Annotated in this window: 43 protein-coding genes, 1 tRNA gene and 1 pseudogene (1 of these 45 cut by a window edge); 26 read left to right on the top strand and 19 right to left on the bottom strand. The window is 69.9% G+C overall.

The window, feature by feature from the left end; translation table 11 throughout:
* On the bottom strand, positions 1-340 hold the start of the coding sequence (locus A5756_RS04125; RefSeq protein ID WP_066947547.1) for an Ig-like domain-containing protein. The gene continues 482 nt to the left of window position 1, outside the view; 340 of the gene's 822 nt are visible here — the first part of the coding sequence; the start codon lies at positions 338-340; the stop codon falls past the left edge of the window.
* Between the two features lie 207 nt (positions 341-547).
* On the opposite strand from A5756_RS04125, the gene A5756_RS25250 reads away from it, so the two are divergent.
* The gene (locus A5756_RS25250) at positions 548-778 is read left to right on the top strand and encodes a DUF4926 domain-containing protein (RefSeq protein ID WP_082948183.1); all 231 of its coding nucleotides are present in this window, start codon (positions 548-550) and stop codon (positions 776-778) included.
* A 145-nt stretch (positions 779-923) separates the two neighbouring features.
* Complete coding sequence (locus A5756_RS26675; RefSeq protein WP_082948182.1) at positions 924-1295, top strand: DUF4189 domain-containing protein; 372 nt, start codon at positions 924-926, stop codon at positions 1293-1295.
* A gap of 109 nt (positions 1296-1404) precedes the next feature.
* Here the strand turns inward: A5756_RS26675 and A5756_RS25260 are convergent, their stop codons facing one another.
* Both A5756_RS25260 and A5756_RS04130 read right to left on the bottom strand, forming a co-directional pair.
* A complete protein-coding gene (locus tag A5756_RS25260; RefSeq protein ID WP_082948181.1) occupies positions 1405-1926 on the bottom strand; it encodes an MmpS family transport accessory protein in 522 nt (173 codons plus the stop codon).
* Positions 1927-2102: 176 nt separating this feature from the next.
* Positions 2103-2176 (bottom strand) — tRNA-Gly (locus tag A5756_RS04130).
* A 182-nt stretch (positions 2177-2358) separates the two neighbouring features.
* Between A5756_RS04130 and A5756_RS04135 the strand changes: the two genes are divergently transcribed.
* The 9 genes from A5756_RS04135 to rfbA all read left to right on the top strand — a co-directional run bounded on the left by A5756_RS04135 (position 2359) and on the right by rfbA (position 12202).
* On the top strand, positions 2359-3015 hold the full coding sequence (locus A5756_RS04135) for a hypothetical protein (protein WP_197505735.1): 657 nt from the start codon (positions 2359-2361) through the stop codon (positions 3013-3015).
* 34 nt (positions 3016-3049) lie between these two features.
* Positions 3050-3622: a dCTP deaminase gene (dcd, locus tag A5756_RS04140; RefSeq protein WP_066947550.1), complete on the top strand. Its 573-nt coding sequence runs from the start codon at positions 3050-3052 to the stop codon at positions 3620-3622.
* Between the two features lie 130 nt (positions 3623-3752).
* Entirely contained in the window at positions 3753-5717 is a 1965-nt protein-coding gene (locus A5756_RS04145) for a hypothetical protein (RefSeq protein WP_231989273.1), read from the top strand.
* A gap of 159 nt (positions 5718-5876) precedes the next feature.
* Positions 5877-7007, top strand: a complete 1131-nt coding sequence (locus tag A5756_RS04150) for a hypothetical protein (protein ID WP_066947557.1) — start codon at positions 5877-5879, stop codon at positions 7005-7007.
* A 176-nt stretch (positions 7008-7183) separates the two neighbouring features.
* The gene (locus A5756_RS26180; RefSeq protein ID WP_232005319.1) at positions 7184-8626 is read left to right on the top strand and encodes a hypothetical protein; all 1443 of its coding nucleotides are present in this window, start codon (positions 7184-7186) and stop codon (positions 8624-8626) included.
* Positions 8627-8714: 88 nt separating this feature from the next.
* Complete coding sequence (locus A5756_RS04160) at positions 8715-10040, top strand: UDP-glucose/GDP-mannose dehydrogenase family protein (protein ID WP_066947563.1); 1326 nt, start codon at positions 8715-8717, stop codon at positions 10038-10040.
* 97 nt (positions 10041-10137) lie between these two features.
* Entirely contained in the window at positions 10138-10893 is a 756-nt protein-coding gene (locus A5756_RS04165) for a maleylpyruvate isomerase family mycothiol-dependent enzyme (protein ID WP_066947697.1), read from the top strand.
* A 36-nt stretch (positions 10894-10929) separates the two neighbouring features.
* Positions 10930-11304, top strand: coding sequence for a nuclear transport factor 2 family protein (locus A5756_RS04170; protein ID WP_066947566.1), 375 nt, complete (start codon positions 10930-10932; stop codon positions 11302-11304).
* A 22-nt stretch (positions 11305-11326) separates the two neighbouring features.
* A complete protein-coding gene (gene rfbA, locus A5756_RS04175) occupies positions 11327-12202 on the top strand; it encodes a glucose-1-phosphate thymidylyltransferase RfbA (RefSeq protein WP_066947569.1) in 876 nt (291 codons plus the stop codon).
* On the opposite strand, the gene A5756_RS04180 is transcribed toward rfbA, so the two are convergent.
* The 7 genes and pseudogenes from A5756_RS04180 to A5756_RS26685 all read right to left on the bottom strand — a co-directional run.
* Entirely contained in the window at positions 12144-13421 is a 1278-nt protein-coding gene (locus A5756_RS04180) for a YibE/F family protein (RefSeq protein WP_066947572.1), read from the bottom strand. The two genes, rfbA and A5756_RS04180, sit on opposite strands and share 59 nt — an antisense overlap.
* Positions 13422-13447: 26 nt before the next feature.
* Entirely contained in the window at positions 13448-14737 is a 1290-nt protein-coding gene (locus A5756_RS04185) for a pyridoxal phosphate-dependent aminotransferase (protein WP_066947575.1), read from the bottom strand.
* Positions 14738-14769: 32 nt separating this feature from the next.
* Positions 14770-17739, bottom strand: a complete 2970-nt coding sequence (locus A5756_RS04190) for a (Fe-S)-binding protein (protein WP_066947579.1) — start codon at positions 17737-17739, stop codon at positions 14770-14772.
* A 184-nt stretch (positions 17740-17923) separates the two neighbouring features.
* Positions 17924-19639, bottom strand: coding sequence for an Hsp70 family protein (locus A5756_RS04195; RefSeq protein ID WP_066947583.1), 1716 nt, complete (start codon positions 19637-19639; stop codon positions 17924-17926).
* 55 nt (positions 19640-19694) lie between these two features.
* Positions 19695-20213, bottom strand: coding sequence for a hypothetical protein (locus A5756_RS04200; RefSeq protein WP_066947586.1), 519 nt, complete (start codon positions 20211-20213; stop codon positions 19695-19697).
* A gap of 46 nt (positions 20214-20259) precedes the next feature.
* Entirely contained in the window at positions 20260-21144 is an 885-nt protein-coding gene (gene murQ, locus A5756_RS26680) for an N-acetylmuramic acid 6-phosphate etherase (protein WP_369828584.1), read from the bottom strand.
* A 165-nt stretch (positions 21145-21309) separates the two neighbouring features.
* Positions 21310-21987 (bottom strand): annotated as a pseudogene (locus A5756_RS26685) (BadF/BadG/BcrA/BcrD ATPase family protein); the annotation flags it as partial.
* A gap of 47 nt (positions 21988-22034) precedes the next feature.
* Here A5756_RS26685 and A5756_RS04210 point away from each other — a divergent pair.
* Positions 22035-22565, top strand: coding sequence for a DUF488 family protein (locus A5756_RS04210; protein WP_066947702.1), 531 nt, complete (start codon positions 22035-22037; stop codon positions 22563-22565).
* Between the two features lie 13 nt (positions 22566-22578).
* Here the strand turns inward: A5756_RS04210 and A5756_RS04215 are convergent, their stop codons facing one another.
* The 4 genes from A5756_RS04215 to A5756_RS04230 all read right to left on the bottom strand — a co-directional run bounded on the left by A5756_RS04215 (position 22579) and on the right by A5756_RS04230 (position 26975).
* On the bottom strand, positions 22579-23127 hold the full coding sequence (locus A5756_RS04215) for a hypothetical protein (RefSeq protein ID WP_369828585.1): 549 nt from the start codon (positions 23125-23127) through the stop codon (positions 22579-22581).
* 149 nt (positions 23128-23276) lie between these two features.
* On the bottom strand, positions 23277-23762 hold the full coding sequence (locus A5756_RS04220) for a (2Fe-2S)-binding protein (protein WP_066947591.1): 486 nt from the start codon (positions 23760-23762) through the stop codon (positions 23277-23279).
* Positions 23755-24639: a xanthine dehydrogenase family protein subunit M gene (locus A5756_RS04225; RefSeq protein WP_066947594.1), complete on the bottom strand. Its 885-nt coding sequence runs from the start codon at positions 24637-24639 to the stop codon at positions 23755-23757. The genes A5756_RS04220 and A5756_RS04225 overlap by 8 nt, the downstream gene beginning before the upstream one ends.
* Positions 24636-26975 (bottom strand): xanthine dehydrogenase family protein molybdopterin-binding subunit, encoded by a 2340-nt coding sequence (locus A5756_RS04230; protein WP_066947706.1) that lies wholly within the window; start codon positions 26973-26975, stop codon positions 24636-24638. The genes A5756_RS04225 and A5756_RS04230 overlap by 4 nt, the downstream gene beginning before the upstream one ends.
* 69 nt (positions 26976-27044) lie before the next feature.
* Between A5756_RS04230 and A5756_RS04235 the strand changes: the two genes are divergently transcribed.
* Positions 27045-27605: an NTP transferase domain-containing protein gene (locus A5756_RS04235; RefSeq protein WP_066947597.1), complete on the top strand. Its 561-nt coding sequence runs from the start codon at positions 27045-27047 to the stop codon at positions 27603-27605.
* On the opposite strand, the gene A5756_RS04240 is transcribed toward A5756_RS04235, so the two are convergent.
* Positions 27602-29050, bottom strand: a complete 1449-nt coding sequence (locus tag A5756_RS04240; protein WP_066947709.1) for an amino acid permease — start codon at positions 29048-29050, stop codon at positions 27602-27604. The two genes, A5756_RS04235 and A5756_RS04240, sit on opposite strands and share 4 nt — an antisense overlap.
* A 283-nt stretch (positions 29051-29333) precedes the next feature.
* Here A5756_RS04240 and dnaK point away from each other — a divergent pair, with 283 nt between their 5' ends.
* From dnaK to A5756_RS04260, 4 genes are read left to right on the top strand one after another with little or no spacing between them, the layout of a single operon-like run.
* On the top strand, positions 29334-31193 hold the full coding sequence (gene dnaK / locus A5756_RS04245; protein ID WP_066947600.1) for a molecular chaperone DnaK: 1860 nt from the start codon (positions 29334-29336) through the stop codon (positions 31191-31193).
* Positions 31190-31837: a nucleotide exchange factor GrpE gene (grpE, locus tag A5756_RS04250; RefSeq protein WP_066947603.1), complete on the top strand. Its 648-nt coding sequence runs from the start codon at positions 31190-31192 to the stop codon at positions 31835-31837. The genes dnaK and grpE overlap by 4 nt, the downstream gene beginning before the upstream one ends.
* A 53-nt stretch (positions 31838-31890) precedes the next feature.
* Positions 31891-33069, top strand: coding sequence for a molecular chaperone DnaJ (gene dnaJ, locus A5756_RS04255; RefSeq protein WP_066947606.1), 1179 nt, complete (start codon positions 31891-31893; stop codon positions 33067-33069).
* Positions 33069-33455, top strand: coding sequence for a heat shock protein transcriptional repressor HspR (locus A5756_RS04260; protein WP_066947611.1), 387 nt, complete (start codon positions 33069-33071; stop codon positions 33453-33455). The genes dnaJ and A5756_RS04260 overlap by 1 nt, the downstream gene beginning before the upstream one ends.
* Here the strand turns inward: A5756_RS04260 and A5756_RS04265 are convergent, their stop codons facing one another.
* Positions 33456-34358 (bottom strand): aldose 1-epimerase, encoded by a 903-nt coding sequence (locus A5756_RS04265; RefSeq protein ID WP_066947614.1) that lies wholly within the window; start codon positions 34356-34358, stop codon positions 33456-33458. It lies immediately after the preceding gene.
* 2 nt (positions 34359-34360) lie between these two features.
* Positions 34361-35533, bottom strand: a complete 1173-nt coding sequence (locus A5756_RS04270; protein ID WP_066947617.1) for an FAD-binding oxidoreductase — start codon at positions 35531-35533, stop codon at positions 34361-34363.
* Between the two features lie 69 nt (positions 35534-35602).
* Between A5756_RS04270 and A5756_RS04275 the strand changes: the two genes are divergently transcribed.
* Positions 35603-36256, top strand: a complete 654-nt coding sequence (locus A5756_RS04275) for a TetR family transcriptional regulator (protein ID WP_082948130.1) — start codon at positions 35603-35605, stop codon at positions 36254-36256.
* Positions 36257-36261: 5 nt separating this feature from the next.
* On the opposite strand, the gene A5756_RS04280 is transcribed toward A5756_RS04275, so the two are convergent.
* Positions 36262-36687, bottom strand: coding sequence for a DUF3060 domain-containing protein (locus A5756_RS04280; protein ID WP_082948129.1), 426 nt, complete (start codon positions 36685-36687; stop codon positions 36262-36264).
* A 125-nt stretch (positions 36688-36812) separates the two neighbouring features.
* Between A5756_RS04280 and clpB the strand changes: the two genes are divergently transcribed.
* From clpB to A5756_RS04320, 8 genes are all read left to right on the top strand, one after another.
* A complete protein-coding gene (clpB, locus tag A5756_RS04285) occupies positions 36813-39359 on the top strand; it encodes an ATP-dependent chaperone ClpB (RefSeq protein WP_066947628.1) in 2547 nt (848 codons plus the stop codon).
* A gap of 102 nt (positions 39360-39461) precedes the next feature.
* A complete protein-coding gene (gene ttfA, locus A5756_RS04290; protein ID WP_066947631.1) occupies positions 39462-40322 on the top strand; it encodes a trehalose monomycolate transport factor TtfA in 861 nt (286 codons plus the stop codon).
* A 54-nt stretch (positions 40323-40376) separates the two neighbouring features.
* Positions 40377-41150 (top strand): SDR family oxidoreductase, encoded by a 774-nt coding sequence (locus A5756_RS04295; RefSeq protein ID WP_066947712.1) that lies wholly within the window; start codon positions 40377-40379, stop codon positions 41148-41150.
* Positions 41137-41679, top strand: coding sequence for an orotate phosphoribosyltransferase (gene pyrE / locus A5756_RS04300; protein WP_066947715.1), 543 nt, complete (start codon positions 41137-41139; stop codon positions 41677-41679). Before A5756_RS04295 ends, pyrE begins: the two co-directional genes overlap by 14 nt.
* A 1-nt stretch (position 41680) precedes the next feature.
* Entirely contained in the window at positions 41681-42589 is a 909-nt protein-coding gene (locus A5756_RS04305; RefSeq protein ID WP_066947634.1) for a hypothetical protein, read from the top strand.
* Complete coding sequence (locus A5756_RS04310) at positions 42586-43230, top strand: RNA methyltransferase (protein ID WP_066947719.1); 645 nt, start codon at positions 42586-42588, stop codon at positions 43228-43230. The genes A5756_RS04305 and A5756_RS04310 overlap by 4 nt, the downstream gene beginning before the upstream one ends.
* A gap of 130 nt (positions 43231-43360) precedes the next feature.
* A complete protein-coding gene (locus tag A5756_RS04315; protein ID WP_197505430.1) occupies positions 43361-44503 on the top strand; it encodes an XdhC family protein in 1143 nt (380 codons plus the stop codon).
* Positions 44504-44558: 55 nt separating this feature from the next.
* Positions 44559-45206 carry an SRPBCC family protein gene (locus tag A5756_RS04320; RefSeq protein ID WP_066947636.1) on the top strand — a complete coding sequence of 216 codons (648 nt, stop codon included), beginning with the start codon at positions 44559-44561 and terminating at the stop codon, positions 45204-45206.
* Here A5756_RS04320 and eutC read toward each other — a convergent pair.
* Positions 45203-46028: ethanolamine ammonia-lyase subunit EutC (eutC, locus tag A5756_RS04325; RefSeq protein ID WP_082959980.1), on the bottom strand; the 826-nt coding region annotated here is incomplete at its 5' end. The genes A5756_RS04320 and eutC overlap by 4 nt on opposite strands.

Genomic DNA, 46028 nt, shown 5'->3' on the forward strand with positions numbered 1-46028 from the left:
GGCCGTCCACCGCAAGCGCCACGGTGGTGTGCGCCGGCCAGTAGTGATCCGGAACCCACTGCACGACTTTGTTGTCGAGCCATTCGAATCTCCCGGTCATCGCGGGCGTCGACTTGACTCCGATGGCGCGCTCGGCGGCGTGCCGGTTGGCGACAGGTGCGTCGAACGTCACCACCACGGGGTGCGCCACACCTACCGTCGCGTCCCGCGCGGGCAGGACCGACGCGATGGTGAAGTCGTGCGGCAGGCTCGCCGCCGCCATGCTGGTGCCAGCCGGCCCCGCAACCACGCTCGCAGCGACCCCGACCACCGCAAGAACACACCGAACGTCCGCCCGCATGGCTCCGATTCCTTTTAACTGACAGAGTTGTAATAGGGATCGTAATTCCCCGTTGACCAGCGGAAGCGCAAGGGCGCGTTAGCATTTGGTCAAGCCTCGGTCACATTTCGGCCACGGCGGTTTAGTTCGAGAATTCGGCCATGCGCTGGGGGTTCGGGGGAGAGGGGCGCGAGCGCAACTGAGCCCGGCTTGACGAAGGGAACAGGGTTGAGGCCGCAAGAATTCGACGTAGTCCAATTGCTGCGGCCTCTGCCTGAGCACGACCTTCCGGCCGGTGCACGGGGGACCGTCGTCATGGAGTACACGAAGTACCCGCGCCAAAACGGTCGCCCCGCTTACGAAGTGGAGTTCTCGGATGCCGACGGCGTCACTCTGGCCCTGGTCACGCTCGTGGAAGACGACGTGGACGTTGTGTGGCGGCCGGTCGAAGAGAAGTAGGACATCGCCGCTGTAAGTGGAGCCCCATCGCGGCAGTGCCCGATCGCCTCAGTGACCATGAGCTCCTCGTTTGGGGGCCAAGGTCCCTAGTTGATAGGTCGCCGTGACAGGAGGCTCACGGTATCCGCTCAACGTGGGGGTACCGATGAACAACAAGTCGACCGCCGGTGTCGGTGCACTATTGGTAAGCGTGGGCATCGTTGCCGCCCCGGTGGCTCATTCCGACCCGGGATGGGTGGCCGTTGCGGCCTCCGACCTTGAGAACCACACCCACTGGAGCTGGGGTCCAGGAAGCCGGGGCACCGCGGAAGCCCAGGCCTTAGCCGCCTGCAGAGACACGTACGGGCCAAATTGTCACGTCATTGCCTCCGGTACGCCGTGCTTGGCGCTGGTGGAGGACGCCGAAGACTATCACTGGGGAATCGCTGGCAACGCCGATGACGCCGTCGCGAATGCGAAAGCACGGGCTGTCGGGGGCGGGTCGACTTTCGACGGCGTCCACTGCATCTGGGACTAGCGGATCCGCGGTTCCGCTTGGGCCTTCCGACTCATCAGCAAACCGAACGTGGTGGGCTAGTTCGGCTGGAGGCAATCGGCACATGCGCCAACGTCGTCCTATTGCGTGGCTAGGCATTCCCGGCATTGCCGATGCAGTTTGCGGTAGCGAACGGCCCGCTTGACGTCTGCTCTGCGAGCACCTTGCCGTTGGCACTTATGCGGCACGTGACTGTGCCATTACTATCCGGTCCATTCGTAGCGGTGAGCGAAACGGTCTTCCCAAGGCCGTCGACCGTGACTTGCTTCGTCCAGGGCAGCGAAACGCCGGTGTCTTGAGCTGTATTGAAGTCGTGGCCCGAGTATGTAACGGCTACCGAGTTACCGGAGCCAGTGACCTCGTAGGTAACAGTGACTTGGCGTTTCGATTCTTTGTCGATGTTGTTCGCGACGCCGCCGACAAACGCCACGCATGCGCCCATGCCCAGCAACATCACTAAGAGCACACCGCCGAGCACCCAGGGCCAGACCCGCCGCTTCTTTGGCTGCTGGTAACCGTAAGGCTGTTGCGAGTATTGCTGCGGGTACCCGGGATAGCCCTGCTGCGGCGGTGTACCGGGCGGCGGTTGATTTTGCGGAGTCGGCTCGTTCATGGTTCCCCCCTTGCTACACCCAGATGCACAGCCTGAGCGATGTGACAGCGTTTCATTAGGACGTTCCCCGGCCAGCGTTGTAGCAAACAACGTCGAGTGCGGGAGTGAGACGGGAGGAGACGCCACGGCTGAACCGACGGGACGGCGAGACTGCCGCCCCCGCCTAGCGGAAACTATGGAGCCGATGACGGGAATCGAACCCGCGTATTCAGCTTGGGAAGCTGATGTTCTGCCATTGAACTACATCGGCGCTGTCGACAACGAAGGCTAGCATCCGGAGGCAGATCCGTTGGGCGAGTAGTCCGTCGGCGTGCGGCCCACCCGGCGCCGTCCAGGCCTGCCACAAATGCGCAGGACGGGGGAATGGCCGCTGACCCGCAAATTCCAGAACCGATGTTTATTCTTTCGTGATCTTGTCGTAATGTGCCTTGGGTGGGTCGGCACCGATTAGCCAAGAAGCGGCGTAAATCACCGCTGCTGCTGGCAGGGCTGCTGGCCCCTGCCGCAGCGTTCTTCGCGGCGGCGGGAGATGGCGGCCCATTCGTCCCTCGGCACGACCCCGTCCCCGTTATTGGCGACACCGGTCCGTGTTGCTTAGAAATCGTGGCGGCGAAGCCGACTGCGATTGTGCTCGCGTCGGATGTGTCGCGCGGCGACGGCATGGCCGAGCCCGTCGCGGCGTCGAGGTACCACACGAGATCGCGCTTCCTGCCCGCCGGGCTCGCCCCGGAACAGGGCCTGCAGGTGAGAACGATCCAGGTCTCCCGCAGCATCAGCGCGGCGTTCCCCGAGATCCACGAGATCGGCGGCGTGCGGCCCGATCCGCTGCCCTGGCATCCGCTCGGTCTGGCCCTGGATGTGATGATCCCCAACCCGCAGAGCACCGAGGGCATCGCGCTGGGCAACGAGATCGTCGCGTACGTGATGAAGAACGCGCGCCGCTTCGGGATCCAGGACGCGATCTGGCGCGGCGTCTATTACACGCCCGGCGGCGCGCAACCCAGCAGGCTCGGTCACTATGACCACGTCCACGTCACGACCACGGGCGGCGGATATCCCAAGGGCGGGGAGATGTACCTCGCCGACTGAACGACCGACGGCAAGCAGCGGATAGGCTCGTCGCGTGCTGCTCTCCGATCGTGACCTCAGGGCCGAAATCACCGCCGGCCGGTTGGGCATCGACCCCTACGACGACACCTTGGTGCAGCCGTCCAGCATTGACGTCCGCCTGGACTGCATGTTCCGGGTGTTCAACAACACCCGGTACACCCACATCGATCCCGCCAAGCAGCAGGACGAGCTGACGACGTTGGTCGAACCCGTGGAGGGCGAGCCGTTCGTGCTGCACCCGGGGGAGTTCGTGCTCGGCTCCACGCTGGAGTTGTTCACCCTGCCCGAGGACCTCGCGGGGCGGTTGGAAGGCAAGTCGTCGCTGGGCCGGCTGGGCCTGCTGACGCACTCGACCGCGGGTTTCATCGATCCCGGCTTCAGCGGTCACATCACCCTGGAGCTGTCCAACGTCGCCAACCTGCCGATCACGTTGTGGCCCGGTATGAAGATCGGTCAGCTGTGCATCCTGCGGTTGACCAGTCCGGCCGAACACCCTTACGGCAGTTCGCATGTAGGTTCGAAGTACCAGGGCCAGCGAGGACCCACGCCGTCGCGCTCCTATCAGAACTTCATAAGGACTACATAGGTTCTGAGGCGCTCCCGCGCCTGCTTTCTGCGCGATACTTAGATAGCCGTGGTTTTTTCCTCCGCCTGACCATGGTTCGTCTCGCAATACCTTTGGAGGGGTTGTATTGGATATCGTGCTCGGGGTGTCGATGGCACCGGCATCAATCCAAATGGTTGTCCTCGAAGGCGAATACGCCGACGGTGCCACCGTGGAAGAAGACGTTTTCGACGTCGCCGCCGCCGACGAAGCGGCCACCGCGAGCGCGCCGGATCAGGTGCTCGCCGCCATCCTGGGCACCCGTGAGGGCGCGGCCGAAGCCGGCCTCGAGGTGTCGTCCATCGGCGTGACGTGGACCGACCAGCTCGAAGCGGCGACATTGCACGACGCGCTGGCCGCCCACCGCGTCGAGCACGTCATGCTGGTATCGGCCTTCCTGGCCGCGACTGCGTTGGCCCAAAATGTCGGCGGGGCAATGGGTTACGAGCGAACTGCGGTGATGTTCGTGGAGCCCGACACTGCGACGCTGGCGGTCGTCGAGACCTCCGACGGGTCCATCCCCGACGTCTACAAGCAACCGCTCTACGCCGAGTCGTATGACCAGGCAGCCGCGCAACTCGGCGGCATGATCGCCGGCCTGGAGAAGCTGGAAGCGGCGCCGGACGGCGTGCTGGTGGTGGGCTCCGGCGTGGACATCGGCCCGCTGAAGCCGGCGCTGCAGACGGCGACCTCCCTGGCGGTGAGCGTGCCGGAGGAGCCGGAGACGGCGCTGGCCCGCGGCGCCGCCCTGGCGTCGGCCAACGCACCGCTGTTCGCCTCGTCGACCGCCGCGCTGGCCTACGCGCAGGACCCCGGCACCGGTGCCGTCGACCAGCACTCGCTGCCCGAATACCTCTACGCGCCATTCGGGCCGGAGGCCGGGGACGACGAGCTCGCCTACAGCGCGGTGCCGGACGAGGACGCTGACTCGCCGACCGTCGTCATCGAAAAACTGTTCATGCCCGAAGGAAGCCAACCGCGGCGCAGGCCGGCCCTGCTGATCGGCAGCGGGTTGGCGGTCGCCGGCATCAGCGCGGTGTTGGCCCTCGAGATCGCGTTGGCGATCGGCATCCGCACGACCGGCACCGTCGCTTTGCAGCCCACGCCCGGCCAACACCTCATCGTCCCGACGCAGGAGCCGCCGGCGCCCGCTGAGGCGTCGGCCCCGGCGCAGAAGATGAGCCCGCCGGAGCCCGTGGCGGCGCCCAAGCCGATGACTCCGCAGTTTGCCGCGCCGCTGCCGGCGGCGCCGCCGCCCGCCGCGCCACCGCTGCCCGCGGCGCCTCCCGTGCCCGCGGCCCCCGCTCCGGCGCCGGTCCCCGTCGTGATTCCGCCGCTGGTGCCGGTTATCGTGCCGCCGCTCCGCGTGCCCAACCCAGTCGTAATAAGCCCGCCGGTCATCCAGGCTCCGCCGCACGTGTCGCCCCCACAGCCGGTGCTGCCGCAGCCGCCGGTGCATGTTCCGCCTCCGCAGTCGCCGCCTCACCAGACGCCTCCTGGGCAAGGCACATCACCGGTGCCCGAGGGCTCCGGCGGTTCGACTGGTGGGCATGTTCCGCCGCCCGGCTCGGGCCCGGGCGGATCGACTGGTGGGCATGTGCCCCCGCCCGGTTCGAGTACGGGCGGTTCGACTGGTGGGCATGTGCCGCCGCCCGGCTCGGGCGAGGGCGGATCCAGCGGTGGGCATGTGGCACCCCCCGGTTCGGGCCCCGGTGGCCTCGGCGGCGGGCACGTTCCGCCCCCCGGTGACGGTGGCCTCGGTGGCGGGCACGTTTCGCCCCCGGCCGGCGGGTCGGGCGGACTGGGCGGCGGACACGTTCCGACCCCGGGTTCGGGCGGCGGTGCACCCTCCGGGCCTGGTGGCCTATTCGGGGGCGGCCATGGCGGCGGACCCGTCGTCGGCGGACCCGGCGGTGGTATCGGTGCTCCCGGTGGTGGCGGCTTCGGCGGTGGCCACAGTGGCGGCGGCGGCCTTGGTGGAGGCGGCGGCCTTGGTGGTGGCGGCGGCCACAGCAGTGGCGGCTTCGGCGGCGGTGGCGGTGGCCACAGCGGCGGTGGCGGCGGGGGACACAAGTAGCCCACTCGCGAGGCCCGGGCGCACCCATCTTCGCGCGCTAGGGTGGCGGCTTGGGGGTGGCGCGGCCGAGCTGCAAAGTCATCCGGCCGATTCTCGAAATAACTAAGCCCGGCAACGCAGGTGTCGTCGCACGGGCACGGCAATTGATTTGGAGGAGCGGTGGACGTCGTACTTGGCGTGTCCATGGCGCCTGAGGCGGTCCGTATGGTGCTCGTCGAAGGCGAGGCTGCCGGTGGGGTGACCGTCGACCAGGACGACTTCCACCTCACCGATCAGACGACCGCGGTCGCGGCGGCGGACCGCGTTGTCGCCGCGATTCTCGGCACACGAGAGAGCGCGGCCCAGGGCGGTTATCAGCTGAAATCGAGCGGAGTGACCTGGAGCGACGCGGCCGAGGCGGCCGCGCTGCGAAATGCGTTGGCGGCCCGCAAGATCGAGAACGTCACGCTGGTGCCGACGGTCATGGCCGCGGCGGCGCTGGCTCAGGCGGCGGGCAGCGCGACCAATTGCGCGCGTACCGCGCTGCTGCTGGTCGAGCCCAGCACCGCGACGCTGGCCGTCGTCGACACCGCCGACGGGTCGGTGGCCGATGTGCGCCGGCATCCGCTGCCCGACAGCGACGAGGCGGCGCTGGCGAAGCTGACCGCGATGGTCTCGGGTGCCGAATCGATGGGGGCCCGCCCGGACGGGTTGTTCCTGGTGGGCTCGGACGTCGACATCCCGTACATCAAGCCGGCGCTCGAAGCGGTGACGACGCTATCGGTGACCACGCCCGAGGAACCCGAGATGGCGCTGGCGCGCGGCGCGTCACTGGCGGCGGCCAACGCGCAGTTGGGCGCGCCGTCGACGATCGCAATGCCCTACGCGGGGGATCCCTCGCCAGACGGGCGCGAGCTGGCCTACAGCGCCGAGTCGACTACCGGGAAGTCGCGGGCGACCGCGACCGACCGCGGGTCAGCCGCCCACCCGGGCGAGCGCCGCAGCCGCAAACCGGTGCTGGCCGTCGCCGCGGTGACGCTGATATTCGTCGGCGGCGTCGTGGCCCTCGCGGTGGCGCTGGCCGTCGACATCCGGCCGCACGCGCCGCAGCGCCCCGATATCACCCAAAACGTCGTCGGCCCGGCCAGCCAGGCGCCCCCGCCGCCAGCGGCAATCCCGCCGCCGGAGTCTGCCCCGCCTTCGCCGCCCGCCGCGCCGGTCCCTCCGCAACCGGGTTCCGGCCCCTCCCATGGCGATCAGTGGGACGACTGGCTCCATCGACACCTGGGACACGGCCTACCGATCCCGTAGCCGCGTCCCAGCCCCAGCCGAAAGGCGCGCGAGCGCGTAAAATCGTGGGACTAGGGGAACACATGGTGGGGACTCAGTGACCTCTGGCGTTTTCGCGGGGTGCGGCGGCCACGTCCTCACATCAGGACTCGCAATCGAACCTTGGAGGAGCTTTGGACACCGTACTTGGGGTGTCAATGGCGCCGACGGCCGTCCGCATGGTGCTGGTCGAAGGCCAGAATGGCGAAGGCGCCACCGTCGACGAAGACAACTTCGACGTTCCGCCCGAAGATGACGCCGCAACGCTCAGCGCGGCCGACCAGGTAGTCTCCGCGATCCTGGGCACGCGTCAGGGCGCGGCCGAGGGCGGCTACCAACTGGCCTCGACAGGGGTCACCTTCACCGACCCGATCGAGGCCGCCGCGCTGCGCGATGCGCTGGCCGCCCACAAGGTCGAGAACGTGATGTTGGTCTCGTCCTTCCTGGCCGCGGCCGCCCTGGCCCAAGCGGTCGGCAGCCAGACCAACTATGCGCAAACGGCGCTGCTCTACATCGAGCCCGAAACCGCGACTCTCGCGGTCGTCAACAGCGCCGACGGGTCGATCGCCGACGTCCGCCGGCAGCCCCTGCCGGCCGACGACGAGGCCGCGGTGGCCCAGCTGGCCACGATGGTTTCGCACGCCGAGACGATGGAGACCCGTCCGGACGGCGTGTTCGTCGTCGGCTCCGGTATCGACATCCCGCTGATCAAGCCCGCGCTCGAGGCGGCGACCTCGCTGCCGCTGTCGGCTCCCGAGGAGCCCGAAACCGCGCTGGCCCGAGGCGCGGCGCTGGCCTCGGCGCACGCACCGCTGTTCTCCTCGTCGACCGCGGCGCTGGCCTACGCCCAAGACCCGGGCACCGGCGCCATCAACCCGTTCGCGATCGCGCCGGGCTACTTCGACACCCCGGGAACCTTGGGCAGGGACGCGCTCGCCTACAGCGCCGTCCCCGACGACGTCGACGACCTCTACACCGGCGCGCACACCGGCGCCACCGCGCTCGTCGACGCGGGCTATCCCGAGCGCCGCTCCTTCCGGCTGGTGGGAAGCATCGTGGCGGGCGTCTTCGTCATCGGTGTGGTGGCGCTGGTCGTCTCGCTGGCGATCGCCATCCGCCCCACGGCCAACGTCCGGCCCAGCCCGAACCAGAACGTCGTCGTCGCGCCCACCCGGCCGGCCCCTGCCCCCGCGGCCCCCGCGCCGGCCGCGGCCCCGGCGCCCGCCCCGGCACCGGCGGCTCCCGCCCCAGCTCCGGCGGCCCCGGCACCCGCTCCCGAGGCCCAGGTGCCCGCCCCGGCCCCGGCGGCGCCCGCTCCCGTTCCGGTTCCCGAGGCCCCGGCGCCTGCCCCGATTCCGGTCGCGCCGGCTCCCGCACCGCCACCCGCGGTGGCGCCCATTCCTGTGCCGATTCCGCTGCCGATACCGGGCATCGGTGGACCGGTCATCGGCGGGCCGCCCGGCGGCGGCGTCGGTGGCGGTCATGGCGGCGGTGAGGACGGGCCGCGCGGCGGCGGTGGCGGCGGGATCCCCGGCATTCCGGGGTTCGGCGGCGGCCACGGCGGTTTCGGCGGTGGTCACGGCGGGTTCGGCCGTCACTAGTCGGTTCGGGGCCACCTGTCACCTGTCGTTTGCCTCCCGCTTAGCGCGGCGATGCAGTTAGCTCATCGCGGCGACGTATACCGGTTACATGCGATGCACCGTCTTCGGCACCGGTTACCTGGGTGCCACCCACGCGGTCGGAATGGCGGAACTGGGACACGAGGTCGTCGGGGTCGACATCGACCCCGGCAAGGTCGCCAAGCTCGCCGGCGGTGACATTCCCTTCTACGAGCCCGGCCTGCGCAAGCTGCTGACGAAGAACCTGGCGACGGGGCGACTGCGGTTCACCACCGACTACGACATGGCGGCCGAGTTCGCCGACGTGCATTTCCTCGGGGTCGGTACGCCACAGAAGAAGGGCGAGTACGGCGCCGACCTGCGCCACGTCTACGCCGTCATCGACGCGCTGGTGCCGCGGCTGACGACATCGTCGGTACTTGTTGGGAAATCAACCGTTCCGGTGGGAACCGCGGCCGAGCTGAACAACCGGGCGGCCGCGTTGGCGCCACGCGGGGTCGACGTCGAGATCGCCTGGAACCCCGAGTTCCTGCGCGAGGGCTACGCGGTGCACGACACCCTGCATCCGGACCGCATCGTGCTTGGCGTGCAACAGCATTCGACGCGGGCCGAGGCGGCGGTCCGCGAACTCTACGGCCCCCTGCTCGCCGAGGGCGTGCCGTTCCTGGTGACGGACCTGCAGACCGCGGAGCTGGTCAAGGTCTCCGCCAACGCCTTTCTGGCGACCAAGATTTCGTTCATCAACGCCATCTCCGAGGTATGCGAGGCCGCGGGCGCCGACGTCAGCGTGCTGGCCGACGCGCTCGGCTACGACCCGCGCATCGGCCGCCAATTCCTCAACGCCGGACTGGGTTTCGGCGGGGGCTGCCTGCCCAAAGACATCCGCGCCTTCATGGCCCGCGCCGGCGAACTGGGAGCCGACCAGGCGCTGACCTTCCTGCGCGAGGTCGACAGCATCAACATGCGCCGGCGCACCCGGATGGTGGAGCTCGCCAGCGCGGCCTGCGGCGGGTCGCTGCTTGGCGCGAATATCGCTGTGCTCGGCGCGGCGTTCAAGCCCGAATCCGACGACGTGCGCGACTCGCCCGCGCTCAACGTCGCGGGCCAGCTGCAGCTCAACGGCGCCGCGGTCAACGTGTACGACCCCAAGGCGCTGGACAACGCGCAGCGGCTGTTCCCGACGTTGAATTACGCGGTCTCGGTCGAGGAGGCGTGTGATCGCGCCGACGCGGTGCTCGTCCTCACCGAGTGGCGCCAATTCATCGACCTCGACCCCGCCGACCTGGCCGACCGCGTGCGGGCCAGGGTCATCGTCGACGGCCGCAATTGCCTCGATGCCGCCCGCTGGAAGCAGGCGGGCTGGCGGCTGTTCCGGCTGGGGGCGCCGCGGCCCTGAGGGGTCCTGCCGCGAGCGTCACGCCAGCGTGGCGCTGACCGGCGAACGCCACGCCAGCGTGACGTTCGGCGCGCAGCGGAGGCGTAGCCTGACCCGCGTGGACTTCGCCGGTGCATTCCTGGAAGAAAACCGCGCATTTTCGGAGCTTTTCCGCGATGCCGACCAGTCCAGGCCCGTGCCGACCTGCCCGGGGTGGACCCTGGGCCAGCTCCTGCGCCACGTGGGCCGGGGCGACCGCTGGGCGGCGCAGATCGTGCGCGACCGGCTCGAGGAGTTCCTCGACCCCCGTTCCGTCGAGGGCGGCAAGCCGCCACCCGAACCGGCCGACGCGATCTCCTGGCTGCACGGGGGCGCGCAGCGGCTGGTCGACGCAGTCGAGCTGACGGGGGTGGAAACGCCGGTGTGGACCTTTCTCGGCGCCCGGCCCGCGAACTGGTGGATCCGCCGCCGCCTGCACGAGGTGGCGGTGCATCGGGCCGACGCGGCCATCGCGCTGGGCGCGGAATTCACCCTGAACGCCGACGTAGCCGCCGACGCGATCACCGAATGGCTCGAGCGCGTCGCGATCCAGGCCGGCGGCGAAGGGGCGGCGCTCCCGCTCGAGGCCGGTAACACCCTGCATCTGCATGCCACCGACCCCGGGCTCGGCGAAGCCGGCGAGTGGACCATCGGTGTCGACGGGAGCCGGATCACCTGGTCACACGAGCACGGCAAGGGCACCGCGGCCTTGCGGGGCGGCGCGACCGAGCTGCTGCTGGCCATCCTGCGCCGGGTGCCGCTCGCCGACACGGGCATTGAGTTGTTCGGCGACGAGGGTGTGTGGCAGAACTGGCTGGACCGCACCCCGCTCTAGCCACGGCGGCGGGGCACACACGGTAACTTGCAACACATGACCACTTCGGAGATCGCCACCGTCCTGGCATGGCACGACGCGCTCAACTCCGCCGACCTGGAAACGCTGGTCGCGTTGTCCAGCGACGACATCGAGATCGGCGACGCGCACGGGGCCGCGCAGGGGCACGAGGCGCTGCGCGGGTGGGCCACCTCCCGCCACGCGACGGCCGAACTCGGCCGGATGTACGTGCACGACGGGGTCGTCGTCGTCGAACAGAAGGTCAGCGCCCCGGACAATCCCGGGGCCGTGACCACCGCCGCGTCAGCGTTCCGCGTGGTCCACGACCACGTCACGTCCGTGTTCCGGCACGACGACCTGGCGTCGGCGCTGGCGGCGACCGAACTCACCGAAAACGACCTCGTCAACTAAGCGTGGAATAGGGGAGCCACTCATGCGCGGGATCATCTTGGCCGGCGGCTCGGGCACTCGCCTGCATCCGATCACCGTGGGCATCAGCAAGCAGCTGCTTCCGGTGTACGACAAACCGATGATCTACTACCCGCTGTCCACCCTGATGATGGCCGGGATCCGGGACATTCTGGTGATCACCACCCCGCACGACGCGGCGGGCTTTCAGCGGCTCCTGGGAGACGGCTCGCAATTCGGGATCAACATCAGCTACGTGACGCAGCAAAGTCCCGATGGTCTGGCCCAGGCCTTTGTCCTGGGCGCCGACCACATCGGCAACGACTCGGTGTCGTTGGTGTTGGGCGACAACATCTTCTACGGGCCGGGCCTGGGCACGAGCCTGAGCCGTTTCCAAAACATCAGCGGCGGAGCGGTTTTCGCGTACTGGGTGGCCAACCCGTCGGAGTATGGGGTCGTCGAGTTCAGTGACGACGGCACGGCGCTGTCACTGGAGGAGAAACCCAAGACACCGAAGTCCAATTACGCGGTGCCGGGCTTGTACTTCTACGACAACGACGTGATCGAGATCGCCAAAGGCCTGAAGAAATCGGCGCGCGGTGAATACGAGATCACCGAGGTCAACCAGATCTATCTCAACCGAGGCCAGCTCTCGGTCGAGGTGATGGCCCGCGGAACGGCGTGGCTCGACACCGGCACGTTCGACTCCCTGCTGGACGCCAGCGACTTCGTGCGGACGCTGGAACGGCGGCAGGGCCTGAAGGTCAGCGTCCCCGAGGAAGTGGCATGGCAGCGGGGCTGGATCACCGACGAGCAGTTGGCCGAGCGCGCCCACACGCTGCTCAAGTCCGGATACGGCGGCTATCTGCTGGATCTGTTGGAGCGGAGCCGATTTCACTAGGCTTTGCCAGCGCCGCGGCAATCGCCGTCGTCAGCGGCACCGACAGCGCCAGCGCGATGCCGCCTACCGCCGACCGCGCGATCTCGATGGCCACACTTTCGCTGGTCAGCACGTCGGTCAATGAGCGGTTGGCCACGCTGAACAGCAGCAGCAACGGCAGCGAGCTGCCGGCGTAGGCCAGCACCAGCGTGTACACCGTGCTGGCGATGTGGTCGCGTCCAACTCGGATGGCGCCCAAGAAGATAGCGCGCCGCGAGCCACCGAGGTGGGCGAGCTCGAACACCGTCGACGCCTGCGTCACCGTCACATCGTTGAGCACGCCGAGCGACCCGATGATGAAGCCGGCGAGCAGCAGGCCGCTGATCGACACGTTGCCCAGGTACGCACTGACGGTGGCGTTCTGGTCATCCGACAACCCGGTCAAATGCGCCAATTGTATTGCCGCCCAGGACAATCCCGCGGCCAGCAGCAGCGAAGTCAGAGTGCCCAGCAGCGCGGCGCTGGTCCGTAGACTCACGCCGTGCGCCAGATAGATGACCGCGTACAGAATGGCCGCGGCGGCCACCAGGGCCACCGGAACCGCGGGCGCGCCGTCGCGCAACGCAGGCAGCAAGAACGCCACCAGGACCACGAACGCGACCCCGATGCCCACCAGCGCCAGCAGTCCCCGCCACCGCGCCACGGCGACGATCACCACCGCGAACGCGATGGCCAGCGCGACCAGCGACCAGCCGCGTTCGAAGTCGTAGAAGGCGTAGCTGGTGGCGCCTTGATCGTCGACCTGCCGGACGAGGCGAATGCGGTCTCCCACCGCGAATTTCGGCTGGCCCGGACCGGGGGAGGACTCCAGCAACGTGTTCGCGCCCGCGTTGGGCCCGGAATCGATGGCCACCTGGGTCAGCACGCAGCGGCCCGCGCCCGGCGGCGCCGGCTGGGGCGCGGTGGTGAGCACCTGGCTGACCGACGGGCTGCCGCAGTCACCCACGGCGCTGGACAGCACGTGCCCGGCCTGCGTGCTCACGGCGCCGCCGGCCGCGTTCTGGAAGGGCATGGGGATGGCGACGTGCTGCCGGCTGGGCCACAGCGCGATGGCGCCACCCAGGACCGCCACCCCGATCGCCACCAGCAGCCCGACGACGATCCTGGCGGGCAGCGACTCAACCGGGGCGGGGCCGGACAGGCTGTGTGAATGCGAGTGCGAGTGCGTCACCCGGTCCACCGTAGAGGCGCCGGCTGCGAAGATGCTTACTGGCGATAGCCGACCAGGAAGTTGCCCAGCCGCTCGATCGCCGCGGCCAGGTCGCGGGCCCACGGCAGCGTCACGATGCGCAGGTGATCCGGTGCCGGCCAATTGAATCCGGTGCCCTGGGTGACCAGGATCTTCTCCTGCAGCAGCAGGTCGAGGACGAGCTGTTCGTCGTCGGTGATGTCGTAGACCTCGGGGTCCAGCCGGGGGAAGGCGTACAGCGCGCCCTCGGGTTTGACGCAGGACACCCCGGGAATCTCGTTGAGTTTCTCCCAGGCGACGTCGCGCTGCTCGAGCAGCCGCCCGCCGGGCAGCACCAGGTCTTCGATGCTCTGGTGGCCACCGAGGGCCACCTGGATCCCGTGCTGGGCCGGGACGTTGGGGCATAGCCGCATGTTGGCCAGCAGGTTGATGCCCTCGATGAAGCTCTCCGCATGGTCCTTGGGGCCGGTGATCGCCAGCCATCCCGCGCGGTAGCCGGCAACCCGGTAGGCCTTGGACAGCCCGTTGAACGTGAGGCACAACACGTCGTGGGCCAGCGAGGCCACGTTGATGTGCTTGGCGTCGTCGTAGAGGATCTTGTCGTAGATCTCGTCGGCGAGCAGCAGCAGTTCGTGCTTGCGCGCCAGTTCCACCATCTGGGTGAGGACCTCGCGGCTGTAGACCGCGCCGGTCGGGTTGTTCGGGTTGATGATGACCAGCGCCTTAGTGCGCTCGGTGATCTTGGACTCCAGGTCGGCGATGTCGGGCTGCCACGCCTGCGTCTCGTCGCACAGGTAGTGCACGGGCGTGCCGCCGGCCAACGACGTCGACGCCGTCCACAGCGGGTAATCCGGCGACGGGATCAATACCTCGTCGCCGTTGTCGAGCAGGGCCTGCAGCGTCATCGTGATCAGCTCGGAGCACCCGTTGCCCAGGTAGACGTCGTCGACGTCGAAGCGGGGGAAGCCCTCGACCAACTCATAACGGGTGACCACCGCCCGGCGCGCGGGCAGGATGCCCTGCGAGTCGGAGTAGCCCTGCGCGTACGGCAGCGCCTGGATCATGTCGCGCATGATCACGTCGGGTGCCTCGAAGCCGAACGGCGCCGGGTTGCCGATGTTGAGCTTGAGGATGCGGTGCCCTTCGGCCTCCAGCCGCGCGGCGTGCTGGTGCACCGGGCCGCGGATCTCGTATAGGACGCCCTGGAGCTTGGACGACTGCGCGAAGACACGCTGCCGGTGGTGCGCGGACGCGTTCAGGGGCAGCTGGTGAGTGGTCACGTCATCAATGGTGCCACTTGTGTCCACCGAAATTTGCTGTCAAGCCGCAAAATCCCAGGTCAGCGCTTACCCGGTGGACGGGCCCCGCGCGCGATACCCAGCCCCTTCACCGGCGGGCCGGACGGTGCGTCTTCGCCGTCGGCCTCCTTTGCCGGCTCCGCTTTCGGCGCCGGCTCGGGCTCGGCTGCTTCGGGCTGGGCCTCGGCCTTGGGCGCCTCGGCGGCCGGCGCGGCCTTCTTGGCGCCGGGTCGTTTCGCGCCCGCGGCGATGCCCAGGCCCTTGACCGGCGCCGCGGGCGCCTTGTCCTCGGCCTTGCCCTCGTCGGCGGCCGCCTTGGGCTCGGCTTGTTCGGGCTGAGCCTCGGCCTTGGGTGCCTCGGCGGCCGGCGCGGCTTTCTTGGCGCCGGGTCGTTTGGCCCCGGCGGCGATGCCCAATCCCTTGGCTGGGGCGGCAGGCGCAGCAGGCGCCTCCGTCTTGGCTTCGGCCTGGGCCGGCGCCGCCTTCTTGGCGCCGGGCTTCTTGGCGCCGCCGGCGATGCCCAGCCCCTTGGCGGGCGCGGCGGGCGCTGCGGACGCGGAGGCCTCGGCCTTGCCGTCGGCGGCGGGCTCGGCCGCCTTCTTACCGGGCTTCTTGGCACCGCCGGCGATGCCCAGCCCCTTGACGGGCGCCGCGGGCGCGGCCTCGGACTTGGGGGCCGCCTCGGCGGGTGCCTCCTCGGATTCCTTGGCCGGTGCCTCGACGGTGGCGGTGGCCTTGGGCGCCTGAGCCGCCCGCTTCTCGGCCTCCTTGGCGGCCGTGCCCTTCTCCGGCAGCGTCGCCTTGTCGTACTCGAGGGACCCGAGCAGCACCTGGGCGACGTCGAGCACCTCGACCCCGCTGCGGCCGGCCTCTTCCTGCCGGTCGTTGACGCCGTCGGTGACCATCACCCGGCAGAACGGGCAGCCGGTCGCGATGGTGGCGGCCCCGGTGGCCAGTGCCTCGTCGACGCGTTCGTGGTTGATCCGCTTGCCGATGTGCTCTTCCATCCACATCCGCGCGCCGCCGGCGCCGCAGCAGAAGCTGCGCTCGGCGTGGCGCGGCATCTCGGTGAGCGTCGCACCCGCGGCCCCGATCAGCTCGCGCGGCGCCTCGTAGACCTTGTTGTGCCGGCCCAGGTAGCAGGGGTCGTGGTAGGTGATGTCTTGGGAGACGGGGGTCACCGGCACCAGCTTGTTGTCGCGGATCAGCCGGTTCAGCAGCTGGGTGTGGTGCAGCACCGAGTAGTTCGAACCCAGCTGCCGGTATTCGCGGCCCAGGGTGTTGAAGCAGTGCGGGCAGGTGACGACGATCTTGCGGTCGACGGTCTCCACGCCCTCGAACACCCCGTCCAGGGTCTCGACGGCCTGGGCGGCCAGCTGCTGGAAGAGGAACTCGTTACCCGAGCGGCGCGCGGAGTCGCCGTTGCAGGTTTCGCCGGTGCCCAGCACTAAGTACTTCACCCCGGCGACGGCCAGCAGTTCCGCGACGGCCTTGGTGGTCTTCTTGGCCTTGTCGTCGTAGGCGCCGGCGCAGCCGACCCAGAACAGATACTCGAAGCCGTCGAAGCTGTCCACGTCCTCGCCGTAGACGGGAACGTCGAAGTCCACCTCGTCGATCCAGTTGGTCCGGTCGGACGCGTTCTGGCCCCACGGGTTGGACTTGGTTTCCAGGTTCTTGAACAGCACCGACAGTTCCGAGGGAAACTCCGATTCCATCATCACCTGGTAGCGGCGCATATCGATGATGTGGTCGACGTGCTCGATGTCCACCGGGCACTGCTCGACGCACGCGCCGCAGGACACGCAGGACCACAGCACGTCGGGGTCGATGACGCCGCCCTGCTCGGCGGTGCCGACCAGCGGCCGGGTGGCCTGCTCCGGGCCGGAGCCCATGACGCGGCCGAAGCCCGACTCGGGGACGTGGTGCGCCTCGGCGTGCTTCTCGCCGGCCAGTTCCTCGCCGATCCCGCCTTCCGGCGTGTTCTCGGCGGGCGATTCCTTATCTCCGAGGATGTAGGGCGCCTTGGCCATCCAGTGGTCGCGCAGGTCCATGATGACGAGCTTGGGAGACAGCGGCTTGCCGGTGTTCCAGGCCGGGCACTGCGACTGGCAGCGACCGCATTCGGTGCAGGTGGCGAAGTCCAGCATGGCCTTCCAGCTGAAGTCCTCGATCTTGCCGCGGCCGAACTCGGCGTCGTCGGGCGGGTTTTCGAAGTCGATCGGCTTGCCGTCGGCCTCGATCGGCAGCAGCGGGCCAAGCCCGTCGGGCAGCCGCTTGAAGATGACGTTGATCGGCGCCGTGAAGATGTGCAGGTGCTTGGAGTGCAGCACGATGATGAGGAAGCCCAGCATGACGGCGATGTGCAGCAGCAGGGCCGTGGTCTCGATGATCTCGTTGGCCGGCTGGCCGAGCGGGCGCAGGATCGCCCCGACGAGCTGCGACAGGAAGGCGCCGTTGCCGTAGGGCAGCGTGCCGTTGTTGACCGCCGACCCGCGGACCAGGACGTAGGTCCAGATGACGTTGAAGATCATGAACAGCACCAGCCACGCGCCGCCGGTGTGTGAGCCGTAGAACCGTGACGAGCGGCCGATCTCGCGCGGGCTGCGCATGAGCCGGATGATGGCGAAGGTGGTGATGCCGAGGAAGACGGCGGTCGCGAAGAAGTCCTGCAGGAAGCCGAGCGCGTCCCAGCGCCCGATGATCGGGATGTGGAAGTTGTCCTGGAACAGCAGACCGTAGGCCTCGATGTAGACCGTGAGCAGGATGAAGAAGCCCCACATGGTGAAGAAGTGGGCCAGGCCGGGGATCGACCACTTGAGCAGGCGACGCTGCCCGAAGACCTCGGAGAGCTCGGCCCAGATTCGCTTGCCGGGCTCGTCGGTGTGCCCCGGAGCGGGCTTCCCGGACGTGATCAGCTTGAACAGCCACAGGACCCGTCGTCCGGCGAGCGCGGCCACGACCAGCGTCATGCCCATGCCCACGATGAGTCTGATCAGCATCTGCGTGGTCACAGAAGGTCTCCCCAATGCATCTTTGATTCAGCCTGCGAATTGTTTGCCTGCTTAGCCCTGCTCATAGTTACATCTCCGCAGCTTTCGCCGCGAGAAAGGCTGCCCTAACTTAGAAGTCCGCCGGCGTCCGTGGCCTGCGTTGTTGGCGAGCCCGGTGTGACCCTCATCGCCGTGACCGGCCGCGTCAGCCCCGCGGTACGAAGGGCGGCAGCAGCGGCCGGAACCGGGTCGTCGTGGGGGGTGCGGCCGTGGTGGTCGCCTGCGACGTCGTGGGCGGCGCGGTGGTAGTCGTCGGCGGGGCCGTCGTCGTCGTGGTGGTCGGCGGCGGCGTCGTGGTGGTGGTTGTCGTCGGTGGCTCGGTTGTCGTGGTGGTCGGCGGCTGCAAGGACGACGACGACGGCGGTGGCGGTGGCGGTGGGAGGACCGTCTCGGTGGTGCTGCCGTTCGGCTGGGTGATGGTCACGGTTTGCGACGTTTGCGGGGGAGCCGGCGTGTTCGGCGGGGTGGTGTTGACCGGGTGGGATTTGGGGCGGCCGAGGGTCAGGGCCAACACGATGGCTACCAGCACCGCCGCGGCCGCCCCCGCCACCAGCAGGACCAGCGCGGTGCGTTTGTACCAGGGCAGCGGGCCCTCTTCCGCGGCGTAGCGATCGCCGTCCGCGTAGCCCGAATCCGTTGCCTCCCGGGAGTACTCGCCCGTGGCGTCGCGCCCGGTGTAGGGCACCGGCTCGTCGCCGCCGTCGACGTCCTGGGACCAGGCCAGGGCGCCGTCCACATCGGTGGCCTGGGCGGCCGACGCGGCCTGGGTCATGTCGATCCCGGCGTTGCCGACCATCTCGGTCGGCGTTTCCACGACGGCGCCCGCGGCGGTCGGGACCCCGGCCGACGTCTGCTGCTCGCCGAGCGCCGACGCTCCGATGGCCGCGCTGACCGCGGGCTGCGGCGGGGTGTGCACCGGCACCTGAAAACGCTCCGACAGCCGCGCGGCGAGCAGCGGGATGCCGGCGCCGCCGCCGACCGCCGCCACGGCGGCCAGCCTGCCCCTCGCAATCCCGTTGCGGCGCAGGGCTTCTTCCAGGGTGCCCAGGAACCGGTCCAGCGGTTCGGAGATCAGTTGCTCCAGCTCGGCGCGGGACAGCTGCGCGGTCGAGCCCGGAGCAATCGCGACGGAGGCCGTCGCGGCGGTCGACAGTTGCTCCTTGGCGCGCCGGCATTCAGCGAGCAGGCGGCTCTGCGAGCCGATCCGCACGGTGTTGCCCAGGTCGGCCATGGTGTCGTCGGAGGCTCGCAGGCGGCCGAGCACGAGCTGATCGATCGCGTCGCCGGAGAAATCGGCGGATCGCACCGTCGGGCCGACGCGGGTGAAGTTGGACCCGGCGTCCATCAGCGTGACGCTGGTGCCGCTGGCGCCGAAATCGCACAGCGCGACGACCCCGGCGGACGGGAATCCCGGTCTGCCGCGCAGCGCCGCGAGCGCGGCGGTGGCGTCGGACACCAGCACCGGCGCCACGCCACCGCGGGCGAGATCGGGCTGGGCGAAGAATTCCTCACGCAGCGCGGTGAACTGGGCGTCGGACCAGTACGCGGGGACGGCAATGGTGATCGGGGTGCCGTAGCCGACGGTCCGCGCCATGGCCTCGATCGCCTCGACCGTCAGCACCTCCCCGAGGTACTTCGTTCCGTCGGCAGCCACCAGCGGGGACCGGTCGCCGACGCGCTCGACGAATCCGCGCAGCACCATCCCGTTTTCGGTCAAATTCGGGTTTTCCTCCGGCAGGCCAACTTCGGTCGGCCGGCGTTCGAAGAGCGTCAAAACGGCACTGCGGACCACCGGCGGCCTGCCCGCGCGGGCAGCCACCAGGTTGGCCGCCCCAATCGACAGCCCGAGCGACTCGCTCATGCCCCGCACCCCACTTCCGATCGCCCGGTGGTCCTCACCATAGCGGCCGACGGGGTCAGCGCAGGCCGGGCGGGACCGTGATCGCCGTGGGCACCCCCGGAATCGTGATCACCGAGGGTACCTGCGGCAGGTGATGCTTATGCGTTGGTTCCTGCTGACTCGGCTGGCGCGTGGGCTGCTGCGTCGGTTGCTGTGCCGGCGCCTCGGCGGCGCTGCTGGTGGTCGGAGTCGTGGTGGTGGTCGGCGCGGTCGTGGTCGCGGTGGTGGTCGTCGTGCTCGTGCGGCTGGTGCCCGGCGACGGGCTGGTGCCTTGTCCGCCCTGCAGCAGCTCGGTGATGCCGTAGACGATCAGCGCGATCAGGATCGCGACGAACACCAGCCAGGCGATGAGCAGCGGGGGCTTGCGGTACCAGGGAGTGGGTTCGGCCTCCAGGCCGTCGAACGCCTCGGGCTGCTCGAACCCCTCGGGCGGGTTCGCCCGGGGTTCGCCGGTGGTCGGCTGCTCAGCGACGCCGTAGTCGGCATGCCGGGTCGCCTGTTCGTGGAAGTCGTCGGGTGGGCCGTTGCGTGCCACGGCACCGATGGTACTGACACCGCCTGCCAGCCTCCTGAGCGCGCCTTCATAACGTGTCGATCTTGCCGAGCGCGTCCCGGACGCGTCCCCGCGCCCGGTCGAGGCGGGCGGCGGCCTCGGCCGCGTCGACGCCGGCGAGCAACGCGACGATCGCGGTCTTGGCATGACCGCCCGCGGCGGCCAGTGCGGCGGCCGCGTTCTCCTCGTCGACGCCGGCCGCGTCGCGCACGATGCGCACCGCACGGCGGCGCAGCTTCGCGCTGGTCGGCCGCACGTCCACCATCCGCGGTCCGTACGCCTTGCCGAGCGCGATCATCACGCTCGTCGAGAGCGCGTTGAGCACGACCTTCTGCGCCGTTCCCGCGGTCAGCCGGGTGGACCCGGCGAGAACCTCAGGGCCGGTGAGCAATTCGATCACCACATCGGCAGATGCCGCGCCGCCGGGGTTGTTGACGATCGCGACGGTCAGCGCGCCCGCCGCGCGCGCGTGCTCGAGGGCCCCCAGCACATACGGCGTGCGGCCCGACGCCGTAATCCCGACGAGCGCGTCGGCGGCGGTCAGGTCGGCGAGATCGGTTGGCTCAAAGGCGTCTTCGGCACCCTCGATCGCCTTGGTCAGCGCCGCCGGGCCGCCGGCGATCACACCGCGCACGAGGTCGGTATCGAACGTCGGCGCGCACTCGGCCGCGTCGAGCACACCGAGCCGCCCGGGAGTTCCGGCACCGGTGTAGATAAGGCGGCCCCCGTGCTCGAGCCTCGCGGCGATCGCTTCGGCCGCCGCCGCGATCCGCGGGACCGCCGCCGCCACCGCGGCGTGCGCCTCGCCTTCGGCGGCGACGAGCAGCGCGACAACCTCCCCGATGGGCCGCGCGTCCAGGTCGTGCAGGCCCGGACGCACGGCTTCGGTCGCGAGCGTGTCGAGTCCTTGCACGGCAGGGGTTTTCGGTGCCGCCTGCACACGGATGACGTGCGGCTCGTGGATCGGGCCCAGCCGCAGCGCCCCGTCGAGCGCGTCGCCGACGGCGGGGACGAGGTCGAGCTTCTCCCGCAGCGCTTTGTACCCGGCCAGGCCGCCGACCATCGCGACCGGGAAGTCCCCGGCCGCGCGAGCGGTCGCGGCGAGCGCCTCGGCGGCCGCGCCGACGATCGCCAGCGCGGCGGCGTCGCCCTGCGCGGCAAGCACGTCGGGTGCGAAGGACGCGAGCGCGGCGGCGCCGGTGAGCTGCGCGGGCCAGGTCCGCGGCGCGCCGAAGCGGGCGCGGGCGGCGTCGAGCAGCGTGGTGGACGGGCCGCGGCCGTCGTGCGCGCGCAGCGCCGCGCGCAGCCCGGCGGCGCCGATCCACGCGCCGCCGCCCTCGTCGCCCAGCCACGGGCCCCAGCCGTCGGCGCGCCGCCACCGACCCTCCGCATCGATCGCGAGCGCCACGACGCCGGTGCCCGCGATCAGCACGACGCCCGCCTGTCCGTTCAGGGCGCCGGCGTGCGCGGTCACGGCGTCGCTGGTCACCGCGACGCGCTCCGCCCGAAGCGAGGTCAGCAGCGCGTCGCCCAGCGCGCGCGCCGCATCCGGAGCCGCCTCCGCCCCGGCGGCGCCGACGATCACCTCGTCAACTGCGCCGAACTGGCGTGCGACGTTCAGGATCGCCGCCTCCGCGGCCCGCACACCGCCCGGCGCCGCGAGCCCCGGCGCGCCCGGCCCCTCCGCCCTGCGGCCGCATGCCGAAGCCCGGCACGACGTCTTACCCAAGTCGACGGCGAGGATCACCGCACCCATCCTTTATCGGCCCGGGCCGGGTGTCGACTGCCGGGCAGACTGGTGTGGTGGAGCGGGCGTTGCTGACCGTGGGGCACGGGACAGCCGACCGTGAGCGGCTAGCGGAGTTGCTTGCCGGCGCCGGAGTTGCGCTGGTGGTGGACGTGCGGCGATATCCGGCCAGTCGGACGAATCCCGACGTGCGTCGGGAGGCCCTGGAAAGCTGGCTGCCCCAACACGGCATCGACTACCGGTGGGAGCCGCGCCTGGGCGGGCGGCGTCACATCGCGGCCGGAGAACCCGAGCCGGACAGCTGGTGGACGGTGGCCGCATTCCGGGCGTACGCCGCATACACCCGTACGCCGGAGTTCGACGCGGCGCTGGACGAGGTCCTGGCCGACGCCACCCGGCGCACCACCGCGGTGATGTGCAGCGAGAGCGTCTGGTGGCGCTGCCACCGGCGGCTGATCGCCGACGTGGCACTGCTGGGCCGTTCGGTGCCGGTGCAACACCTCATGCCGGACGGCCGCCTGCGCCCACACCGCCCCGCCGACGGCGCTCGCCGCCGCTCCGACAGCCACCTGGTATGGGACGGCTGAGTTGCTCCGGCCTTTAGAACGTGTTGACCTTGTCGACGCTGACGAACATGCCGTGCCCGGTGCGGTCATTGGTGAAACGGGTGCCGTCGGCGGTGGCGTTGATCGTCCAGCCCGCGGCGTTGTAGGTCTTGTAGTCGATCTGGACGGCGGGGATGGCGCCCAGGTTTCCCAGCACCCACTGAACCTTGCCGCCGGAGTCCACGCTGACGCCGTTGGCGTGCTCGCCGTCTTGCATGGGCGAGTTGGTGAAGGGCGCCTCGCAGCCGACGGTGGCCTTGTTGATCTGGCAGCGCGTGGTGCCCGACTTGGTTTCGATGAACACGTAACCGTTCTGGTCGGGCGGGAGCGGGATGGCGCCAGCCGGTGCGGTCGGGTTCGCCGGTGTCGTCGGCAGGCCGGGGGCCGGGCTGGCGGTGGGCGCCGGCGACGACGCGCTGGGCCTGGGGGTGGGGAACGTGGGCTCGACCGGCCCCGCCCCCGGCGCGGCGACGGGCCGCCCCGCGACGGTGGACGAACAGGCGTCGATCAGCACGGGACTGACCAGCACCGGCGCGATCAGCAGGGATCCACCGGCCAGGCCCCACCGTGCCCTTTGCGAAAACCGCACGCGCCACTCCCGATTATCAGCAATATCGGGAAATCAGATTACGCGCGAAGTGACGAAACCCCCGGTAACCGCGCACCTATCGATGCGGCCCCGATGGTGAAGCTTTACCGCTGCGTGACCGATTGTGTCTCGGCGGCGCGGCGGGCGGCCGCGACGATGCCCTGGTAGCCGGTGCACCGGCAGAAGTTGCCCGACAGGCCTTCCCGGATCTCGTGGTCGCTGGGGTCGGGGTTGTCGCGCAGCAGCGCGGTCAGCGACATCACGAAACCTGGCGTGCAGAAGCCGCATTGCAGCCCGTGGCACTCTCGCAGCGCCGATTGCACGGGCGACAGGGTGCCGTCCGGCGCGGCGACGCCCTCGACCGTCGTCACCTCGGACCCGTCGGCCTGCACCGCGAACATCAGGCACGAGCGCACGGCCTCGCCGTCGACCAGCACCGTGCACGCCCCGCACGCCCCGTGCTCGCAGCCCAGGTGCGTGCCGGTCAGCCCGCACTTGTCCCGCAGGAAGTCCGCCAGCGTCATCCGGGGTTCCACCCCGGCCGTGATTTCAGTTCCGTTGATGGACAGCTGGATTGGGTGTTCACGCATTGCTGGCCCCCAGGGCTTCGGCTATCGCTTGTGTCCATGCGCGCGCGGCCATGGTGGCACCGACCTTCAACCGGTAGGACGCCGACCCTTGCAGGTCGTTGGGAATGTCGTCGAGCCCGCTCGTCGCGGCCTCGCCGATCTCCTCGGGCACCAGCTCGCCGACCGGCCTGCCCACGGCGGCGACCTCGGCCGCCGTCGCGCGCCGGACCGTGGACCCCATGCCCAGCAGCCCGATCGCGCAGCGCGACACCCGGTCGCGGTCGTCGAGCTGGACGGCGACCAGGGCGCCGGCGATCGCGAAATCGCCGTGGCGGCGCGAGAATTCCTCGACGGCGAACCCGGATCTGCCGTCCCACACGGGGAACCGCACCCCGGTCAGCACCTCATCGGAATCCATGGTGGTCTCCCACACCCCGGCGAAGAAATCGGCGGCCGCGATCTCGCGCCGCCCGCGTGGCGACTGAACCTCCATCACCGCATCCAGGGTCAGGGCGACCGCCGGGTATTCGCCCGCGGCGTCGGCATGGGCGATCGACCCGCCGAGGGTGCCCCGGTTGCGGATCTGGAAATGCCCGACGAATGGCGTCACCCGGGTCAACAGCGGAACCGCTTGGCGCACTTGCTCGTCGGCGCCGACGGTGGTCTCGGTGGTGCCCGCGCCGATCCACATTTCTGAGCCCCTGCGCTCGATGCCCTGCAGCTCGGGCAGCCGGGAGATGTCGATCAGATGGTCGAAGTAGGCCAGCCGCATCGCCAGCATCGGCACCAGGCTCTGGCCGCCGGCAAGGATTTTCGCGTCGTCCCCCAACTCAGCCAGCAGTCCCACGGCGTCGTCGATGGTGTCGGGGCGGTGGTATTCGAACGCGGACGGTTTCACCTGTTCCCCCGTTCCAGCTGGGCGGCGATCGACGCCGGGCTGGCCGGCAGCCGGGTGATCGTCACACCCAGCGGTGCGAGCGCGTCGTTGATGGCGTTGATCACCGCCGGCACCGAGCCGATCGCCCCGCCCTCGCCGGCGCCCTTGTAGCCGCCGGGCCCCGGCCCGGGAATCTCGACGTGACCGAATTCGATCGGCGGCACCTCGGTGGCCGTGGGCAGCAGGTAGTCGACGAAAGTCGTTGCCAGCGGGTTGCCGTCGTCGTCGTAGACCATGTCCTCCATCAGTGCACCGCCGATGCCCTGCACCGTTCCGCCCGCGATCTGGCCCTCGACGACCGACGGGTTGATCATCGGCCCGACGTCCTCGCTGACGATGTAGCGCAGCAGCGTCACCTTGCCGGTCGCCACGTCCACCTCACAGGTGCAGGCGTGCGTCGCGTTGGACCAGTGGATGGGGTTGGTCGAATTGAACCGGGCGGTCGCCTCCAGGTTGGCCGACATTCCCGGCGGCAGCTGCTGCGGCGAGTAGTACGCCACGTAGGCCAGCTCGCCGAACGACACCGACTTGGCCGGCTCACCGCGGACGCTCGCCACCGAAAACCCAAGCTCCACTTCCGATTCCGCTACCTTGAGGTGGTGCGCGGCCAGCGCCACGATCTTCTCGCGCAGGATGGCGCCCGCCTCGCTGACCGCCCCCGCGGTCATCGGCGCGCTGCGGCTGCCCTGCGTGCCGGCCCCGTAGGGGGTGACCGCGGTGTCGCCCTGGATGGTGGCCACGTCGTCGATGTCGGCGCCCAGCGCATCGGCGGTCAGCTGAACGACGGTGGTCTCGATGCTGTTCCCGCTCGAGCCGCCGTTGACGTAAACGTTGATCTTGCCGGTCGGCTCCATACGGATGGTGGCGCCTTCGGTGGCCAGGTGGCCGGTAGCGGCGCCGGTCGGCTCGATGTAGGCCGAGAAGCCAAGGCCCAGGTAGCGGCCCCGCGCCAGCGCCTCGGCCTGCTCTTTGCGAAACCCTTCGTGGTCAAGGATTTTCACCGCCTGCTCGAAGGTTTCGATCGGGGCGACGTGGTCGTACGGCATGCCGTTGGGGTTGACGTACGGCATCTCGTCGCGGCGCAACAGGTTTCGGCGGCGCAGCTCCACCGGGTCGATGTTCATCTTGCGGGCGGCGATGTCGAGCAGGATCTCGCGCGCCAGCGTCTCGTACTGCCACGGGCCGCGATAGGCGGCCAGACCGCTGGTGTTGGAGAACACCGTCTTGTAGTTGAAGCTGGCCTTGGGCACCCGGTAGGGGCCCGGGAAGAACATCCCGATGGCGGCCGTCGTCAGGACCGGATACGGCGTGGGGTAGGCGCCGATGTCCTGGACGAAGTCGATGTCCGCGGCCGCGATGTTGCCCTCGGCGTCGAAAGCCATGCGCGCGGTGCCGTCGACGTGCCGGGCCTGCCCGGCCGACATCAGGTTCTCGCGCCGGTCCTCGATCCACTTCAGCGCCGCCGGCACCTTGCGCGCGGCCAGCATGATGCACATGTCCTCGCGCATCGGGACGACCTTCTGGCCGAAGCCGCCGCCGGTGTCGCGCATGATGACCCGAACACGTTGCGCCGCAATGCCTAACAGGCGGGCGCAGAACGCCCGCAGTTCGTGTGGGGTCTGGGTGGACGCCCACATGGTGAGTTCTCCTGTGGCGGCTGTCCATTCGACGACCAGGCCGCGGGTCTCGATCGGCACCGGCGCGTAGATCTGCTGATAGATGCGCTCTTTGACGACGCACGGCGCGTCGGCGAACAGCTCTTCGTCGGGCGGGGCCCCGCCCATCCCGCCGGCGACGTTGTTCGGGTAGGCGTCGTGCACCAGCACATCGGAGTCCTGGGCCCGGGTGAAGTCGCTGACCGCGGGCAGCGGCTCGTAGTCCACGTCGACGAGTTCCAGCGCGTCCTCGGCGACATACCGGCTCTCGGCGACGATGAGCGCGACGGGGTCGCCGACGAACTTGGCCTCGCCCGCGGCCAGCGGCGGCCGCGGGGTGTCCGGCATGTCCTTGCCGGCGACGGCGTGCCACGCCTCTTTCACGTCCGGGTTGAGGTCGTCGGCGGTGAACACCGCGCGCACGCCGGGCAGCCCCAGCGCGGCCGAGGCGTCGATGCCGTTGATGCGCGCCCGCGCGAACGGGCTGCGCACGAAGCAGGCGTGCAGCATGCCGGGCCGCGCGATGTCGTCGACGAAGCTGCCGCGGCCGGTCAGCAGCCGGCCGTCCTCCACCCGCTGGACGCGGGTGCCGGCGTACCGGGGCGCCGGGGTGACGGCTCGCCCTTGCACGTCCTGACTCATCACGCTCCATCCGATGCCGTGCATAGCGAAGTTATCGCTTTGGGAGAAGTGCAATGTCATCATAGGAGAGTGGGGTTACCGGAGTCGACCTCTCCACCACACAGCGTCGGAGTCCTGCTGGCCGCGGGCGCCGGGCGGCGCTATGGCAAGCCGAAGGTGCTGGTCGAGGGCTGGCTGCAGACCGCGGTCGACGCCTTGCGCGCCGGGGGCTGCGCCGACGTCGTCGTCGTACTGGGCGCCGCCCAGGTCCCCGCCCCGGTCGGGGCTGTCGCGGTCACCGCGCCGCGGTGGCACGACGGGTTGAGCGCCTCGGTGCGCACCGGCCTGGAGCAGGCCGGCCGCGTGGGCGCGGATTACGCCGTGCTGCACGTCGTCGACACCCCCGACGTCGGTTCCACCGTGGTGGCGCGGGTGCTCGGCCGCGCGATCGCGTCCCCCAGCGGGCTGGCGCGCGCCGTGTTCGGTGACCGACCGGGCCACCCGGTGGTGATCGCGCGCCGGCACTGGCCCGAGGTCCTGTCGCACATCTCCGGTGATCGCGGCGCCGGGGCGTACCTGCGCACCCGGCACGACGTCGAGGTCGTCGACTGCGTGGACCTCGCCGGCGGTCAGGACATCGACGAGCCTTAGATCGCGGCGGATGGGTCGGCGGCCGGCAGCGCGGCGTCTTGGGCGGCGGCCCGCACGCGATGGCGGACCAGATACCAGCCGCCGATCAGCCCCGGAATCCCGAGGGCCATCGCGCCGAGCAACCACGGGCCTTGGACCTTGTCCAACAGCATCAGGACCAGGACGCCGGCCAGGAAGGCCAGCGTCAGGTAGCCGCTGTAGGGCGCCAGCGGCATCCGGAAGTGCGGCCGTTGCAATGTTCCGGCGCGCGACAGCCGGTAGAACCGCAGCTGGCTCGCCACGATCGTGCCCCAGGCCACCACCACGCCGACGGCGGCGATGTGGAGCACGATTTCGAACGCCTGGCTCGGTTTGACGGCGTTGAGCACGATGCCCAAGAGGCCGACAACGGCGGTGAGGAGGATTCCGCCGTAGGGCACGCCGTTCTTCGTCATCGGTGCGGTGAACTTCGGGCCGCTGCCGTTGATCGCCATCGACCGCAGGATGCGGCCGGTGGAGTAGAGCCCGGCATTCAGGCTGGACAGCGCCGCGGTCAGGACGACGAGGTTCATCACGCTGCCCGCCCCGCCGAACCCGACCTTCGAGAAGAACGTCACGAACGGGCTCACGTGGTCCCGGTAGGCGGTGTGTGGCAGCAGCAGGGCCAGCAGGATCGTCGACCCGATGTAGAAGATGGCGATGCGAAACACCACCGAGTTGATCGCGCGCGGCATGATCTTGTGCGGGTTCGCGGTCTCGCCGGCCGCGATGCCGACGAGTTCGACGGCGGCGTAGGCGAAGACCACCCCCGAGGTGACGAGCACCAGGGGCAGCAGGCCGGCCGGCAGGAGGCCGCCATGGCTCTCCCACAGCGCCACGCCGGGATCGTGACCGTCGACCTTGAAGCGGCCGACCAGGAAGACGATGCCGACGACGAGGAACGTCACCAGGGCGAGCACCTTGATCAGCGAGGCCCAGAATTCCAGCTCGCCGAACAGCTTGACCGAGATCAGGTTCATCGCCAGCACCATGACCAACGCGATCAACGCCAGCGTCCACTGCGGGACGGCCTGAAACGCCGTCCAGTAGTGGCAGTAATGCGCGATCGCGGTGGTGTCCACGATCCCGGTCATCGCCCAGTTGACGAAGTACAGCCAGCCCGCGGCGAAAGCGGCCTTCTCGCCGAAGAATTCCCGGGCATAGGACACGAAAGATCCCGACGAAGGGCGGTACAGCACGAGTTCGCCGAGGGCGCGCAGGATCAAGAACACGAAGATGCCGCAGATCCCGTACACCAGGAACAGCCCCGGCCCCGCCGACGCGAGCCTTCCGCCGGCGCCCAGGAAAAGACCCGTTCCGATGGCCCCGCCCAGGCCGATCATCTGTACCTGGCGGTTCGTGAGCCCCTTGTGATAGCCCGCGTCTTCGCGGGTGAGCCGCGCGGCGGCGCTGTCGAGCTGTGCCATCAAGCTCCTGCCGGGGGTGGCTCCAGGGAAGCTCAGGTTAACCCATCGGCGAGCCGCCGGCCTCGCTGTGCGGCTGCCGGTCCTTCGAGGGCCGTTGGTCGCCGCGCACTTTTTCGGTGCCCCGGGAACAAGACGGCGAGGTGCGCCGTTAGCATGATCAAGAAGTTGAGCGAACCAGACTCAATGCTGGGTTGACACCGCGGTGTCGCCAAGAGCAGTCTTGAGCGGGGTTCACTCAGCATAGTGGCACCAAGAAGGCTCTACTCAATCAGGAGGAATCACTATGGCTCGTGCGGTCGGTATCGACCTCGGGACCACCAACTCCGTCGTCGCAGTTCTCGAGGGCGGTGACCCCGTCGTCGTCGCCAACTCCGAGGGCTCACGGACGACCCCGTCCATCGTCGCGTTCGCGCGCAACGGCGAGGTGCTCGTCGGCCAGCCCGCCAAGAACCAGGCGGTGACGAACGTCGACCGCACCATCCGTTCGGTCAAGCGGCACATGGGCACCGACTGGTCCATCGAGATCGACGACAAGAAATACACCGCGCAGGAGATCAGCGCGCGTGTGCTGATGAAGTTGAAGCGCGACGCGGAGGCGTACCTCGGTGAGGACATCACCGACGCCGTCATCACCGTGCCGGCGTACTTCAACGACGCCCAGCGCCAGGCGACCAAGGAAGCCGGCCAGATCGCCGGCCTGAACGTGCTGCGCATCGTCAACGAGCCGACCGCGGCCGCGCTGGCCTACGGCCTGGACAAGGGCGAGAAGGAACAGACCATCCTGGTCTTCGACCTCGGTGGCGGCACGTTCGACGTCTCGCTGCTCGAGATTGGCGAGGGCGTGGTCGAGGTCCGTGCCACCAGCGGTGACAACCACCTCGGTGGCGACGACTGGGACGACCGGGTCGTCGAGTGGCTCGTCGACAAGTTCAAGGGCACCAGCGGCATCGACCTGACCAAGGACAAGATGGCGATGCAGCGGCTGCGTGAGGCCGCCGAGAAGGCCAAGATCGAGCTCTCGAGTTCGCAGGGCACCTCGATCAACCTGCCCTACATCACCGTCGACGCGGACAAGAACCCGCTATTCCTCGACGAGCAGCTGACCCGCGCCGAATTCCAGCGCATCACACAGGATCTGCTGGACCGCACCCGTCAGCCGTTCCAGTCGGTGATCAAGGACGCCGGCATCTCGGTCTCCGAGATCGACCACGTGGTGCTGGTGGGTGGTTCCACCCGCATGCCCGCGGTGTCCGAGCTGGTCAAGGAGATGACCGGCGGCAAGGAGCCCAACAAGGGCGTCAACCCCGATGAAGTTGTGGCGGTGGGAGCGGCTCTTCAGGCAGGTGTGTTGAAGGGTGAAGTGAAAGATGTTCTGCTGCTTGACGTTACGCCGCTGAGCCTGGGCATCGAGACCAAGGGTGGCGTGATGACCAAGCTCATCGAGCGCAACACCACGATCCCCACCAAGCGGTCGGAGACCTTCACCACGGCCGACGACAACCAGCCGTCGGTGCAGATCCAGGTCTATCAGGGTGAGCGCGAAATCGCTTCGCACAACAAGCTGCTCGGCTCCTTCGAGCTGACCGGCATCCCGCCGGCTCCGCGCGGCGTCCCGCAGATCGAGGTCACCTTCGACATCGACGCCAACGGCATCGTGCACGTCACGGCCAAGGACAAGGGCACCGGCAAGGAGAACACGATCAAGATCCAGGAGGGCTCCGGCCTGTCCAAGGAGGAGATCGACCGGATGATCAAGGACGCCGAGGCGCACGCCGAGGAGGACCGCCAGCGTCGCGAGGAGGCCGACGTTCGCAACCAGGCCGAATCGCTGGTCTACCAGACGGAGAAGTTCGTCAAGGAGCAGCGCGAAGCCGAGGGCGGGTCGAAGGTTCCCGAGGAGACGCTGTCCAAGGTCGACGGCGCCATCGCCGAGGCCAAGACGGCCCTGGGCGGCACCGACATCGCCGCGATCAAGGCGGCGATGGAGAAGCTGGGCCAGGAGTCCCAGGCGCTCGGACAGGCGATCTACGAGGCCACCCAGGCCGCGGGCGGCGCGGAGGCCGGTGCAACCGGCGGACCGTCGGGCTCGGCCGACGACGTCGTGGACGCGGAGGTGGTCGACGATGACCGGGAGTCCAAGTGACGGACGGAAATCAGGAACCGGTAACGGTCACCGACAAGCGGCGGATCGACCCCGAAACGGGTGAGGTGCGCCACGCCCCTCCCGGCCCAGAGCCGGGAGGGGGCACGTCGTCCTCCGGGGATTTTGCGGGCGAAAGCCCCGAGGAGGCCGGCAAGGCCGCCGAATTGCTGGGCGACCTGCAACGGGTCCAGGCCGACTTCGCCAACTACCGCAAGCGTGCGCTGCGCGACCAGCAGGCCGCCGCGGACCGCGCCAAGGCCGCCGTCGTCAGCCAATTGCTGGGCGTGCTCGACGATCTCGAGCGGGCGCGCAAGCACGGCGACCTGGAGTCCGGCCCGCTGAAGTCGGTGGCCGACAAGCTGGACAGCGCCCTGACCGGACTCGGTCTGGTGGCGTTCGGCGAGGAAGGCGAGGACTTCGACCCGGTGTTGCACGAAGCCGTGCAGCACGAGGGTGACGGCGGCGACGGCTCCAAGCCGGTGATCGGCACGGTCATGCGGCAGGGTTACAAGCTGGGCGAGCAGGTCCTGCGGCACGCTCTGGTGGGTGTCATTGACACAGTCGCAGACACGGTGCCGGACGACGGCGCCGCGGCGGCGGGGCCGGCCGAATCGGACGATAACCCCGGCGCATCCGGTGAATAGACCACACAATCAGCACAACAACAGAACAGAAAGGTGGAAGGGGGTGACGCGACATGGCCCAGCGAGAATGGGTCGAAAAGGACTTCTATAAGGAGCTGGGCGTCTCCTCTGACGCCAGTCCCGAAGAGATCAAACGCGCTTACCGGAAGCTGGCGCGCGACCTGCATCCGGACGCCAACCCCGACAATCCCGCCGCCGGCGAGCGATTCAAGGCGGTGTCGGAAGCGCACAACGTGTTGTCGGATCCGGCGAAGCGCAAGGAGTACGACGAAACCCGCCGCCTGTTCGCAGGCGGCGGATTCGGCGGCCGCCGGTTCGACACCGGTGGTTTCGGCGGCTTCGGTGCTGGCGGTGACGGCGCCGAGTTCAACCTCAACGACCTGTTCGACGCCGCCGGCCGAAGCGGTGGCGCCAACATCGGTGACCTGTTCGGCGGCTTGTTCGGGCGCGGCGCAAGCGCCCGTCCCAGCCGGCCGCGCCGCGGCAACGACTTGGAGACCGAGACGCAGCTGGACTTCGTCGAGGCCGCCAAGGGCGTGGCGATGCCGCTGCGGCTGACCAGCCCGGCGCCGTGCACGAACTGCCATGGCAGCGGCGCACGTCCGGGCACCAGCCCGAAGGTGTGCCCCACCTGCAACGGTTCCGGCGTGATCAACCGAAACCAGGGCGCGTTCGGCTTCTCCGAACCCTGCACCGATTGCCGGGGCAGCGGCTCGATCATCGAGCACCCCTGTGACGAGTGCAAGGGCACCGGGGTCACCACCCGCACCCGCACCATCAACGTGCGCATCCCGCCCGGCGTCGAGGACGGGCAGCGCATCAGGCTGCCGGGGCAGGGCGAGGCCGGGCTGCGCGGGGCCCCGTCGGGCGATCTGTACGTGACCGTACATGTGCGGCCGGACAAGGTATTTGGGCGCGACGGTGACGACCTCACCGTGACCGTTCCCGTCAGCTTCGCCGAATTGGCCTTGGGCTCTACGATTTCGGTGCCCACGCTGGACGGCAAGGTGGGCGTGCGGGTACCCAAGGGGACCTCCGACGGCCGCATCCTTCGGGTGCGTGGGCGTGGTGTCCCCAAGCGCAGCGGCGGTAACGGGGACCTGCTCGTCACGGTGAAGGTCGCCGTGCCGCCGAACCTGGAGGGCGCGGCCGCCGAGGCGCTGGAGGCTTACGCGGCCGCCGAGCGTGCCAGCGGGTTTGACCCACGCGCGGGATGGGCGGGTAATCGCTGATGGCCAAGAATTCACGAGACGAGTCTCGGACGTTCCTGATCTCGGTCGCCGCCGAGCTGGCCGGCATGCACGCCCAGACCCTGCGTACCTACGATCGCCTCGGCCTGGTCAGCCCGCAACGCACTTCCGGTGGGGGACGGCGTTATTCGGAGCACGACGTCAACCTCCTGCGCGAGGTGCAGCGGCTGTCCCAGGACGAGGGCGTCAACCTCGCCGGCATCAAGCGCATCATCGAGCTGACCAATCACGTCGAGGCGCTGCAGGCGCGTGTGCAGGAACTCACCGAGGAGCTGGCACAGCTGCGCGCCGGCCAGCGCCGCGATCTGGCGGTGGTGCCCAAGAGCACCGCCGTGGTGGTGTGGCAGCCGCGCAGAACGCGCGGCTGATCAGACCCGGATCGAAAACTGGGTGACCGCGGGCTCGCCCGGCCGCGCGCAGCGATAGCCGCCGCGGCGCAACGCGTCGGTCGGCGCGGTCATCGGCTCGAAGCACACGATGCGTTTCGCGGGGTCGTCGCCGGTGGGCGCGAAGATCTGCGTCGCGGGATACCCCCGTTCGAAGTGGACCTCCACGCGCCGCCCGCCCCCCGAGACCGCGAACACCGCGCCGTCGGGCACCTGGTCGTAGGCGTCGTCAAAAGCCTTGTCCCCCAAGGGCTCCGCGAGCGCTGCCGGGAGCTCGGATTCGCCGGTGGGCAGCCCGAGGTCGTCGAGCCGCAGATGCCGCAGCGGCGGCGTCTCGATCACCCACTCGGCGCGCGGCGCGTCGGGGATTTGTAGGTAGGGGTGAAAACCGAAGCACAGCGGGACGGCGCGGGCGCCGGTGGCGGTCACCGTGGTGCGCACCGTCAGCGTCCGCTCGGCCAGCCGCACCGCCAGCGTCAGCACATGCGGATACGGGAAGCTGGCCAGCAATTGCGGGTCGGCGGCGAAATCCAACTCGGCGGTCAACTCGTTGGCCGACTCGGCGGTCACCCGCCAGCCCGGGTAGGCGGCCAGCACGCCATGGATCGGCAACCCGTTCGGATCGGCACGGACACGGTTTTCACCCGGCGTCAGCGTCGCCGTCACGCCTTCGGCCGTATAGGTGTTCTCGCCCAACCGATTCGCCCACGGGTACAGGATCGGGATGCCCATCGTCTTGCCCGCCGCCACGTAGGCGTCCAGCCCGCGCCGTTGCCCGAGCAGCTCCACGCCGGCATCGCTCAGCGAGGTGCCGATCATGCCCGCCTCGGGCACGAACTCCGCGGCCACCGGCGACGCCGGGTCGCGCAGGGTGACGACGCGCATGCTTACCTCCACAGTGGGTCGTGCTGGATATGTTCCGGCGGAGCGCCTTTGGCGATCAGGGCGGCCTTGGTGGCCCGCACCATCGCCGGCCCGCCGCAGATCAGGATCTGCCGGTCGCCCCACCCGCCGTATTTGGTCACCACGTCGGGGAGCCGGCCGGTCTGCCGCACATGCAGGCCGCGTGGCGGCGTGCAGTCGGGATAGTCGGCGGCCCATGCCGGGTCGGCGCTGTACTCCGACACCGGCGACACCGACAGCCATGGATTGTGGGACGCCACCTGCCACAGGGTGGGCAGGTCATAGAGCTCGCAGCGGTAGCGGGCGCCGAAGAACAGGTGCACCCGCGGGTTCACCGCGTACCGGCTCAGGTCCATGATCAGCGCCCGCAGCGGTGCCAGCCCGGTGCTACCGGCGACCATCAGCACGTCGCCGCCGTCCCGGTCGACCCGCAGACCGCCGTGCGGACTGGACAGCCGCCACCGGTCGCCGGGCCGGGTCTCGTTGACGATGGCGGTACTGACCAAGCCGCCGGGCACCACGCGGATGTGGAACTCGATGCCGCCGCCGGGATCCGCCGGGATGGCGGGCGACAGGTACCGCCAGCGGCGCGGGCACTGCGGGACGTGGACGTTGACGTACTGGCCGGCGTGATAGTCCATCGGGCGGTCGAGCTGCAGCCGGACCACCGCAAGGTCGCGGGAGACTCGCATGTGTTCGATGACCGTGCCGTCCCACCAGGCGGGCCCCTCCTCGGCGTCCGCGGCGCCGCGCATCACCCCGACGATCAGGTTGAGCGACTGGTCGGCCGCCTCGTCGACGGAGTCGGTCCAGGCATCGCCGAGATGGGTGCGCAACGTCGACAACAACGCGCGCTGCAACGTGTCGTAATGCTGGGGCAGCACACCGTATTTGCGGTGGTCCCGACCGAGCTGAGCCAGGAAGGCGACCGGTTCCTGGGCGCGCTGGGCGACGAGTTCGCCGTACACCCAGTGCAGGGCGTGGGCGAAAGCGATCCGCTGCCCGCCCATTTCGGGCGGGAACAGGTCGCGTACCGACACGTCCATGCCGAACCAGTGGGTGTAGAACCGGCGGACGAGTTCGTTGCCGGGGCCCGACTCCTGCTGCGCGAAGGCGTCGCGCAGCACCCGCAACGCTTCGGTGTCCTCGAGCCCCACGGGGCCCGATTCTAGGCGCGCCGGCCGTCGGGATATTTTCAACAATTAATGAAATGATACCGTCGTCGTATGCCGTCACCTGCTGCTTCCCCATCCGATGCGCGAAAGCGCAGGGGCCGCCGCCAGGGCGAGCCCGTGTCGAAGGATGTGGTGCTCCGCGCGGCCAAGCAGCGATTCGCCGCCCAGGGCTACGAGAAGACGACGCTGCGTGAGATCGGCGAGGACGCCCACGTGGACGCCGCGATGGTGCTGTACCTGTTCGGGTCCAAGGCCGAGCTGTTCCGTGAGTCGATGCGGCTGGTCCTGGATGGCGGCGTGCTGGTCGCCGCGATGACCGGCGGCTCGCGCGCCGACATCGGCGCCCGGTTGGTGCGGGCCTACCTGCAGATCTGGGACGAGCCGGAGACCGGGCCGACCATGGTCGCCATGATGCACTCGGCGATGCTGAATTCCGACGCGCACGAGGCCTTCCGCGATTTCATGCGCGGTTACGTGATGGCGGCCATCTCCGGCGTCCTGGGTGAGGGTCCGGACACCTTGCTGCGGGCCAACCTCGCCGGCACCAACCTGGTCGGCACCGCGCTGTTCCGCTATGTGATGAAGGTGGGCCCGCTGGCCGATCTCGGCACCGACGAGGTGGTCGCGCTGATCGCGCCCAGCGTGCAGCGCTATCTGACCGCGGACGTGGACGAGCTGGACCTGCCGGCCGGCTATCGCCCGTGACCGGCTCAGCCCTGCTTGACGGTGTTGGTCGTCCCGGCGTTGACGACGTTCGGTGACCCCCAGTGGAAGGTGACCGCGTTGCCGGTCCCGGAGGTGCTGACCGCGTCCGCGCTGTCGACCGCGACGCGGTTGCCGTGGCCGGAGACACTGACGCTGGTGCAGTGCCCGGTGACGGTGACGGTGTTGGTCTGGCCGCTGACTGACAGGTAGCCGCCCTGGCAGCGGATGGTCTTCGACGTGCCGGTGCCGTTGACCTGCAACGTGCCCGACTCCGGGACGGTCGCCGACGGTCCGGCCCCGCCGAGGTCGGTGCGGAACCCGGCTACGGCGAGTCCCGCCAGCGACAGCCCGGCGACCACGATGGCCAGCCGGAACGCGCCGCGGACGCGGCCCGCCTCGGCCCGCTCCTGGTGCGGTTCGGTCTGCGTCATCGCCAGGTGGGTACCCCGCGCACCATATCGTCCAAAACTCGTTAGAGTTGAGCGGAACACACTCAACCTTGACGGCGTTGAACAACGCGACAAGCATTTTCCCTACTTATGCGAACGGAGGCGTCGTGGACTCTTTCAACCCGACAACCAAGACGCAAGCGGCCCTGACCTCGGCGCTTCAGGCGGCCTCGGCCGCCGGCAACCCCGAGATCCGCCCCGCGCACCTGCTGATGGCCCTGCTCACGCAGGCCGACGGCATCGCGGGACCGCTGTTGGAGGCTGTCGGCGTCCAGCCCGCGACAATTCGAACCGAGGCCGAGCACCTGGTCGAACGGCTGCCGCAGGCCAGCGGCGCCAGCTCGCAGCCGCAGCTGTCGCGCGAATCGCTGGCCGCCATCACCACCGCCCAGCACCTGGCCGTGGAGATGGACGACGAGTACGTCTCGACCGAGCACCTGCTGGTCGGTCTGGCCACCGGTGATTCCGACGTCGCGAAGCTGTTGACCGGCCACGGCGCGTCGCCGCAGGCCCTGCGCGACGGCTTCGTCAAGGTCCGCGGCAGCGCCCGCGTCACCAGCCCCGAGCCCGAGGCCACCTATCAGGCGCTGGAGAAGTACTCGACCGACCTGACCGCCCGCGCCCGGGAAGGCAAGCTCGACCCGGTCATCGGGCGGGACAACGAGATCCGCCGCGTGGTGCAGGTGCTGTCGCGGCGCACCAAGAACAACCCGGTGCTCATCGGTGAGCCCGGCGTCGGCAAGACCGCGATCGTCGAGGGCCTGGCCCAGCGGATCGTGGCGGGCGACGTGCCGGAGAGCCTGCGCGACAAGACCGTCATCAGCCTGGACCTCGGCTCGATGGTGGCCGGCGCCAAGTACCGCGGCGAGTTCGAGGAGCGGCTGAAGGCCGTCCTCGACGACATCAAGAACTCCGCCGGGCAGATCATCACGTTCATCGACGAGCTGCACACGATCGTCGGGGCGGGCGCGACCGGCGAGGGCGCCATGGACGCCGGCAACATGATCAAGCCGATGCTGGCCCGGGGCGAGCTGCGGCTGGTCGGCGCCACCACGCTCGACGAGTACCGCAAGTACATCGAAAAGGACGCCGCGCTGGAGCGGCGCTTCCAGCAGGTGCTGGTCGGCGAGCCGTCGGTGGAGGACACCGTCGGCATCCTGCGCGGGCTCAAGGACCGCTACGAGGTGCACCACGGTGTGCGCATCACCGACTCGGCCCTGGTCGCCGCGGCCACTTTGAGCGACCGCTACATCACCGCCCGCTTCCTGCCGGACAAGGCCATCGACCTGGTCGACGAGGCCGCGTCGCGCTTGAAGATGGAGATCGACTCGCGGCCCGTCGAGATCGACGAGGTCGAGCGCCTGGTGCGCCGCCTCGAGATCGAGGAGATGGCGCTGGCCAAGGAAGAGGACGAGGCGTCCAAGGAGCGGCTGGAGAAGCTGCGCTCCGAGCTGGCCGACCAGAAGGAGAAGCTGGCCGAGCTGACCACCCGCTGGCAGAACGAGAAGAGCGCGATCGACGCGGTCCGCGAGCTCAAGGAGCAGTTGGACACGCTGCGCGGGGAGTCCGAGCGCGCCGAGCGCGACGGCGACCTGGCCAAGGCCGCCGAGCTGCGCTACGGGCGGATTCCCGAGGTGGAGAAGAAACTCGACGCCGCGCTGCCGCACGCCGAGGCGCGCGAGAACGTGATGCTCAAGGAGGAGGTCGGACCCGACGACATCGCCGACGTGGTGTCGGCGTGGACCGGCATCCCGGCCGGGCGGATGCTCGAGGGCGAGACCGCCAAGCTGCTGCGCATGGAAGACGAGCTGGGCAAGCGCGTCATCGGCCAGAAGAAGGCGGTGACCGCGGTTTCCGACGCGGTGCGCCGCAGCCGGGCCGGCGTCGCCGACCCCAACCGGCCGACCGGGTCGTTCATGTTCCTCGGGCCGACCGGTGTCGGTAAGACCGAGCTGGCCAAGGCGTTGGCGGAGTTCCTGTTCGACGACGAACGCGCGATGGTCCGCATCGACATGAGCGAGTACGGCGAGAAGCACTCGGTCGCACGGCTCGTCGGCGCCCCTCCGGGTTACATCGGCTACGACCAGGGTGGTCAGCTGACCGAGGCGGTGCGGCGGCGGCCGTACACGGTGATCCTGTTCGACGAGATCGAAAAGGCGCACCCGGACGTGTTCGACGTGCTGCTGCAGGTGCTCGACGAGGGCCGGCTCACCGACGGGCAGGGCCGCACGGTCGACTTCCGCAACACCATCCTGATCCTGACGTCCAACCTCGGGTCGGGCGGCAGCGAGGAGCAGGTGATGGCCGCGGTGCGCTCGGCGTTCAAGCCCGAGTTCATCAACCGGCTCGACGACGTGATCATCTTCCACGGCCTCGAGCCCGGCGAGCTGGTGTCGATCGTCGACATCCAGCTGGCCCAGCTGCAGAAGCGGCTGGCGCAGCGCCGCCTCACGCTGGAGGTGTCGCTGCCGGCCAAGCAGTGGCTGGCCCAGCGCGGGTTCGACCCGGTCTACGGCGCCCGGCCGCTGCGCCGGTTGGTGCAGCAGGCCATCGGCGACCAGCTGGCCAAGCTGTTGCTGGCCGGCGACGTGCACGACGGCGACACCGTTCCGGTGAACGTCAGCCCGGACGGCGATTCGCTGATCCTGGGCTGACCCCGGGGGACCGTCCCAGTGGTGGCGACCCGCCACGCTGTAATTGGGTTGTGACCAGCCGGACTTCTTTATTCCGGCGGAAATGCAGATACCCTGTGTGGGATGGTCCCCCTTTGGTTCACGCTGTCCGCGCTGTGCTTCGTCGGCGCGGGGGTGTTGCTGTACGTCGACCTCGATCGACGCCGCGGACGCAGCAGGCGCCGCAGGTCGTGGGCGCGGTCGCACGGGTTCGACTACGAGCGTGAATCGGCCGACATCCTCAAGCGCTGGAAGCGCGGTGTGATCTCGACCGTGGGCGACATCGCCGCCGAGAACGTGGTGCTGGGCCAGATCCGCGGCGAGGCCGTCTACATCTTCGACCTCGAGGAGGTCGCCACCGTGATCGCGCTGCACCGCAAGGTGGGCACCAACGTCGTGGTGGACCTGCGGCTCAAGGGACTGAAAGAGCCGCGGGAGAGCGACATTTGGCTGCTCGGTGCGATCGGCCCGCGGATGGTGTACTCCACCAACCTGGACGCCGCCCGGCGCGCATGCGACCGCCGCATGGTCACCTTCGCGCACACCGCACCGGATTGCGCCGAGATCATGTGGAACGAGCAGAACTGGACGCTGGTCGCCTTGCCGATCACCAGCACCCGCACCCAGTGGGACGAGGGGCTGCGCACCGTGCGGCAGTTCAACGACCTGCTGCGGGTGTTGCCGCCGCTGCCGGAGGAAACCCAGCAGGAGGCGGGCGCGCCCGCGGGGCTGCGCAACGCGTCGCCGAGCCGCCCGCTGGCCCCGGCCGGCCGCGCGGAGTTGCCGCCCCGGCGCGCGCAGCAGGACGTCACGGGGCTGCTGGGCGACGCTCCTGCTCGCCGGCCGGCCGAGCCGATACGCCGGGAGCAGCGCGGCTCGGACGCCGTTCGCCGCCCGCCGCCGGCCGGGCGCAACGGCCACCAGGCCACCAACTATCAGCACTGACGGCGCGCCGGGCGCCGGATGGGCGGCGCGGCCGCCGTCATTAGGATGTCGCTCATGCCTCGTCCTGTCGCCCTGATCACCGGGCCCACGTCCGGGATCGGCGCCGGCTTCGCGCGACGCTATGCGAGCGACGGCTACGACCTGGTCCTGGTCGCCCGCGACGTCGACCGGCTGCACGAACTGGCGCGCGAGCTGGAGGGCCGGGCCGGCAACGTCGAGGTGCTGCCCGCCGACCTGGCCGACGCCGCCGGTCGCGACAAGGTCTGCGAACGCCTGGCCCAGGGCGTCCGCGTCCTGGTGAACAACGCGGGCTTCGGCACCTCGGGCGATTTCTGGGCCACCGACCCCGCGCTGCTGCAATCGCAGCTCGACGTCAACGTCACCGCGGTCATGCACCTCACCCGCGCGGCCCTGCCGGCCATGCTCGACGCGGGCGCCGGCACCGTCATCAACATCGCCAGCGTCGCCGGCCTGGTGCCGGGACGCGGGTCGACCTACTCGGCGTCCAAGGCGTGGGTGATCTCGTTCAGCGAGGGCCTGTCCGTAGGCCTGCAGGGCACCGGCGTGGGAGTGCACGCCGTGTGTCCGGGCTACGTGCGCACGGAATTTCACGCCCGAGCCGGGATCGACATGGCCAAGTCGCCGTCGTTCATGTGGCTCGAGGTGGACGACGTGGTGAACCAGAGCCTGGCCGACATCGCCCGCGGCAAGGTGATCAGCATCCCCGGCCTGCAATACAAGGCGATCATCGCCGCGGAACGGATGATCCCGCGGACGCTGATGCGGGCCGTGACCAAGCGGATCGGCGGTGGCCGTGGCCGGACCTGACCTGCGCGAGGAGCTGGCCGACCTGGTGCGCCGGCTTTCGGTGGTGCACGGCAAGGTGACGCTGTCGTCCGGCAAGGAGGCCGACTACTACGTCGACCTGCGCCGCGCGACCCTGCACCACCGGGCCTCCGCCCTGATCGGCACCCTGATGCGCGACCTCACCCACGACTGGGACTACGACGTGGTCGGCGGGCTGACGCTGGGTGCCGACCCGGTCGCCACTGCCGTCATGCACGCGCCGGGCCGCCCGATCGACGCGTTCGTGGTGCGCAAGTCCGCGAAAACCCATGGGCTGCAACGCCTTATCGAGGGATCCGAGGTCGCCGGTAAGCGGGTGCTGGTCGTCGAGGACACCAGCACCACGGGCGCGTCGGCGCTGACGGCGGTGCGCGCCGTCCAAGAGGCGGGCGGCCAGGTGGTCGGGGTGGCCACGGTCGTGGACCGCTCGACCGGCGCCGCCGAGGCCATCCAGGCCGAGGGCCTGCCGTATCGCAGCGTGCTGGGCCTTGCCGATCTGGGGCTGGGCTAGGTTGCATCGCCGTGCGCACCTCTTCGCGGTAGCGGCCTGCGCGCTGGCCCTGCTGACGGGCTGCTCGGGGTCCAGCCAACCGGTTCGCCCCTACGGCGCCCAGGGCGCGCGGCTCGGGGAGTCGCTTTCGCTGCTGGGCTGGAACATGGCGGTGTCGAACATGCGCTGGGACGGCGACTACGTGCTCATCGACGTCGACGCCTCCGCGGCCGACTCGCACGCGCCACGGGCCAAAGCCGAGGACCTCCGGTTCGGCCTCTACGGCGCGCTGTCGCATCCGATCGAGTCGACCGGACTGGGCAGCTGCGACCGCGGGACGGCCAAAGTGCCCGACGTCCACTCGCCGCTGTCGGCGCCCGGTGACCGGCTGACCGGCACGGTTTGCCTTGGGCCACTGAAGGATCGGAGTCAGGTCCGCGGTGTGTACAGCTACTCGCCGCGCGACCGGATCCCGAACACCTCGGCGGCCTACCCGGCCGCCTTCCCGGTGGGGCTGATGCCCACCAACGCCAACGACACCGGCCTGGCGGTCAAGACCACCAGCCTGTCGGCCTGGCGCGCCGACGGCGCCCCGGTGACCAAGGCGCAGCTCGGCGACCCCGCGGCGTTCAACGGGAACGGCTATATGCTGCTGGGCCTGGAGGCCGACGGGCTGGCGGCCCGGTACCGCGACGACTCGGCCAAACGCGGAGGGCCGCTGATGCTGCTCGCGTCGCCGACGCTGCCCGGCGCCGGACTGAACCCGGCCTGCGCGGCGTACGGGTCGTCGGTGCTGATCCTGCCCGACGCCTCGCTGGACGCGGTGCACGTCAGCGCGTCGCTGTGCACCCAGGGCGAGATCAACGAGGCGTTGCTCTACGCGACGGTGGCCGTCGACGGCACCCACGCCGCTGTGTGGACACCGCGATGAGCGATCCGGGGCCGACCGAGTGGGGCGCACCGGCCGGCGGGGTCGGGCCCTGGGCGGGCGAGCTGCCCGACGACCCGCGGTATGACCCAGTCCTGTTGCGCGAGGGCGACACTCGCAACGTCGTCGATGCGTACCGGTACTGGACGCGGGAGGCGATCATCGCCGACATCGACCGGCGGCGGCACCCCCTGCATGTGGCGATCGAGAACTTCGGGTACGACGCCAACATCGGCTCGGTGGTGCGCACCGCCAACTCCTTCGCGGTGCACACCGTGCACATCGTGGGCCGGCGGCGCTGGAATCGCCGCGGCGCCATGGTGACCGACCGCTACCAGCGGCTGTGCCACCACGACAGCACCGCCGAACTGCTGGACTTCGCCGTGCGCGCCGGGCTGACGGTGGTCGCGGTGGACAACGTGCCGGGGGCGGCCCGTCTGGAGGAGGCCGCGCTGCCGCGGGAGTGCCTGCTGGTGTTCGGTCAGGAGGGGCCGGGCATCACCGACGACATCCGGGCGGGCGCGGCCACGACGGTGTCGATCGCCCAGTTCGGCTCGACCCGCAGCATCAATGCCGGCGTGGCCGCCGGTATCGCGATGCACGCCTGGATTCGGCAGCACGCGGACCTGTCCCGGGCCTGGTAGCGGCCGTCCGCGTCGAGTGTGCGCTCGGGGCGGGCATTCTCGGCGTGTCGCCGCCCTCCACGCACACTCAACGCCAACGATTCACACCCGAAGTCAAGCCGGGTCATGCCTGTCCGCCTACGTTGGACGAGTGCGTGACGTGCTTGCCGAGCTGATGTCGATCTGGCGCGCTGGCGACACCGCGGGGCTGGGGACGGTGGTGCGCACCTTCCGGTCCGCGCCGCGTCCGCCGGGGGCCGCGATGGTGGTGGCGCCGGACGGCTCGGTAACCGGGTCGGTGTCGGGTGGTTGCGTGGAGGGCGCGGTGTACGAGCTCGCGACCGAGGCGACGAAAACCGGGGCCGCGCGGCTGGAACGCTATGGCGTCAGCGACGACGACGCCTTCGCCGTCGGCCTGACGTGCGGCGGCGTCATCGACGTCTTCGTCGAGCCGGTTTCACGCGCGTCGTTTCCCGAACTCGGCGCGGTGGCCGACGACATCGCCGAGCGCCGCGCGGTGGCGACCGCGACCGTGATCGCGCACCCGGACCCGTCCTGGGTGGGCCGGCGGGTGGTCATCCGGCCCGACGGGATGGCGGGATCGCTGGGTTCGGCCCGTGCCGACGCCGCGGTCGCCGACGACGCGCGCGGCCTGCTCGCGCTGGGGCGCAGCGACGTCCTCAAGTACGGGCCCGACGGGCAGCGGCTCGGCGACGGCATGGAGGTCTTCGTGGCCAGCTATGCCCCGCCGCCGCGGATGCTGGTGTTCGGCGCGATCGACTTCGCGGCCGCGCTGGCCCGGCAGGGTTCGTTCCTCGGCTACCGCGTCACCGTGTGCGACGCCCGACCGGTGTTCGCGACCCGGGCGCGCTTCCCGACGGCCGACGACGTCGTCGTCGACTGGCCCCACCGCTATCTGGCCGCCCAGGCCGAGGCGGCCGCCGTCGACCGCCACACGGTGATCTGCGTGCTCACCCACGACCCCAAGTTCGACGTGCCGGTGCTCGAGGTCGCGCTGCGCCTGCCCCAGGTCGGCTACGTCGGGGCGATGGGGTCGCGGCGCACCCACGACGACCGCCTGAACCGGCTCAAAGCCGCCGGCCTGACCGAGGCCGAGTTGGGCCGGCTCTCCAGCCCCATCGGGCTGGACCTCGGCGCGCGCACCCCGGAGGAGACCGCGGTCTCGATCGCCGCCGACATCGTCGCCAAGCGCTGGGGCGGCGGGGGCCGCCCGCTGGCTCAGATCGCCGGGCGCATCCACCACGACGCCGGGGACCCCACTCTACTTCCGTAGTGTCGCCCGTAGGCTAGTGCCGACGCCGTCGCCGCCGCCCACGAGAGGACCCCGCATGAAGATCGCCAACCGGTTCACCGTCAGCGCCCCCATCGACCGGGCCTGGGACGTGCTGAGCGACCTCGAGCAGGTGATCCCGCTGATGCCCGGGGCGGCGCTGACCGGCCACGAGGCGGACGACTACCTCGGCAAGGTCAAGGTGAAGGTTGGGCCGGTCACCAGCGAGTTCAGCGGCAAGGTGCGTTTCGTCGAGCACGACCGTGGCCAGTACCGGGCGGTCATCGACGCCAAGGGCAAGGAGACGCGGGGGACCGGCAACGCGGCCGCCACGGTCACCGCCCAGCTCTACGAGGACGGCGAGCGCACCGGCGTCACCGTCGACACCGACCTCAAGATCGCGGGCAAGCTGGCCCAGTTCGGCAGCGGCATGCTGCAGCAGGTGTCGGAGAAGCTGCTGGGCCAGTTCGTGGAATCGCTCGAAGCCGAACTGGCCGCGCAGAGTGTGGCGGCGCCGGCCACGCCGGAGGGTCCCACGCAGGTCGGACCCGTCCCCGAGCCGCGACACGCGGCCCCTGCCGCGGAGCCCGCGCCGATCGACCTGCTCGAGCTCGCCGGCGGCGACCAGCTCAAGAGGTACGCCCCGCTGGTGCTGGCCGTGCTCGCCGCGCTGGTGCTGGGTTGGATGCTCGGCCGCCGGCGTTAGGACGGCCGATCTATTTCTGCCGGCGCGGCCGCCGACTGGGCTAGGCCTATTGCTGATCGCGTCGTGTCTTTGAGGGCGACGCCCGAGTGGCCGAGTTCGCGGGCCCCGGCCACCAGCGCGGCGGCGACCGCCGCCGCCGCCGGGTAGTCGAGGCCGTCGGGCGGATGGATGTTGGAGATGCAGTTGCGGTCGGCGTCGGTGAGCCCCGGCTTCGGCCGATGCGTCAAGTAGATGCCCAGGCTGTCGGCGACCGACAGGCCCGGGCGCTCACCGATGAGCACGAGAACCGTTGCGACGCCTAGGGCTTGACTGATGTGGTCGCCGAGCGCGACGCGCGCCTGGGTCGCGATGACGGGCGGCGCAATCCGGTATCGGCCGTCGAATTCGCGGACCAGCGCGTCGACCATGCCCGCCGCATGATCGGTCAGGGCGCGCGGTGAGAGCCCGTCGGCGAGGACAAAACCGATGTCCGCCTTGGTCTTTCGCAGACCCGTCAAGTCGGCCGGGCTGCGGCCGAGGTCGGGCCGGCGCAGGTATTCGCCGCGCGAGGCCGCCCGGCTGCACACCCGGAGCGGCTCGTCGATTCCGACGTCGCGCAGCCGCGCGATGAGGCCCTCGACGTCGAGTGGCTCGTGCACGGCGTCGCGGGCCGCGGCGTGCGCCGCCTGAAATTCCAGGACGCGGCGGGTCGGCAGCGAGTTGCCCGCCCGCCCGAGCCCGCTTCGCGCCGTCGTGGCGGGGCGAAGGGGGGGCCAGGTGTGGGGCCTAAGCCGGCGGGCAGCGCCCGCCGCCGGGGCGTGGCGAGGCCGGCGGGGAGGAGGC

The organism is Mycobacterium sp. 852002-53434_SCH5985345, from assembly GCF_001667155.1.
Classification (GTDB): domain Bacteria; phylum Actinomycetota; class Actinomycetes; order Mycobacteriales; family Mycobacteriaceae; genus Mycobacterium.

Bases quoted from the DNA above. Each gene is read 5' to 3' on its own strand.
- A5756_RS26675 (WP_082948182.1), top strand. From the start codon at position 924: ATGAACAACAAGTCGACCGCCGGTGTCGGTGCACTATTGGTAAGCGTG.
- A5756_RS25260 (WP_082948181.1), bottom strand. From the start codon at position 1,926: ATGAACGAGCCGACTCCGCAAAATCAACCGCCGCCCGGTACACCGCCG.
- A5756_RS04145 (WP_231989273.1), top strand. From the start codon at position 3,753: ATGGCACCGGCATCAATCCAAATGGTTGTCCTCGAAGGCGAATACGCC.
- A5756_RS26180 (WP_232005319.1), top strand. From the start codon at position 7,184: ATGGCGCCGACGGCCGTCCGCATGGTGCTGGTCGAAGGCCAGAATGGC.
- A5756_RS04160 (WP_066947563.1), top strand. From the start codon at position 8,715: ATGCGATGCACCGTCTTCGGCACCGGTTACCTGGGTGCCACCCACGCG.
- A5756_RS04170 (WP_066947566.1), top strand. From the start codon at position 10,930: ATGACCACTTCGGAGATCGCCACCGTCCTGGCATGGCACGACGCGCTC.
- rfbA (WP_066947569.1), top strand. From the start codon at position 11,327: ATGCGCGGGATCATCTTGGCCGGCGGCTCGGGCACTCGCCTGCATCCG.
- A5756_RS04195 (WP_066947583.1), bottom strand. From the start codon at position 19,639: ATGAGCGAGTCGCTCGGGCTGTCGATTGGGGCGGCCAACCTGGTGGCT.
- A5756_RS04220 (WP_066947591.1), bottom strand. From the start codon at position 23,762: ATGCGTGAACACCCAATCCAGCTGTCCATCAACGGAACTGAAATCACG.
- A5756_RS04230 (WP_066947706.1), bottom strand. From the start codon at position 26,975: ATGAGTCAGGACGTGCAAGGGCGAGCCGTCACCCCGGCGCCCCGGTAC.
- A5756_RS04240 (WP_066947709.1), bottom strand. From the start codon at position 29,050: ATGGCACAGCTCGACAGCGCCGCCGCGCGGCTCACCCGCGAAGACGCG.
- dnaK (WP_066947600.1), top strand. From the start codon at position 29,334: ATGGCTCGTGCGGTCGGTATCGACCTCGGGACCACCAACTCCGTCGTC.
- dnaJ (WP_066947606.1), top strand. From the start codon at position 31,891: ATGGCCCAGCGAGAATGGGTCGAAAAGGACTTCTATAAGGAGCTGGGC.
- A5756_RS04260 (WP_066947611.1), top strand. From the start codon at position 33,069: ATGGCCAAGAATTCACGAGACGAGTCTCGGACGTTCCTGATCTCGGTC.
- A5756_RS04265 (WP_066947614.1), bottom strand. From the start codon at position 34,358: ATGCGCGTCGTCACCCTGCGCGACCCGGCGTCGCCGGTGGCCGCGGAG.
- A5756_RS04275 (WP_082948130.1), top strand. From the start codon at position 35,603: ATGCCGTCACCTGCTGCTTCCCCATCCGATGCGCGAAAGCGCAGGGGC.
- A5756_RS04280 (WP_082948129.1), bottom strand. From the start codon at position 36,687: ATGACGCAGACCGAACCGCACCAGGAGCGGGCCGAGGCGGGCCGCGTC.
- ttfA (WP_066947631.1), top strand. From the start codon at position 39,462: ATGGTCCCCCTTTGGTTCACGCTGTCCGCGCTGTGCTTCGTCGGCGCG.
- A5756_RS04295 (WP_066947712.1), top strand. From the start codon at position 40,377: ATGCCTCGTCCTGTCGCCCTGATCACCGGGCCCACGTCCGGGATCGGC.
- A5756_RS04310 (WP_066947719.1), top strand. From the start codon at position 42,586: ATGAGCGATCCGGGGCCGACCGAGTGGGGCGCACCGGCCGGCGGGGTC.
- A5756_RS04320 (WP_066947636.1), top strand. From the start codon at position 44,559: ATGAAGATCGCCAACCGGTTCACCGTCAGCGCCCCCATCGACCGGGCC.